The following is a 57,671-nucleotide window of genomic DNA, read 5'->3' on the forward strand; positions in this document are numbered from 1 at the left end:
AGCCCGATGCTGGACGACCGCAACGACTCGTACTCCGCGATCCAGATGGCCGGCCTGGGCATCTGGGACCGCGCCGAGAACCAGGTCGGCTGGACCGCACTGCTCGGCGACGCCGTCGGCGGCCCGGACGTCTCTCCTTACGGGGCACCCGCCCGGGCGACCGACCTGTCCGGCCTGCCGCCGACGTTCATCGATGTCGGCGCGGCCGAGACGTTCCGCGACGAGGCCGTCACCTACGCCGGCCGAATCTGGCAGGCGGGCGGTCAGGCGGAGCTGCATGTCTGGCCCGGAGTGTTCCACGGGTCTCTCGGATTCGCCCCACAGGCACGGGTCTCGCAGGACACCTTCGCCGCCTACCGCGCGTGGCTCCGCCGCGTCCTCGCCCTCTGAGACGCCTTCACGTGCCGACCGCACCGGCCTTGGCAAGGTGCCAACAGTAGGCCGGCGCGGGCCTCTGTTCCCGATCCCCGCTCGCAGGAGCCCCCTCATGACCAGCCCTCCGCCCACCACCCGAGCCAGGGGCATCATCGTCACTCTGGCGCTCGCCGGCATCGTGGCCTCGGTCATGCAGACCCTGGTGGTGCCGCTGCTCACCGAGCTGCCCAGGATTCTTGGCACCAGCTCGTCCAACGCCTCCTGGGTGGTGACCGCGACGCTGCTGACGGGCGCGGTGTTCGGCCCGGTCGGCGGGCGCCTCGGCGATATGTACGGCAAGCGGCGCATGCTGCTCGTGTGCTGTGCCCCGCTGATCATCGGCTCGGTGGTGTGCGCGCTGTCCTCGTCGGTCGTTCCGATGATCGCGGGCCGCGGCCTGCAGGGCATCGGGATGGGCGTCGTGCCGCTCGGCATCAGCCTGCTGCGTGACGTGATGCCGGTGGCGAAGCTCGGCTCCTCCATCGCGTTGATCAGCGCGTCCCTGGGCATTGGCGGCGGCCTCGGACTGCCGATCGCGGCCGGGGTCGCGCAGTACGCCAGCTGGCGCGCGCTGTTCTGGGGCGCTGCCGCCCTCGCGCTGGTGGTCACCGCCATGATCTGGTTCCTCGTCCCCGAGACCCCTGCGGGCGCCGAAGGGCAGCGCTTCGACTTCGTCGGCGCCGTCGGCCTCGGCGGCGGACTGGTGTGTCTGCTGGTCGCGGTCTCCAAGGGCGCGGACTGGGGCTGGGGCTCCGGGACCACACTCGGCCTGTTCACCGCCTCGGCGGTGCTGCTGCTCTCCTGGGGCTACTGGGAGCTGCGCACCCGTGACCCGTTGGTGGACCTGCGCACCGCCGCCCAACCGCGGATCCTGCTGACCAACACCGCCTCGGTCCTGGTCGGCTTCGGCATGTACGCCCAGTCGCTGATCACCCCGCGGCTTCTCCAACTGCCCGAGTCGACGGGGTACGGTCTGGGCCAGTCCATGCTGGCCATGGGGCTGTGGATGGCTCCGGCCGGCGTGATGATGATGCTGATCTCGCCGATGGGCGGAAAGCTCACCGCCGCCTTCGGCCCCAAGGTCACGCTCGTCGTGGGCGCCCTGGTGATCTCGGCCGGCTACGCGTTGTCGCCGGCCCTGATGGGCTCCACATGGGGCCTGCTGATTGTCGCCCTGGTGGTCAGCTGTGGGGTGGGCCTGGCGTACGGCGCGATGCCCGCGCTGATCATGAGTGCCGTGCCGACGTCAGGGACCGCCTCCGCCAACAGCTTCAACGCCCTGATGCGCTCGCTGGGCACCTCGTTCGCCGCCGCGGTGATCGGTGTGGTGCTCGCGCAGATGACCACCACGACGGTCGGCTTCACCATTCCGTCGGAAGCCCGCCTCCGTACCGGCATGATGATCGGCTGCGGCGTGGCCCTGCTGGCCGCCGCGGTCGCCGCGGTCATCCCCACCGGACGCGGTCCCGCCACCGCCGCCGGGGAGGAGAGGCCCGAACCGGCGGCGGCCTCCGAAGCGCCCGCTTCGGCCACGTGAGGCACGGCAGAGCGGTGGAGCGGTGGAGCGGTGGAGTAGAGCGGTGCGCCGGAACGGGCCGGGTTGTCGCTCCCTTCCTACTCCGGAACGATGACGGAGCGGACACCTTCGGCCCGGTCGAGCAGTGCGATGCCGTCGTTGACCTCGTCGAGCGATATGCGCCGGGTGACCATCGAGCCAAGGTCCAGCTGTCCGGTCTCGGCCATCCTGATGAAGCGGGGGAAGTCCCGGAGGATCTGGGAGCCGCCCATGACGGAGCCCTGGAGTCGCTTGCCGGAGAAGACGGCCGACATCGCCGGGATCGACAGGACGGTATCCATGGCCGGAGGCATTCCGACGAGCGTCACCGAGCCCGCCGACCGCGCCATGTCGAAGGCCTGGTTCATGAGTTGAGGCAATCCGACGACCTCGAAGGCGTGGTCGACACCGCGCCCGCCGGTCAGGCCACGCACCTGCTCGACCGGGTCGCCCTCGGCCGGGTCGATGGTGTGGGTGGCGCCTGATCGCAGGCTCGACTCCCGGCGACCGGGTGCCAGGTCGATGGCGATGATGACGGACGCGCCGGCGATGCGCGCCCCTGGATCACCGACTGTCCGACGCCTCCGCAGCCGATGACCGCCACCGTCGACCCGGGTTCCACGCCGGCGGTGTGCAGGGCGGCGCCGAGGCCCGTCGTCACCCCGCAACCCAGGAGAGCGAGTTGCTCGTCGGGCAGGTCGGTCCGTACGGTCACGACCGACGCTTCGTCGACGACCATGGCCTCGGCGAACGAGCCGCAGCCACACGCCGCGATCGCCTTCCGCCCGTCGGCAAGATCGAAGCGCGGCACGTAGATCCCCGCCACACGCTCGCAGTGCTGGGACATGGCGTTCGTACACCACCAGCACGCACCGCAGGCGGGGGCCACCGAGGCCAGGACCCGGTCTCCCGCCTTCACCCGGCGCACCTCGGGGCCGACGGCCTCGACGGTTCCGCAGGCTTCGTGGCCGGGCACGACGGGCATGGGCCTGCTGGTGTCCCGCATCATGGTGACGTCGGTGTGACAGATGCCGCTGGCCGTGATGTTCACCAGGACGTCGCGCGGCCCGATGGCGGGCGTAGGCAGGTCCTCGATGACAAGTGGCTCATCGGCCTTGTACGAGACGGCGACCTTCATGGCGCGTCTCCTTTCGGATGCGTGGGGGACGGGCGGTGTGTTCGGCCGGCTATCGGGCGAGGTCGGCGGGGATACCGATGGTGCGGCTCTCGAGGTAGCCCGCCAGTCCCTCGGGGCCGAGTTCACGGCCGAGGCCCGACTCCTTGAAGCCACCGAAGGGAACCATCGGCATCGGTGCGTTGTGGTGGTTGATGGTCAGCACCCCGGTACGTACGCCCCGTGCGGTGGCGAGCCCTCGGGCCGGATCACTCGTCCAGACACTGCCCGACAGCCCGTAGCGGGAGTCGTTGGCGATACGGACCGCGTCCTCGTCGCTGTCGTACGGGATGGCGCACACGACCGGTCCGAAGATCTCCTCCTGCGCGACGCGCATGGCGCTGTGCACGTCACCGAGGACGGTGGGCTCGACGTACCAGCCCCTGGAGAGGTGGCCCGGCCGGCCGCCGCCGCTGACCACCCGGGCGCCCTCCTTGCCGGCCAGTTCGATGTAGCCCTCCACGCGGGCGCGTTGGCGCTCGGCAACGAGGGGACCGACCATGGTGGCGGCATCGTGCGGATCTCCGACAGGTGTGCCGGACGCCGCGGCTTCGGCAAGGGCGAGCGCCTCCGCGTACCGCCGCCGGGGCACCAGGATCCGGGTCTGGGCGGCGCAGGCCTGCCCAGAGTTGTACATGGCTCCGCCCACCAGTGCGGGAATCACCGCCGACAGGTCCGCGTCGTCGAGGACGATCGCCGCCGACTTGCCGCCGAGTTCGAGGGAGACGCGTTTGACCTGCTCGCCGCAGAGGCTCATGATCCGCTTGCCGGCCTCCGTCGACCCGGTGAAGGCGACCTTGTCGGTCCCAGGGTGGGTCACCAGGTGCTCACCCACCTCCCGGCCGCCGGGCACGACGTTGATCACGCCGGCCGGGACTCCGGCCTCGTGCAGCGCCTCGGCGAGGATGTAGTTGCTCAGCGGCGCCTCCGGCGGCGGCTTGAGCACCACGGTGCAGCCGGCCGCCAGCGCCGGGCCCACCTTCCACGCGGCCAGGTTGACCGGAGCGTTCCACGGAATGATCGCGGCGACCACCCCGACCGGTTCGGAGATCACCAGGCCCGCCGACTCCCCTGCCACGACCGAGCGTTCGAACGCGAAGGTCCGGATCAGCTGCGCGTAGTAGTCGAACACCGGGGCCACCATGGCGTGGTGCATGGCGGCATGGCTGACGGCGATGCCCATCTCGTCGACGGAGACCGCGGCGAAGTCGGGGACGCGCTCACGCAGCTTCGCCGCGGCACGCTCCAGCACATCGGCACGCTCACCCGGCGTCAAACGGGGCCAGGGCCCCTCGTCGAACGCGGTCCTGGCCGCCGCAACGGCCCGGTCCATGTCCGCGATCGTCGCCACGGGCACCTCGCCGACGACTTCCTCCGTCGACGGCGAGACGACGCCGAACCGCTCGGCGGACGCCGGCTCGACCCACTGGCCCCCGATGTAGAAGCCGTTCCTGTACATCAGTTGATCGTTCACTGTGCCTCCCGGGCAGACAGATGCACGCGGACGGACAGACCCCGGCCGCGGACGGACATGGAGAGAGCGGAGAGAGAGGTGGGAGCGGGAAGACGACGAACCGCCGGCCCCTCCCGCTGAGGGGGCGTCTTGCCGCTACGCGGGGGATGCGACGCGGTTGGCCGCCTCGTGTGCCTTCAGCCGCTCCAGCAGTTCCTGCAGCGACTTCATCGGCCGGCCCTGCCGCCGGCCCTCTTCGAGGCTGTCGTACATCGCTCCGATGTCCTGCGCGCGGACCTTTCCGCCGTGGTGGAAACGGTTGAACGCCGCGAGGTCCATCGGCCGCATTCCCCGTTCCATGTTGATCTGAACCTTCGCGTTCATACGGGGCCCCATGGCCAGGGCCAGCAGCCTGCCCCGCCAGCCGTTCCGCGGCAGGGTCATGATCTCGCGCTGGGCCGCGCAGGTGAGTTTCCAGAGCTCCTTGTTCTTCGCGACCGTGGCGAAGTCGGGCCAGCCCGCGATCTCCCACGCCGTGTAGAGCGGAAAGCCGATGGTGTTGAAGATGGAGTCCATCTCCCTGCTCATCCGGGCGCAGCGGGAGACACCGGAGCTGTCGTAGAGGGCGGCGAACCGCTTGGCGGCGGCCGGGTTGCCTGTGTCGAGGCGGAAGCCGATCCGGTTCTTCGGATGCCGGTAGCAGATGCCGGCCTGCGCCACCTTCGCCGGGTCTGTCGGCGCGTGGATGGGAAGATTGGCCGCGGACTGATGGGCGAGCATGCCGAGGAACCCGTGCAGCAACCGGTCGTCGGATATGCCCAGGACCTCCAGGAAGTGCTCACGCACACCGATGCCGAAGGCGCTCATGATGACGGTCGCGTCGGACGGGCGGATGAGGTCGCCGAGGGCGCGCAGTGTGGCCGCGCCTCCCTCGGTGCGGGCGGTGTGCCCGTCCAGTGTGATCATGACGAACTCGAAACGCCTGCCCGCCAGTGCGGCGACGTCATCGACGGCGCGGTAACCGGTGAAGGTCTTCAGCGAGTTGTCGTCGTAGCAGTAGAGCTGTTGTGCGGCATCGATGGCGGACCTGTCGAGGTAGGTGATGTCGGCACCGGCCAGGCTGAGGTGATAGCCGATGGGCAGTCCCGTCGCGCCGGCTCCGACGATCAGGATGGAGGGCTTGTTCATGAGAGATCAATCCTGGTTGCTCGTGAGGGTTGGATTGCGGCGGGAGGACTTCTCCGCCCGTGTCGGCCGCGGCTCTACCAGGCGACCGGGAGTTCGCGCACTCCATAGGTGCTCAGGTCCGTCCGGAACATCACTTCTTCCATCGGCACCGCCAGCCGCAGCCCCGGCAGCCTGCGCAGCAGCGTGGGCAGTGCGATCTGCAGTTCCACGCGGGCCAGTGCCTGTCCCAGGCACTGGTGGATGCCGTAGCCGAAGGCGAGGTGCCCGCGGGGGTTGCGGTCGATGTCGAATTCGTCAGGCCGGTCGAAGACGGACGCGTCACGGTTCCCGGCCGGCATATTCATGACGATGCCTTCGCCTGCCCGGATGAGCTGCCCGCCGATGGTGACGTCCTCGATCGCCACGCGCAGGACCACGTCCTGGACGATGGTCAGGTAACGGAGGAGTTCCTCGACCGTGTTGGCGATCAGGGCCGGATCGTCGGTGTCGCGGATCCGGGCGAGCTTGCCGGGATTCCGTAGCAGGGTCAGTGTGCTCAGGCCGATCATGTTGGCCGTGGTCTCGTGCCCGGCGAACAGCACCGTCAGCGCGTTCATCACAACGGTCTCCCGGGTGATGTCACCGGTGGCGACCCGCTCGTGGACCAGCCGGCTGATCATGTCGTCGGCCGGCTCCTTCTCCTTGCGGTCCACCAGTTCCATCCGATAGGTGAAGAGCGCCATGCTCGCCGCCGCCGACTCCTCGGCCGTGGCCCGGTGGGAGATGAGGGTTTCACTGTGTTTCTGGAAGAACTGGTGGTCGGCGTAGGGAACGCCGAGCAGCATGGAGATCATCACGGACGGAACCGGGTACGCGTACCAGTGCACCAGATCCACCGGCTGCCCCTGGCCGATCATCTCGTCCAGGATGCCGTCGACGACCTCCTGGATCTTGGGGCGCAGCCTCTCCATCCGTTTGACCGTGAAGTCCCCGGTGAGCATGCGGCGCAGCCGGGCGTGCTCGGGGTCGTCCATCCGCGGGAAGGCCTGAGGTATCCCCTCTTCGCCCACCTGCGACTTCGGGAAACCGGGACGGGTGACGTCCGCGCTGATCCGCGGGTCACCGAGGGCCTCGCGAATGTCGGCGAACCGGCTCACCATCCATACCGGCTCCCCGTGCAGCATCGCCCGCTGCAGCCCCTCGTTCTCACGCCAGCCGGCCTGCTCCGCGGGCGGATCGAAGGGACAGCGCGCGTCACGCTCACCCGGGAAGGTGGGAAGGCCGGCGTGATCGTTCGCGGGAATCGTGCTGTCGGTCGTGCTCATGGGTCACTCCAATGGTGGTGGGGGGATTACGCGGCGGCGACGGTGTCGAGGGCCTTCGCCCAGGGGCTGCCGGCTGCGATGAGCGCCCGCCATGAGCGCAGGGTCTTCGGCGGTATGCCGACGCCCAGCACTCCGGCAAGCCGGTCTCCCGTGCGGTACGCGACGAGAAGACGTCCGTTGGGTGCGTCGTCCTCGACGACCGCCGCCTCGTCGTGGCCGCGCAGATACCCGTACGCCTGGATCTTCATCTCGTACTGGTCGGACCAGAAGTACGGCACCGGGGCGAACGGCCGCCGCAGGCCCGGTTCTTGAGCGAGCAGGTTCCTGGCGACGGCCATGCCCTGCTCGGCGGCGTTGGTACGGTGCTCGATACGCATCGCCGTTCCGAACAGCGGGTTGTGCCAGCGGGCCACGTCCCCGACCGCGTAGACACCGGGCGCGGCGGCGCTGAACTCGTCGCACACCAGCCCGTTGTCCACGGTCAGTCCACTGCTCTCCAGCCATTCGGTGTTGGGTACCGAACCGATGGCGATCAGTACGTCGTCGGCCGGGATCACACTCCCGTCGGCCAGTGCGACTCCGGTGCCCTCACCGCCGACGGCGAGAACCTCGGCCACCGAGACCTCTGTGCGCAGTTGGACTCCGTGGTCGTCGTGGGACCGGGCCAGCCACTTTCCGGTGTGCTCGCCGACGGCGAGCGCCATCGGAACCGGGGCCGTCTCCAGCACGGTCACGTCCACTCCGAGCCCACGTGCGACAGCGGCCACCTCCGCGCCGATGAACCCCGCGCCGACAATCACCAGCGGCCGCCCCGGAAGGAGTCGCGCCTTCAGCGTCAGCGCGTCGTCCAGCGTGCGGAGCGTGTGCACTCCCGCCACGCCCTCGGGGCCAGGCAGGCGGCGAGGACGCACACCGGTCGCCACGACCAGGCCGTCGTATGCCGACCGGGAGCCGTCGGCCAGTGTCACCGTGCGCGCGGCCACATCCAGCCCGGTCGCTCTTGTGCCCAGGCGCAGATCCAGCTTCAGCGCGTCGATGTCGTCCTTTCCCCGCAGCGGCAGCCTGTCGGGCTGCCACTCACCGGTCAGGATCTGCTTCGACAGCGGCGGACGGTCGTACGGCAGAAGGGGCTCGTCGCCGAGGACGGTGATGGCGCCCTCGTACCCGAAGCGGCGCAGTGCCTCCGCGGTGGCCAGCCCACCGGCCGACGCGCCGACTATCACGATCCTGTTCACGACTCCACCAGGTGGATCGCGGCGGCCGGACAGACCATGGCGGACTCACGGACGGCGTCGTACTGCTCCGGCCTGGGTTCCTCGGCCAGGAGCACCACCATGCCGTCTTCGTCGCGCTGGTCGAAGATGTCGGGCGCGACCAGAACACACTGCCCAGAAGCGACACACTTCGGAACGTCGACTTCCACTTTCATTCGCTTTACCTCCTTCGGTTCTATAAGTGATATGCGGCTATCGATTTGGATTCATCAAACCGCGCCCCTTAGTGATAGTCAACTATCAAAAAATGGTCGACGGTGGCCGCCGTCACCCCGATCGCGTGATTACGGGCTGGGGAACTTCCCGCCCGCGGGACCCCGGACGGCACCGGCGGCCAGTTCCCTGACCCTGGCGGCGGGTACCACCACCCCCGGGGTCTCCAGGAACCAGCGGTACCCCTCTTCCTGACCGGCCCCCTCGGGCGGCTGCCCCGGGAAGTACGGCTGGACGCAGACCGGGGTCTCGGGCTCGCTCCGCCAGCTGTCGGCCAGGGTGCCGATGTCCACGGCGTCGTAGCCGAGGATGTCCAGCAGGCGGGCCACTTCGGCCTTGGCCGCGGTGTCGTCGCCCGCGACGGGCAGGGCGCTGCGGTCGGCGGCGGCGGAGGGCCGGGCGCTGGTGAAGAGGCGGTGGAAGTCGATGTTGTTGAACGCCTTGACCACGCGGGAGTCGGCCAGGTGCCGCTGCACCAGTTCGCTGGAGGTCAGTTCCTGTGCGTCCAGCCCGTCGATGCGGCCGTCGCCCTGCGGGTAGTAGTTCATCGTGTCGATCACCGTCCGGCCGGCCAGAGCGGCGGCGGGCAGCCGGCCGTAGGCCTTCAGCGGAATGGTGGCCACGACCAGGTCACCGACCTCGGCCGGCGTGGCCGGGCGGGCGCAGGTGCCGAGTATCGGTGACGAGACCGGCGAGGGTCCCGGGGCCACGGGAATTACTGAGGACGACGTCCAGGCCGGCGGCCACCGCGAGGCGGGCCGGCGCGCTGCCGATCATGCCGGTGCCAATGAATCCAAGCGTCTTCGTTACGGTGTCACATCTCCAAGTGAGTTGATACAGCTGAAAGTCGGGAAAATGAACCCGGCGTAACCGATAATCGACTTTCACTTACCTCGGGGTGGCCAACCCTACGACATACCGATAGTCAACTATCAACTGCTACTCTCTTGTACATGCCACCCGACACCTCACGGCGACTACGCGCCGACGCCGCGCGGAATTCCGAGAGGATCCTGCGGGCCGCGCGGGCGGTGTACGCCGAAAACGGTCCCGACGCCATGCTCGAAGACATCGCCCGGCGCGCCGATGTGGGCATCGCGACGCTCTACCGCCGCTTCCCCAACAAAGAGACGCTCGTCCGGGCAGCCATCGAACAGAGCGTCGCCGAGCAGCTCACTCCGGCCATCGAGCAGGCCCTGGCCGACGACGACCCCAAACGCGGCCTGACCACCCTGCTGGAGGCCACGCTGTCCATGGCGGCCCGCGAGCGCAACACCCTGGCCGCCGCCGACCACTCCGGCGCCCTCACCGCCGAGGTCGTGGCTCCGTTCCTCGACTCGCTGATGCTGCTCACCCTCCGGGGACAGCAGGCGGGTGTCATCCGCGGCGATCTCGTCCCCGACGACATGCAAAGAGTCATGGGGATGCTCATAAGCGTCCTGTGGAACATGGACCCACAGAGCGAAGGCTGGCAGCGCTACATCACACTCGTCCTGGACGCCCTGTCTCCCGTAGGCGCCAGCCCTCTCCCTCCCGCGACTCCGTTGTGGGAGTGCCGCTAAAGGCGATCCGGCCGGTCAGGCGTTGGCGTCGGCCGGACGCAGGGACTGGAGGGCGCCTTCGATCTCCAGGTCGATCAGCCGTCGCGCCTCCAGGGGCTGATGGTCGAACATCCCGGTGAGTTCGAGGCTCACGATCCCGTGGACGCGTGACCAGATCAGGATGGCGGCGCGGGCCACGGGCGATGTGATGTCCGGGCGCCGTTGGGAGCGGGCCCATTGGCGCAGGACGGGCGGTTGCGAGCCTCTCCGGACGGCACATGCGTCCTGAGTTGTATAAGTCACACGTTGCGACTGGGCCCCTGCGTGCTTCAGATGGCTCGTCTGATGCGATCGAGCCGGCCGTTCGGACGCAGTACGGCCGGGGCCGCCTCCACGCAGGACGTCACGGCACCGCGTCGGCCGCCCTGTCCGGTAACACCGTGACGTTCACGGAGTCGCTGCCGAAGAGGATCTTCTCCGTGCGGGGACAGGCGCCGGGCCGTGAGTGCGCCGTCTTTCCGTCCTGGTTCACTGAGGCTGGCTGAAGAGGGGGCGTCGGCGGCTGTCATGTCGGTCCGTACCTGTAGCAGCCGGACTGGGTGGCGCTCACCGGCCGGAGGGGTCCAGGGAGGCGTTCACGGCGACCTCCGCGACGACGTCCGGTTCGACCAGCTGTACCGCCAGGTGCTCGCGCGACCCCCACGCGACGCTGAAGCCCGGCCGGTCCAGGGGTGACCGGTCTCCGCGCGCCGGAGACCGGAGGCGAGGGCACGCCGTACAGGGGCGGAGAGCACGGTGGTGCGGCCGACGTAGTGGAGATGGCCACCGGTGTCGAAGTCTCCGAGCAGGGCGTTGACGGGCGCGCCCGTCGTACCGGACACCGCGCCGACGACGGCCTCGGTGGTGTGCCGCATCCGGTATTTGAGCCATCCCCGGCGGTTCGGGACGTAGCGCTGGTCCAGCCGCTTGAAGACCAGCCCCTCCAGGCCGACCGCTGACCACTGGAGCCAGTCGGCGGCCTGCCGAGGGTCGGTCGTCGACGGACACAGCGTCCACGGCGGTCGAAGGTCCCGGTCCGCGAAGAGCCGCTCCAGCGCCTCGCGGCGACTCTGGTACGGACGGGAGGTCAGATCATCGTCCCCCTGGCGCAGCAGGTCGAACGCCGAAGCGCGCAGGTTCGCAGGTTCTCGGATGGGCCTGGAGGCGAACCCGTGCGTTGCTGTTGCCATTGGCCTGGGTTGAGCGGCGAGTTACGGACGGGGTGATGGGCCGCGTCCAGGATTCCGATGAGGGCGAGGGCCATCGAGATGGTGACGTAGGTGAAGGCGGCGGTCGGTGGGACGGCGGATCAGATGAGGACCGCGTCCTCCGCCGTCGTCACCGCGCTGGCCACGCGGGCGCGGGAGATGGTCCGCTGAGTCGAGTGCGCCCAGACTGCGCTTTGCCGACCCAACACCCTGGAGCAGCTTGCCGTTTCTGCCTCTTGTCACCCCAACTCAGACGTCCTCTCCAGCCCGAAGCGCATCTCCTCCCCGTCCCCGCGAGCCTCTCGCTAGTGGGGCGATGAGGGCGCGCGATGATCTGCCCTGCGGACGGCGGGCCGATGTGGCGTCCGGAGCGGGGCATCTACCTGCTTCCTACCGCACCGCTCCTGCCTTGCCTGCAGTCGGCCCATTGCCCGCCCCGTAGTGAGGTCCTATAGCGCGGCCGGCTGGCAGCCGGTTTGAGCGGATTGATCGTGGAGGTAGCGGGACTGTTCCAGGGGGGTGAGTGTGGTGTCGATGGCCTCGCAAATGGTGCGTATTGCGCGGGCCGGGTCGGGCAGGTCGACCTTTCGCAGCCCGACGGAGCTGCCCGTGCTGGTGGCCAGGGTCTGTCCGTCCGGGCTGAACGCCACTGCTGCGAGCGAGCGGGTGGGCAGGGTGATCCTGGTCTGGCTGGTGGCGAGGTCCCACAGCTGGACCCCTCTTACGGTGCTTGCGGCCAGGGTTCGTCCATCGGAGCTGAACGCCAGCGACGCCACCTCACCGCTGACGCTGAAACTGTCTTGGAGCTGACCGGTGCGCCTGTCCCACGTATTCACGGTTCCGCTCCCGCTTGCGGTGGCCAGGGTGTGCCCGTCCGGGCTGAACGCCAGAGACTGTGTGCTTGGGGTACTCGGCTTGATGGTGCGCTGTGTGTGGCCGGTTGCGGTGTCGAGCAGCGTGACCTGGTCGCCGCCGTCCTTGATGTCCACGACGGCGAGTGTGCGGCTGTCCGGGGTGAACGCCACCGTCCTGACGGACTCGCCGGGGCTGGTGTGGGCGGTGTGTAATGCGCCGGTTGAAAGGTGCCAGATCCGCACCGTTCCCTTCTCGCCGATGATGGCGAGTCGTGTCCCGTCGGGGCTGAAGACCGCCGTGCCGATGACGCTCAGAGTAAGGGTTCTGAGTAGACGGCCCGTGGCAACGTCCCGGACCTCGATCCCCCTGTTCTTGGTGGCCCGGGCGGCCAGGGCGCGCCCGGTCGGGCTGAACCCCACGGCCGCGAGGCGGGAAACCGTGTAGGGCGGCTGTTCTCCCCGGTGTGCCAGGTCGTTGTCGAGCGCCAGGGTGGCTTTGCGGTCGCCGGTCCTGATGTTCCAAAGCTGTATTGACCCAAGGCCGGGTGGCCCTTGGCGGACCGTGGCCATCGTGCGTCCGTCCGGGCTGAACGCCATGTCGGCGACGTATGTGCTGTCAGGGCCTGGCAGGGTGGTCTGCGGGGGATCGGCTGACAGGCGGTGTATGCGGACGGTGGCGTCCAGGTTGCTGCTGGTCACCAGGGTGTGGCCGTCGGTGCTGAGGGCTACTTTCATGGCTCCCCGTCCGTGGTGACCGGCGGTCACGGTGGCCGGCGCTGCGCCGGAGGTGGTGTCCCACAGTCGCACCGTGTCTCCCAGGCCCGGGATGGCGAGGGTCTGCCCGTCCGGGGCGAAGGCCACCTCGTTCACTCCGATGGGACCGTCGCTGATGGTGCGCCGGACGATGCCGGTGGCCACCTCTCGCAGTTGCACCAAACCGTCGGTGCGGACAACCGCGTATGTCCGGCCGTCGGGGCTGAAAGCCACCGCACCACCCTCAATTCGGCTGTCGTGGGCGGTCCGGGGGCGGCCAGTGGCCACGTCCCACACCCGCACCAGTCCGCTGCGGACCACCGTGGCGATGGTACGTCCATCCGGGCGGAAGGCGACCGCCAGCGGGTCGCTGGTGAAACTGTGCCGCAGGCGGCCGGTGGCCACGTCCCACACCCGTACAGCCGCTGGGGAAGCGGCGGCGACGGTACGACCGTCCGGGCTGAGGGCCATTGCGCGTATTGAGCCATCGGGGACGGTGAGGGTTCTGAGTTTCCTGCCGTTGACCGGATCCCACAGGGTTATCACCCCTCTGGTGCCGCCGGCGGTAGCGACAGCGAGGGTGCGTCCGTCGGGGCTGAACGCCGCGACGTGGCTGACTTCGCTGGCGTTGTGGCCAGTGAAGGTGTGTTGGAGTTGGCCTCCGGGCAGATTCCAGATCCGTATTCTGCCGTCTGTGCTGTGGGTGGCGAGAGTGTGTCCGTCCGGGCTGAGGGCGATGGAGTCCACGGGTTTGGTGCCGGTGGTCAGGCGTTTGCGCAGCGGTAGGGCCGCGGCGGCATACAGGGCGGCGGTGGCTTCGCGGGTCGGGCTGGTCCGGTAGGCATGGACAGCGAGCAGTGAGGCGAGGTCGGGTTCGGAGGCCAGCAGCGCGCTGGACTCGGCGGCCAGTTGCCGGGACTGGGCGAGGTGCTGGGCGGTGACCGCGCTCTGCCACTGCCCCACGGCGAGGCCGACTGCGACGAGGGCGAGGCACAGGGCGGCGGTGACCGTGGTGAGCACCAGTCGGTAGCGGCGGCGGCTCTTGTGCTCGTGGTCGAGGCTGGCGTCGAGGAAGGCGTGCTCCAGGTCGTTCAGGTCTTCGCGCGGTGCGATGCCGAAGTGTTCCTGGGCGGCGGCGAGCCGGCTTCCCCGGCACAGAGCGCCCTTTTCGCGGCCCAGTTGCTGCCAGGCGTGGGCCGCTTCGGACAGGTTCCGGTGCACACGCAGGCGTTCGCGGTCTTCCTCGATCCACCGGCGCAGTCGGGGCCAGGCCGTGATCAGGGCCTCGTGGGCTATCTCGACCGTGTCGCCGTCCAGAGTGAGCAGGCGAGCCCCGGCGAGTGCCTCCACCACCTGGGCGGTGTCATTCCGACTGATGCCGGGCAGTTCCGCTCGCTCGACGGGACGGCGGGTGTCAGGGGTGCCGTCGCCGGGGGCGACCAGGCGCAGCAGCACCCGGCGGGTGGCAGCCGCCTGGTCTTCGGTGAACCGGCCGTAGACCGACTCTGCGGTCTTGGCGATCGCGCCGTCCAGGCATCCGGCCGCCTCGTACCCGGCCACGGTCAGTGTCTTGCCGCGGCGGCGGCTCCAGGTCTCCAGTAACGCGTGGGACAGCAGAGGCAGCCCGCCCGGCGCGTCGGCGACCTCCTTGACCAGCCGGGCGGTCAGGGCGCGTTCCACGGTCAGTCCGGCGGCCGTGGCCGGCTTGACGACGGCGTCGCGCAGTTCCGCCTGGCTCATCGCTCCGGCCAGGAGGCTGGCATCGCGCAGCGCGTCGGCCAGGTCGCGGTGCTCGGCACAGCGGCCGTAGAAGTCGCCGCGCACCGCCAACAGCACCCGCAGGCGGCTCTCGGGCTCCCGGGCTGTCAGCAACTGATCGATGAAGCGAGCGCGCTCGGCCGCATCGTGGCAGAGGGTGAAGACCTCCTCGAACTGGTCGACGATCACGAACGTGTCCACCCCGGCGCTGCCGTCGCGGGGAATGGCGGGTGTGAGGAGGGATGCGTGACTGCGGGCGGGGCGCTTGCCCGGTGTCAGGATCCGGATCGCGGCCGGGCGCAGGCCCAACTCCTGAGCGCGCTGGAGGACGGGTAGCAGGCCGGCCCGTAGCAGGGAGGACTTGCCGCTGCCGGAAGGGCCGAAGACCGCAGCGAACCGTCGGCGGCCCAGCAGATCGACGAGGTCGGCGGTGAGCTGTTCCCGGCCGAAGAACAGTCCGCTGTCTCCGGTCTCGAACCGTGCCAGACCCCGGTACGGCGCGAGTGATCCGTCGTTGTCGCGAGTTCCGTCACCGGCGGACTCCTCCACCGCCGCCTTCCACCGGGCCTCCCATTCCGCCAGGTTCCCACCGCACGCCCCCACATAGGCCAGGGCCACCGGCAGCGTCGGCAACTGCTCGCCCGCTGCCGCCTGGGACAGCGTGGTCACCGAGTATCCCGCCCGCTGGGCCAGCAACCGATAGGTGATCCTGTCCGGTTCCGCTCTCAGCTTGCGTAACTCGAACGCGAACCGCTGCACCGGACCCGCCGCCGGATCCACCGGCACCTCACGACGCCCCGCCACACCTTCACCTCTTCCAGCCGCCCTGCATCGAGCGGGCAGCCAATCCATGCACCTGTATGACACCCGAAAGGCTCGCGTATCCCGCTTCATTGTTCGGCCGCCAGAACGGTACTGCCGAACAATGCTCGAGCCGCTGAACTCGGTGTTGCCAGCGGCCCGGGGGACCACTCTGCAGACCGCCCCCTGAAGGCCATTTGAGGCCGGCAAGGGGCGGCAAGCGCCCCAGCAAGCCCACGTCGCCCCTGGGTCCCTTCACGTCAAGACTGCACCGAATGGAATGAAACAGTGCACAGGAACCGAGTCCGGGGCGGCTGGAGAGCTCGCCAAAGCCGCGGACACACCCGGCAGCGGCGGGACCAGTTCGGGGCAGCGGGCCAAGAGGTCCTTCAACGCGCCGGCGCAACGTTTTGGTTTTGGAAAGGACCAGGGGCGATGCGCGGCTGCGCGCGGTCGGGTTCACGGGACCAAGACCGAGGCCGAAGCCCTGAGTTTTGATGAAAGTCGCCCTGCCGACGGCTAGTGCCGGGAGGGGCACTAGCGCCGCAACAGGCAACGTTCGCCCCGTCGCGACGCCCGGCACGCGCCCCCAAGCTCTCGGCTTCGTTCGAGCAGGGAAGTGTTTCCTTCGCCGCACCGGCCGAAAGCCCGAGTACATCCAGTACGGGGACTTCCGGCCGGCACACCGAGAGCACGCACCGAACGCCGCTCCTTGACGGGCAGACGTTGCCTGCTGCGGCACTAGCTGACGGCTTTCTCAGCGTAACCACCTGATCGGCGCGCGTCCTGGCTTCCGCCTTCCTACGGCCGCGCGTCGTCGGCCGGATCGACGGCTTGGCGATCTCCTCCGCCTCATGCGGACCATGCCGACCCCCCGCCTCACGACAAACCCAACGAACGCCTCACCAAAGAGGACTCTGCCTACACATGGAATCCCCACCCATCGACCCTGCCCCAACGGCGCACTCACGCTCTGTCAATTCAAGATTGCTAACCGTCATAGCGACGGCTGGTCCGTCGCGGCTGGCCTGGCTGGACGCGTTGCGCGGCATCGCCGCACTCGTCGTGGTGTTCGACCACTCGTCGTATACGTTCCTTGCGGACTTCCGGCGGGAGTTGATGCCACAGTTCAACACCAGCCGCTACGGCATTATGGTGTTCTTCCTGGTGAGCGGCTACATCATCCCCGCGTCGCTGGAGCGCCGGGGCTGCGTCCGGACGTTCTGGATCGGACGGATCTTCCGTGTGTACCCGCTGTGGGCGGCTGTCCTCAGTGTGTTCCTTGCCGTCAACCTCTTGGGCATTGCGGAGATGCGTGACTTCGGTCAGCAGAGCGCTGTCACTGTGGCTGTCGCCCACGCCACGATGCTCCAGGAGTTACTGGGAACACCCAATCTCCTGCTCATCCTGTGGACACTCTCCTACGAGATGTCCTTCTACCTGCTGGTCGTCGCTCTTTTCACGGTGCGCCTTCACCGGCAGTCTGCGGCGGTCGCGGTCATCTTGGCCGTGCTTGCCGCTGTGAGCGTGACGGCAGGGGTAGTGCTGCCAACTTCTGCCCTGTCCAGCTTGGTCGGCACCGGCTCGCTGATCGCGTGTGCCTCGATCGCCATGGTGATCGCCATCTGCTGTGCGAGCGCCAGGTCATCCGTGCTCCGGGTGTTCGGGGGTGTGTTGGGCGGGTTGATGGCGCTCGTCCTGATCGCGTTCAACGGCACGGTTCCGGTGTGGGAGGGCCTGGTGATCCTCGCCGTGATGTTCCTCGGCACCGCCGTCTACCGTGCCGAGAGCGGTCAGACCACCTGGCGCTACGCCGCTGGCACTGCCGTCATGGTGGTCGCCTGTGCCGTGGGGAGCGCGTACCGGTACGGCGACGGTGGCCACTTCACACGGCGCGGCTGGATCGTCGCGTTCCTGCTGGCTGTGCTCACGTTCGGCGCCGGACTGGCGTCGCGTCGCCGGCGCATACCGCGGGTGCTGACCGGATTGGGAACGATCAGCTACTCGGTCTATCTGGTGCATCCCGTGCTGCTGGCGGTGATCGACAGCACGATCGGCAGACGGCGGCAGGACAGTCCTGCGCTCGAAGTGGCGTTCTTCACCGTGCTGCTGCCTCTGTGCCTGCTGACCTACCGGTGCATTGAAGCGCCAAGCCAGACCTGGGGCCGCAGGTTGGCCCGCCACATGCAGCCACCGTGACACCTACGCCCGCTCGCCGAACAGCGGGACGTCCGCTGGTGCCAGGGCGGTGCGTACCCGCAGCATGAGCTGCCCCGAGTTTCGTAGAGTCCGGTAATCCTGTTTCAGGCGGACTGCGGGGTCTGCTCCTGGCTCTGCCAGAAGTCGCGTTCGTACTCGGCGGGTGGCACGTAGTCGAGCGCGGAGTGGAGCCGTTCTTCGTTGTACCACGTGACCCACTGGAAGATCGCTCGCTCGACCTGGGCAGGGACCTTCCAGGGGCCTTGCATCTCGGTCAGCTCGGCCTTGAAAGTGCCGTTCAGCGCCTCGGCCATGGCGTTGTCGTAAGAGTCCGCGACGGAACCGGCCGACGCGGAAGCGCCGGTGTCCGCGAGGGGGTCGGCGTAGCGAATCGACACATATTGCGACCCCCTGTCGCTGTGGTGGATGAGACCGGAGTCCTTCTTGATTCTCCGGCGCCACAGCGCCATCTCCAGGGCATCCAGCGGCAGTTCGGCCGCATGTGGTCGGCGACCTGCCAGCCGACGATCATCCGTGAGTACACGTCCAGCACGAACGCCCCATATGCCCAGCCCGATCTCGTGCGGACATACGTCATGTCAGCCACCCACAGCTGATCGGGCCGCGCCGCTGTGAAGTCGCGGTCGACCAGGTCCGGCGGACGGGGCGCCGAAGGCTCCGGGATCGTGGTGCGGCTCCGCCGGCCACGGATCACGCCCTCCAGGTCGAGTTCGGCCATCAGCCGCTCGACGGTGCATCGGGCCACATCGACACCCTTGCGCCGCAGAGCGCGCGTGATCCGACGGGCGCCGTAGGTCCCGCCCGATTCCACGTGGATCTCCTCGATCACCGGCATGAGCTGTTCGTCGCGGAGCCGGCGGGCCGACTTCGGCCGCTTCTTGCGGGCGAAATACGTCGACGGCGACAGGTCCAGCACCCGACAGACGGGATCGACCCCGAGACCTTCGTTACGCAGGTGGTCGATCACCTGCTCGGCCTCGTCCGGGGACGGTCGATCTCCTGGGCAAAAAACACCGAGGCGGCTTTGAGGATCTCGTTCGCCCGCTTCAACTCGGCGTTCTCCTTGCGGAGTTGCTTCAGCTCGTCGCGCTCGGCGGTAGTGAGCCGGTCGTCGCGTTCGCCATGGTCGGCCTCGGCCTGGCGGACCCAGCCGCGCAGGGCCTCCTTGTGGATGCCGAGGTCCTTGGCGACGTGCGCGATCGGGCGGCCGGTGGCGCGGACCTCACGGACCGCCCGCTCACGGAGTTCATCGGGGTACTTACGGGGTGCTGGCATAGTGCTGGTGGATCTCCTTCACCAGGACCGTAACCCTGGCATCAGGGACTCCACAAATCTCAGTACAGCTCAGTATGCGTACGGGTGGCTCATTGCCACGACGACGGCACATCGCGCCCCGACACCCGTGTCGTGATTGGCGGAGTTCTGCATTGCTATCCCGCAGACGAGAACGTGACCATCAGCTCCATGAGTCCCTCACGACGGCAGGCCCTTAGAGGTCCTAACAAAGGCGTTGAACATGTCGGTGGGTGATGAGGCAGGCCGCGAGGCCGAGGAAGGCTTCGTGGATGTCGTCGCGCCGTTCCCACCGGACGCGTAGGCGTCGGAAGCCGTACAACCAGGCGATGGTGCACTCGACGACCCACCGGTGCACTCCGAGCCCCGACCCATGAGGGACGCCGCGGCGGGCGATCACCGGTTTGATGCCCAGGGCCCGGACGAGTCGGCGGTACTTGTCGTGGTCGTAGCCGCGGTCGCCGAGCACCACGTCGGGCCGCCGCCGCGGCCGCCCGACCAAGCCCGCGACGGACGGGACCTTGGCGAGGCAGCAGATGCGTGACGTCGTTGCGGTTTCCTCCGGTCAGCGACACCGCGAGCGGGATGCCCTGTCCCTCGACGAGGACGTGGTGCTTGCTGCCCGGACGTGCGCGGTCGACCGGGCTGGGCCCGCTTCTGGGCCCAGCCGAGCGGCCCTCACATGGCTGGAGTCGATCACCGCCCGGGACCAGTCGAGCTGTTCCGCCGCCCGCAGCTTTGACAGCAGGACGACGTGGAGCCGGTCCCACACGCCGGCCTCGTTCCAGGCGGCCAGCCGCCGCCAGCACGTCATGCCCGAGCCGAAGCCCAGCTCCTGGGGCAGGTACTCCCGCTGGATGCCGGTGTGCAGGACGAACAGGATCCCGCACAGAGCCTGCCGGTCAGGACCCCTCGGCCGCCCCGCGACCAGCTTCGGACCTGGCTCCGGCAGCAACGGCTCGTTCAAATCGGCGGAGACGGGCTTCCGTATTAGCGCTCAGCCGGCAGCACGGAGTCGTCGGCCCCGTCATGGACTGGTCGATCGCCGCCGGAACGTTCACCTCGGCACCGAACCGGCCAGCGCTGAGCGGCCCGGACGAGGTCGTCGAGGCGCAGGTCGTGCCGCAGGAAGTGGCTCAGGCGGGTGAGCAGTTCGGCGAAGGAGTGACTGCTCGAGGAGTCGCCGCGCAGCGGCAGGGGGTTCGTGAAGGGGCCGATGCCGGTGTGACTCGCCCGGGTGAGATGGTTCGCCGCTTGCTCCTTGTCCGCGCGGGCCAAAAATGTACTGTGCAGGGTTGATGCGGGGCTGCAGGCATTCAAGGCTGCGGGACCGCAGAGCTGCGCGGGACGTACACAGGACCGACGGCGGACCTCGGAGGGATCGGACGATGCAGGACAGGAAGTCGCACTGGACCAAGCCTGTGCTGGTCGTGGTCGGAGGCCTTCCGGCCACCGGGAAGTCGACTGCGGCGAGAACCGTGTCGCGGAAACTCAACGCCAGCTATCTGCGGATCGACACGATCGAGCAGTCCCTTTCCCGGTTCTCCGCCTACGGTGCGGACACGGCCGCGTTGCGTCACGCCGTCAACTGGGGCCTTGGCTACGACGTCGCGTACGCCGTGGCCGAGGACCTGCTCGCCCAGGGGCTGTGCGTCTTCGCCGAGTGCGTGAACCCGATGGAGGTGACGCGGGCCGCGTGGGCGGCGGTGGCGCAGCGGACCGAGGCCGAGTTCTTCGAGGTCGAACTCATCTGTTCGGACCGGTGGAGCACGAGCGCAGGGCGACGTCACGCACCGTGGACACTCCCGACCTGACCCTGCCGACCTGGCAGGACATCGTCGACCGGGACTATGAGCCGTGGGACCGCGACCACATCGTCGTGGACACTGCGGGCAAGTCTGTGGAGGACACCATCGCGGAACTCGGCGAGGTCCTGGGCATCGACAGCTGATTCCTCGCCGCCCGATACGAGCGGACACTTCTGGGGGACCTATGAGCCCGCAGACACAACCCGAGACGGGTGACCGGCGAGCAGTGCTGGCCTCAGAAGCCGTTGTCGTACCGACCTTGTTGGGCGCCGGTTCGAGTGCGGTGACTCGGTCGCGTGATCTTCGGATCCGGCAGGCATGAAGACGGGGCCTCCTGTCCAGCTCGGGATTGTCGAAGTCCGAACGACCTGAACAAGAGGCCCTTGTGTCGCAGTCTTGTGGGTCCGTGCCGGTACAGTCCAACTCGGTTGCCCGGTCGTGTGATTGCCTCGCTCACCGGTTCGAGAACGCGGGCGACCATCTGAGCCGCGAGCCCCGGTATCCCCCGGACATGTCGGACGCGGAGTGGGCGGTCGTGCGGGACGCGATGCCGATCCCGGCGTGGATGAACGGCAAGGGCGGGCAGCCGGAGTGCTACTGCCTCCGTCAGATGTTGGATGCCGTGCGCTACCTGGTCGCCGGCGGGATCACGTGGCGGGCCATGCCGGGCGACTTCCCCGTGTGGGACCGCGTCTACGCGTTCGCCAGGCGCTGGGGCGTGCAGGGGCTGCTGGCCGAACTGCACGACCGGCTGCGCGGCCTGGTGCGCGAGGAGGCCGGCCTGGTGCGTGGAGCGGACGTTCGCGTGGTTGTTCCGCTCGCGCCGACTGGTACGCGACTACGAGACGCTGCCCACCGTCCACGAGTGGATGGTCATGTGGTCGATGACCATGCTCATGAGCCGCAGGATGGCCCGTCGGCGAGCGTGAACCGGCGCGGGGCCGTACGTTGTCGCGTTCACAGAGTAGATCATGCCTGATCAGGTTGTGGTCCGCACCGATCGGAGACAAGGTGTGGCCGGTAAGCCCGCGGTCACACCTCCAGATGCTCCTTTTCGAGCCAACGGCACACGAACGCGGCCACCTCGGCGGCCGACATGCCGCTCGTCTCGACGACGAGGTCGGGTTTGGTGGCCTGCTTGGGCAGGCTGTTCTGATGCAGTGAAAGGCCGACCGGATGAGAGTGGCGGCGCTGCCGGTCAGCCAGCGGCTCGTCGGTGACCGAGAGCTCGATGAAGGCGACCCGGGCCAGCCCCCGTGCACGCAAGTCCAGGAGTCGGCCTTCGAGGTCCGTGTTGACGACGGGTTCGAACGCCTGGCCGTCGACGATCACACCGACGCCAGTGCTGAGAACCCACGATCCCCGCGTTCATCGCGCAGAGCATGGCAATGGCGTCGACACCGTTGTTGATCCGGCGCGCCCCAGGCATGCACGGAACATCCCGGTAGGTGAAACCGCGTTCAGCGAATCGGGCATTTGCAACGCCACCGGCCCACTGTCCGGGAATCATTCGGTAAAGCTCGTCCACTCCGAAGCGCAGCAGGGGCTCACGGGCGTGCTCCTGGACGGCGGCCGCCAACGTCGACTTCCCGGCGGCGGAAGGCCCAGTGATCACGACGCACAGTGGGGGCTTGCCATCCATAGAGAACTTTCCTTGTCTCGATGCTCATGAGCCGCAGGATGGCCCGTCGGCGAGGGTGAACCGGCCAGGGGCCGGCTCGGCTGCCCAGCCGCGGTCCGCAAGGCGCTTCATCTTCGACCGTACCCCTTCCACGCTGGCCGGGCACAGCTCCAGTCCGAGTACGAAGGCGATCTCCTGGCACGTCATCACCCCGTCCTCTTTCATGCGGCGTTCCGCCAGGGCGGCAAGGATCTGCTGGTAGTCCACTGCAAGCACATCCGCGCTCAGCGCGGGCCGCCACACCGGCACGATCGAACCCGCCCGCGCGGCCCCCAGCGCAGGGGCCCCAACGGACGGTACCTCGGCCGCCGCCTCCGGCTTCGGCACACACGAGTTCTCGACCGAGACAGGGCCGACTGCTCCCGTCTCCGAGCGCTGCGGCGCGGACAAGACCTCGTCCACGCGCTGCCGGGCGATCAGCCACTCCTGCCAATCCGTCTCCGCCTGGGCGAGCTCGGCCAGTACCCGGTCCGCTTCCTCCCGCAGTCCCTCCACGCGCACGCGCGCGGCCAGCTCGCGGTCCTCCAGCAAACCCCACGACCGACGCCATCAGGCACCTCCACCGACGAGACAAATCGACAGCCTGAGCCTGCCTCGCCGACCCCGACGCCATGCCTGACCTGGGGAACACGTCCATCAAGTTCGGTACAACAACGCCTTCTCACATGAGGTAGGTCAGCTCGTGGTTACTGGGAGAGCAGACCTCCCGCAATGGCTCACACAAGTGCCAGGCGCGGTGCAGCGCCTCGGCCTCGTGAATCGGGCCGATGGTGTGGTCCTCGCGCCACGCCTCGCAGACATCGCAGTCCGGCTGCCGGTCGGGCAGCCACACGGCGTGCATGGTGATCAGGTGATCGTCCAGGTAAAGCCGAGTCACGATGAGGGGCAGCTCCCAGTCGCCCGGAGTCGCACCGTGGCGGAGGGAGCCGATCAGATTCATGCCGTAATCAACGCCGAGCTTCCGGCAGCCGCCGCACGCCGACTTGCGCTCGATGAGTTCGCAGGGCAAGGGCATCTCCTAATTCTTTGAGTAGCGGCTCTGGCCGGGCGGTGCGTTCGGCCGGGCTGTTCGAGTGCGGGGGCCGTCACGCCTTTATTTCTCCGGGCCGTTGAGGCCTTCTGACAGAGCGGCGGGCGACCCTTGCTGGGGTGGTGGCGGTCGCGCCGGCGCCGGGCAGATGCCTCGGTTGGTCCCAGCCGTACAGGCCTTCTCAAAGGCCGGTAGCGGGCAGAAGCGGACGGTGGGGCTTGTGGCCGGAGGGCAGCGACAGCGAGATAGACCGTACGCGTGGGCGGGTTGTCGTGAAGCCGCCTTCCAAGGAAGATGCCTCGGAAGGCAGTGCGAACGCTGCGAGATGACGTTTGTCTGAAGCTGCTGCTGCCCGCCGAGTGAGGGCCTCAACCTCTTTGGGGCACAGTGAGGTTGACGGAACGGCCGCGGGACGTACTGCGCCTTGGAAGACTTTTCGGCATGCGTCAGACGACTACCCAAGCCATCGTGCAGCCGTACCCGGCGGGCACCCTGTGGACCTTTCGCTCCCTGGAGACCAGGCACGAGCAGACCGAGGAACTGGCCCTGTCCTGGCTTCCGGGAGGAGTAGCCGTCTCCCCGACAGCCTCCTCCCGGAGGAGACGCCGGCGGCCGCCCTGTGGCAGAAGTGGCTGAAGGAGGCCAACCACTACCACGAGCAGTGGCCGGACTTGTTTTGGCCAGGCGAGGTGCACCTCGCCTGGAAAGTGATCACGGCGCCGCCCGCGACCCACGGGATCATCGAGGGGGCGCCGTACACTCGCGACGAGCGCAGTATGCGGGCCGAGGCCCACACGGACGATCTGCGGGAGACCTTCCTGACCTGGTACACGCACCCGGTGCATGCCGAAACCGGGGAGCGCCTGAACTGGCTCCGGCTGCCCGTGGTGAACCGGGGATGGAACGACGACCGGGCGGACCCGGGCGGCTTCGTCCAGGAGGCGACCGGGTGGAAGCCGTCGCCGCTCCAGCTGGCCATGGATGTCGTGCAGGTGGCGCGGGGCTCCGGGCTGTGGACGGTCGACCTGGCCCTGATGAGCGGGGAACTGGACCCGGGTGAGCAGTACGACGTCGTCAGGAAGCTGACCACGGACATCGGATCAGTCGACGACGAAGAGTTCGAAGCCCTGTACGCCAAGCTCGACGCTCACCACCAGAGCGACGTGAACGAGTCCATCGACAATTTCGCCGACAACGCGGTGGGCGACCCGAGCTGGAGGGGGTGACCAGACGGCAGGTCGCGAGCTGACCTGCGCTGAGGAAGTTTGTCTTCGCCGCGCGGGTCAGCTGGGCCCTCGGGAAGCATTCGACCGGGAAGTACCGCCGGAGTGTGCAGTTTCCTGCACACGAGACGGTCCTCTTCTCCCGAAGCTGTCACTTCGCGGCAGCTTCGGGAGAAGAGGGCCGTTTCCATCTGTCGAATCGCCTCGTTGGCCCTAAGACAGTTCCAAACCAAGGAAGGTGGCGATGTCATGCATTTCGGCACAACCCTCCAGCGAGGAATTCGAAGTCGGATCGGCGTACTGACCTGCCTAGCCCTGCTGACCGGCCTCAGCATCACAGTCACACCAACCGCACAAGCCGACCCCAGCGACCCCTACTGCGGACACAAAGTCGTAGGAGACATCGAGAAAAGGTACACCGAGATGAAAGGCCGTACCGGGCCGCTCGGATGCCCCCTCACCGACGAACTGGTCAACCCCGACGGAGTCGGCCGACGAACCCAGTTCGAACACGGGACGATCTACTGGTCCCCCCGCTCAGGAGCATGGCCCGTCTGGGGAGAAATCGGCGAATACTGGTGCGGCGACGGGTGTGAACGAGGGCCGATGGGTTACCCCACCTCCTATGAGCACCAGGTGGGCAACGAAATCCAGCAACGCTTCCAATGCGCAGTGATCCACTGGAAGCAGACCTCCGCCACTTCAACCCGAACCTGGAGAGACAACATCTGTGCCTGACCAGGTAGCTGAAAGGCCCCCGGTGCAATCCGGGGGCCTCGTCACCGGCCTCTACGCCCTGGACCGGCTGCGCCATCCCTCGCGCTGCGGCTATCCGGTCCTGGCGGACCATCTGAGCGACGTGCTGTACGTGATGGTGGTGACCGGCTCGGGTACGGTCCTCACCCTGCCGACGGGCGTGCGGATCCTGACCGCCGGGGACTACCTGCTGGTGCCGGTGACCGTGAACGGCCCGGGCTCTCCTGCCGCCCACTGGATCAGCCCGCCGTCGGAAACCCCGCCGCTGACCGCCACCGAATCCCTTATCGGCCGGTTGCAGGAGCTGGGCAAGGGAATCGTCCCGCGATCGACGGCGTCATGAGCGCGGCGCCCGCCACGCGCAGTGTGGGGGTCGTTCGTACGCGCCGACCGGCTCATCCACCATCTGCGCCCGACCGGCGCGCGCTGCTGATCATCGAGACGACTGGTTCCCGCGTCGGCGGAGGGCAGGTCGAGCCCCCGGACGACCTCCCCTGGTAGCGACGACATCATGAGGACCAGCAGGTCGGGATCGGTAGCCAGTAGGCGCGGAGCCTCACAGTCGGAGAGCACGCACACCACGTGTAGGTATGCATGCACCTCGCGTGTATACCTTTCCGGAGTGGGGCTGAGTTTGACGCAGACATGCCCTGCTGACGATGCCACGCGCCAGACCTTCGAGTCAGCACGGGGCCACGAGGCGTCTGACACGGTGATTAGGCCAGGTAGTAGACCAGTGACCCATCGCAAGACAGGCCTGGGCATTGGAAGGTCAGTTGTCATGGTGGTGGCGTCGGTCCCAATCGGGTTGCAGTCAAGAGTTCGGTGGTACGGGGTGTGGTGTGCAGTCGATCAGAAGTACTCCGACAGCCACGGTTCCTTGGGCCTTGACCTCTGATCTTGGACATACGAGACACTGGATCCTGAGGATCTGAGAACGGACATCTCGTGGTGATGAAGAACTATCCGCCGCAGTTCCAGGCGGACGTGGTCGCGGGTCCATCCCCGCGTGCGCCCTCGGCTCACCGCGCGGCAGCGCCGCCGCGCCTGGCGGTGGGAACACGGCGGCCGCCACCTGCACAACACGGTCGTCGCGGCCGTACTCGGCCGACGGCGCGGCCCGGACCGCTGGACACACAAGTCGGAGCCTCGTACCTGACGCAGGTCACGCCGGTTCTGGGCGCCCGCAAGGCTGGAAGCCGAGCCCGGCACCGCGCATGATCACGGTGCATCAGCCGGTCGAAGATGCGGACTGGCTGCCGAGTCGAGTTCCGCCGCCAGCGTGACGATGCTCCGCCCGGCCGGGACCCTGTTGGCGAATTCTAGATGTTGAGCCCGGTGCGAGCTGAAGCTCGCACCGGGCTTTCCTGCCCAGGCCAGTGCTGAGGTGCGAGGATGCGTAAGTGGTGACGGAAGCGGAGTGGGAGCGAGTTCAAGGTGGGCTGCGCTTCGGTCAGGTCTTCACGGGCACTGTCGTCCGAGTGCCCAGGCCCGGGGCGATCGGTGTCTTCGTGGACATCGGCCTCAGTGTCGGAGGGTTCGTTGACGTCGTGCTTCTGCCTCGTCGGCGAAGCGAGGACTGGCCTGCCGAGGGAACAGTGACCGACTTCGAGGTCTGGTGGGTGCACAGCGGTCACCAGCAGATACGGCTGAAGCCCTCTGACCCGCAGTACCTGTGTGAGGACTTCGCCGACTTCGTTGCCCGATTCAGGCCCAATTGGCCATCCGACATCGGCAAAGCCGTAAGGGGTCCGCGGCCGTCAACTCCGTAGGAGCTACTCAGCCCTCGCTCTGCTGAAGCAGCAGGTCAAGGACGTGAACATCCGCAGCATCCACGTCCTGGCGCCCGTCGCCCCCCACGGCCACCGCACCCAGCACGGCGATGGTGTCCGCGGGCTCGGAACCGGTGGCCGCTGCGCCCGCGCCCGGACCGGTGCGCACCCGGGAGTCGGCGTCGGCCGGCTACCACCGCGCCCTCGAAGCGCACCGTGCCGCCCGGGCCGAGCCGCCGATGGCCCCAGCTGTCGCGGCCGCGATCGAAAATCGCCCACAACGCCTGCCGCTCCGGCCGACACCAGACCCGGCCCGACAGCAGCCGCGGCGCCGCCGAACTCTGGCAAGCCATGCGTCTCCGCAAAACCCACTCCCCACACGCCTGAGCCACGAACTCGTGGTTCGCGGCCATCACCGGTTCAAGGGCGGCGCTGCCCAGCTCGATCCCGCCGAACAGGCCGCCACACCATGCCCTCCCGCACCCCGAGCCGCCCTGACTGCAGCGGGCTCAGGCGGACTGACCGTCGCCCACTTCACGTCCGGCCTGCCGTTCTGTCGCGCGTGATGCTCACCGCCGTCCTCGGCTGGAGGTACGGCCCCCGCGGCTGGGAACGCCGGACCGCCGTGTTCGAATGCCTCGTCTTGTCGGGACCGGGCAAGCCCGCCGGCTGCGGGAGTCCGAGCGCTGCAACTGGCCCTTGAGCGCTTCGGTTGGCCCGTGTGCGGGGGAGTTGTCCTGCTGAGTCTCTGGGCCCTGGGCTTTCGCGTGGCAGGTCCTTTCCTCGCGAATGCTTGAGCGGGCGGCCGACCCGGCGGGCAGACTGCGCACATGCAGCTCCCTGCCGAAGCCGTTGCCACCACCGTGCTGATCGAGGTCGTAAGGATCTCTGCCCTCCCGACCAAGCAGGGCGCCCCATATCCCGGTGAGGTGATCGCCCACTGGGCCGGGAAGGAGGCCGCCGACGCCTTGGCCTTGATCGAGACCCTGCCCGGCAGTGAGCAGCACCGCTGCGGCTTCTCGCCAGGCTGGAGCATCCGGGCGTACGGGGAATCCCTCGACCTGGCATTGTTCGAGGCGGCCTTCTGCTTCAGGTGCCACGAGGTCCGCATGCACGGAACGGCCGTGCCACCCGTGCTGGCCACGCAGTTCTTCGACAATGACACCCCGCCGGCGCAAGCCCTTCTGACCCTTTTTCGCGTGGTGACTGCGTAGTCGGCCGAGTGAGGCACCCTGTCATGTGCGCCAGCCTGACGAAGGGGCTGCCGTACACGAGCGCCTCGGAAGCCGGATGAGGCCCTGGGGACTTGCTCGGAGAGTTCGGCCCGCCATTGCCGTGGCCACTGCCCTGATGGCGGCGGCGCGACTTCGATTCCGAGGTCGCGCCGCCGCACTCTCGTAGAAGGCATCACGAGCCGCACTCGCCAGCCGATGAGCGTGGGTCTACATCTAAAGGGTGTTGCACAAGGCTCAGTTCTGGGCATTTTGTCTGTATGGGTGGGGTGTTGCGGGCTGAGCCGGTCTGGGTGGAGGCGTTCACGGGGTTGCGGATGGATCGGTTCGCCAAGCTGGTGAAGGCGGTGCGCGAACGGGGCGGGAACGGGCCGGGTGGTGGCCGACCGTGGTGTCTGCCGCTGCCGGACCGGGTGCTGCTGGTGGCCGTGTACTACCGCACGAACCTCACCATGCGGCAGCTCGCGCCGCTGTTCGGCATCTCTCCGGCCACGGTCTGCCGGGTCATCCAGCGGCTCCGTCCGTTGCTCGCGCTGGAGCGGGCTCCGCGACCGGTGGCGGACACCGAACGGTTGCGGATCGTGGACGGCACCCTGATCCCGGTCCGCGACCGCAAGGTCGGCGCCTCGTCACGCAACTACCGGTTCTCGGCAGACGTGCAGGTCATCATCGACGCGGACACTCGCCTGGTCATCGCGGCGGCCCGGCCGGCGCCAGGCAGCAAGGCCGACGCACATGTCTGGCGCGAGTCGGACCTGCCCGCCCTGGCGGTGAGCACGACGGTCATCGCGGACGGCGCCCACCCCGGCACCGGCCTGATCGTCCCGCACCGCAAGAGAGCCGGTCGCCCCCTCCTGCGCGGGCAGGAGGAGGACAACGCTGAACACCGAAGGGTGCGAGCCCGTGTCGAGCACACCTTCGCCCGGATGAAGAACTGGAAGATCCTGCGCGACTGCCGACAACGAGGCGACGGACTTCACCATGCCGTCCAGGCCGTCGCTTCCATGCACAACCTCGCCATGACACGGTGAAACAGCAGATCAGGAACCACTTCGGCCTGCCCAAGCCGAACCTTCCGCAACACCCTTTAGGCTAACAGTCGATTCGGTTGAGGGGCCACGGCACCGGCGCTGGCATCGGTGGTGGTGGGGGGTGATCGGTGGATGCCGGTTGCCCCCCACCGGCTGCAGGCAGCTCGGTCTTCCCGATCAGTTGCAGAACTCTGCCTCGACGACCTTTTTGGTGTCACCCGCCCAGTCCGCGTTGAAGTTGAAGGCGATCGAGTGGCTTCCGTCGCGGGTCATGGCGACCGCGGACAGCGAGCCGCGTGTATCGCCGCTGTGGCCCCAGATCTCCACACCACACGGCAGTTTCTGGCGGAGCAGGCCCAGACCGTAGCCGGCTGGTGTCTCGGGGGCCACGTCGACGGTGTCCATCATCTCGCCGAGCTGCTCCGCCGGGAGCAACTCGCCCCGGAGCAGCGCGCGGTAGAAGCGTTGCAGATCGGCCGGGGCGGAGATCATCGATCCTGCCGCCCCCGCGACCGTCGGGTTCAGCTCGGTCACATCGTGGATCTTGGCGGCGGGGTCCGGGGAGAGCAGCTTCGAGTAGGCCCGGCCCGAAGGACGGGGCATCCGCACCTCGGTTCCCGGCGCGCTGGTGGCGCGCAGTTCCAGCGGGCGCAGGATACGGCGCTCGATCTCGGTGCCGTACGGGTGTCCTGTCACCCGCTCCACGATCATCCCGGCGAGGATGTAGTTGGTGTTGGAGTACCGGAAGCCCGAACCGGGCACGGAGTAGGGCGGATGGCTCATGGCCTGCGCGATCAACTGCTCCGGCAGCCACGTGTCGTAACGGTGCGTCAGGAAGCCATCGCCGGCGGTCTTCTGGCGGAACTCCGCGTCCGAGGTGTAGTTGAAGATCCCGCTGGTGTGATTGAGCAGCTGGCGCACGGTGACGGCGCGCCCGTCATGGCCGTTGCCGCGTACCACCCCCGGCAGCCGGGACTCGACGGTGTCGTCCAGGTCGAGGCGGCCCTCGGCCTCCAGCTGGAGCAGCACGGTGGCAACGAAGGTCTTGGTGAGCGAGCCGATGCGGTACCTGTCCTGGGGCAGCCGCTCGCGGCCGGTGGTCCGGTCCGCGACTCCGGCGGCGCCGTTCCAGACGCCGTCGCGGTCCGTCACCCGCGCCAGCGCGCCGGGGACACCGTCCCTGACGGCGGCGTCCAGTTGCTGCTGAGTGGCGTGGTGGCCGGCTCTCCCGGTCCCTGACCCGCTCCCGTCCGCGTCCTGCCCGGCCGAAGCGGCCACGGCGGGGCCGGTGAGCGCGGTACTCACCAGCGCGGCCACGGTCAGCGCGCCCATCCACACGCGCCGCGCGCCGCCGCGGTGCGCCGCGGACGAACGGGGCGGGCGGATCCTGTGTTTCGTACGTACAGCCATCTGAACTCCTGGTGTCTGTGCGTGCGTTCGACGGACAGACGCCCGTGCCGCGCCGGAGGTTCTCACCTGGCTGAGTACGATCTCCCGGTTTCGTGGCAGTGGTAGGGCTGTCGGTAGCGAAGACTGCCTTTTGGCCTTATGCCCTGGCATCTGGGATGACGGTGTGGGCGTGGACTGATGACGCTGGAGAGGGTGGTGGTTGGTGTACCGGGTGTTGGTTGACCTGGTGTGAAGCGGGTTTGTTGGGGGCGGGGGAACGGCTGCAGTGGGTGGGTCGGGGTGCGTGGGCTGGGGCTGTGTGTTCTGTGCTGAGTGTGGCTGGGGTCGTTGGAGGTAGTTCTGGCGTGCAAAGGCTCGGTTGGCGTTTGTGCTGGTCAGGGCTGCTTGCGTGGGTGGTGGGGTTGGCGGTCTCGGGTGCGGGGACGGTGGTGGGTTTCGGCGAGGTGGTCGAGTTTTACCGAGTTAAGGGATTGTTTGTTGATGCGGTCGGTGCCGTCGCAGATGGCGGCTTGGCGGATGAGTGGATGAGTGGGTGACGGCAGCGGCGTTGACCGAGGTCACGGCCCGGTCGCCCACGGTCGTGCCGAAGCGCTTGTCCAACGTGCCTGGGGTGGTTTCCGGACGGGACTTCGCGGCGCCGAAGTGTCCTGCCGGTGGATCGCCGCGGTGAGCGGGCCGTCCGGTGCTTGTGGGGGAGGGCTGCGGAGCTGTCAACCCTGACGATCGGCAGGGGCCGCTGTTGCCGATCGGCTCGGGTTCCTGGCTGTCCCCGCTTCTACGTTCAGGCCCCATGGAACAAGAACCACGAGAGAAGATCAGAGCCGGTCGGCTGCTTGGTGCTTTGGGCGTCCTGTGTGTGGGGACGGGAGCGGTCGTCCGGCTTTCGCCGGGTGGGCTGGGTGAAGCCGGTGCCGTCCAGGTCACTGCAGGAGCATCGGCGTCCGCGTACCGGTCGGTGACTCGGACGGTGGCAGATGCGCCGTCGTGGCTGGGCCCGCTCCTGGAAGCAGCTACCGAGGGCACACTGGTGATTCTGGGAATGCTGCTGGTCTGGACGTGGTGGACAGCGATCCGCCGCAAGGATTCACGAGGGGCCGCCGGATCCGTGTTGACCGGTTTCGGCACCGTCGCGGCCTACGCGGTGAGCGAAGCAGCGAAGCTGGTGGTGGACGAGGAGCGACCGTGCCGCGCGCTGCGCACGGGGGCCGAACTCGTCGCGGGGTGCCCCGGCGCGGGAGACTGGTCCTTCCCGAGCAACCACGCCACCCTGGCCGCCGGGCTGGCCGCCGGCCTTGCCGTGCTGCGGCCGCGCCTTGCCGCAGCCGCACTGCCGCTGGCCGGGGCCGCCGCACTGCTGCGCGTGTTGGTGGGGGTCCACTACCCGCACGATGTGCTCGCCGGTGCGATCCTCGGCATCACTGTGGTGGTGGCCGTACTCTTCGCGTTCCTGCCGTCGGCTCAGCGGGCGGCATCACGGCTGGGACGGCGGAGGAACGATACCGGCCTCGTGGGCAACGACCGCGGCAGCGGCCCGGTTGTCCACGCCCAGCCTCGCCAGAATGGAACTCACATGGGCCTTCACCGTCCCCTCCACCACGTGCAGCCGCCGGGCGATCTGCCTGTTGGACAGCCCGCCGCCGAGGAAGGCCAGCACCTCCCGTTCCCGGACGGTCAGGGAGCCGACTCGGGCACGGGCGACGGAGCGCCGGCCGGCCAGGGCGCCCGTGCCCGTCGCGGCAAGGTGCGCGACGACCCGGGCCGCGACCTTCGGTGACAGGTAGGCGGCGCCGTCGGCCACCGCCCGGATTCCGGTGATCAGTTCCTCGGGTTCGCCCGACTTGATCAGGAAGCCGGCCGCGCCACCACCGAGTGCCCGCAGGATGTAGTCGTCCTCGCCGAACGTCGTCAGCATGACGATGCCCGTGCCGGGCGAGGTGCTGCGGATCTCCGCTGCAGCGTCGATGCCGTTCATCCCGGGCATTCGGATGTCCAGCACAGCCACCCCCGGGCGATGACGCCGGACCAGTTCCACGGCCTCGCGCCCGTCACCGGCCTCGGCGACGACCTCGATGCCGGGATCCGAGGCGAGAACGGCGCCTACTCCTGCCCGGATCATCGGCTCGTCGTCGGCGATCAGCACCCGGATCATCGGACCCTCACGGGGGCGAGCGTGTCCCGGGACACCAGGATGCCCTCCCGGAAGCAGAGCCGGTACGCGTCGCCGGACCGGTCGTCGAACCGGTCGGCCGTTATCGCGTAGTACTCGCACGTCATGCCGTCTCCTGTCGGCTCGGCCGTCAGCGGTCGGTGGTTCGTCTGCCGGGCCGGCAGGAAACGCTCCACCTCAGAACGGTCTTGCCCCACTCGCAGGCGGGCGAAGTCACCAGGTTCCAGGACCGACCGGGACGCCGACAGCATCTCCCACCCCATGAGCGCTCCGCTCAGCGCCGCTCCCGTCACCAGGGGCACCATGACCGCAGCCACCAGGGCCCGGCTGACGCGGTGCCGAGCACGGCGATGTTCCTGCGGCAGTTCGCCGCCGGTCCGAGGGACCGCCGGCGCGAGGAGCCGTGGCGGCGGTGACGAAGGCGCGTGCGGGATCCGCGCGGAGACGGCAAAGCCCCCGTCGCGCGGACCATGGTCGAACGAACCGCCGGCCAGCCGCACCCGTTCTTCGAGACCGATGAGGCCATACCCCCCGCTCCGGGGCCTGGGCTGAAGGGTGACCGCGGACGATGGCGGGCCGTTCTGCACGACGACTTCCGACTCCGTTGCCGTATGGGTCACCTGGACGGTCGCCGTCGCGCCAGGCGCGTGCTTGGCAACATTGGTCAGCGCTTCCTGCACGACCCGATGAACCGCCTGCTCGACCACCGGTGGCAGGCCGTCCGACGTGCCACCGGTGCGGAACTTCACCGCGAGCCCGGCCGCGGAGGCCTCCGCGATCAGGCCGGCAAGACTGGTGCCGTCAGGGTCCGTCGGTGCATCACCGGTCTCCTCACGCAGGACACCGATCACCTCGCCGAGACGCTCCACCGAGGCCGCGGCCTTGGCCCTGATGTCACCTGCGGCCCTTCGATGGTGCTCTTCAAGGCCCGGGGCGAGCTTCAGGGCACCGGCCGACAGGGCGATCAGGCTGAGGTCATGGCCCAGTACGTCATGCATGTCCTGCGCGATACGAGCCCGCTCCCGCAGCCTGGCCTGCTCAGCGACCAGCTCCTGCTCGCGTTGCAGTTGCCCGGCACGCTCCCAACCGGCCCGGACAAGCTGCTGATAGTGGCACCAGAACCGACCCGCGAACCAGGGCAGCATCGTGGCGACCACCACCACCGTCACAAATCGGCCGGCCAACGGCAGCCAGGCAGGCACGACGGACAATGCCACCACGCCGGCCGAGAGAAGCCCGACCAGAGCGAGCACGGTCGGCGCCATCCGCCCAGGCCGCAGTCCGGCCAGGAACGCGGCGACGGCAGTCAGGACAACCCACCCCAGGTTCACCATGCTCAGACCGGCGGCCGTCATCGCGCCCGCTGTCAGAAGGCTCCCTGCTTCAGGAGTCTGCCGGAAAACAGCCGTCCCGGCCGGAGTCCCACTATTGATCACCATGCTCTCCACGGAAGCGACGGTACGGACATCGCAAGCCGTCCGACACTGCCGAAAGTCTCATCTGCGCCGGTAGCCGGCGAGCACCGCAGTTTCGAAGGCCAGGCCGGCCGGACACGGCCAAGTCCTCAAGGTGAGGCGGGTCTTACCCGCGCACGGAGACCGGACAGAAGAACTTGACGGGGGAACCTTCTGCCGTTGTGCTTGCCATGTCCGCATGAAAACGAGGACTGCCCCGGCACCGTGCCTGGCCTCCGACGCCCCGACGTAGTCCAGGCCGGCCTCGCCGCCGAAGCTGCGGCCGCCGCCGTGCGGGAAGCCGAGCTGCGCGAAGCCGCCCGGATCGCCGCCCCCGCCGATGAGCTCCAGGCGCTGCGCGAGCTCGGCACGCTGGAGCAGACCCAGCCCCGCGACGGTGACGAAGCCGAACGCGACGGACTCACACCCCGCGCGGGCGGGTACGTCCAGAGCGACGGCGACGCCCGGTTCGCGTTGCGTCCCGGCCGCGCACCTCGGGCACTGCCTCGACCTGGCCGCCCGTGAGAGGACCCGCCGGCATTCTGCCGCCGCCGCTGCTCGCTCACGCCGCGCCTCGGCGGACCGTGAGGTCAATACGCCTGTGACAGAACGAAGACGTCGCGGAGGACCGCCTGTAACTCGGTGCGAGATACAAATACTTCCGACCACATGCACCGCGCTACTCCTGGGGAAACACCGTGAAGTACACCCGCATCACCGCGCTCGCCGCCATCGGCGTCGCCGCCACCCTCTCGCTCACGGCCTGTGACAGCGACGGCTCCGGGAAGGACTCGTCCTCCAAGAGCTCCTCGTCCTCGTCTTCTTCGTCCACGGACGGCGGTTCGAAGCCGGCGGGTGGCTCAGGCTCCGTCGGCTCGGAGGCCGGCAACGCGAAGTCGGGCTCCGGTGAGGGCACTGAGGCCCGCGCGAACGCCGCGACGGAGACCGGCGGCAAGGTCACGTTCTGCAAGACGGAGGACCTGGCCATCGACGCCACGGACGCCGCGCCCGACGCGAAATCCGGCAGGATCGACATCACCATGATCAACCGGGGTTCGGCCACCTGCTCGGCGACGGGCTTCGCGGGCATCGACATCAAGGACGCCGACAACACCTCGAACCCCATCGAGCGCGGCCACGCCCAGCCGCGTGTCACCATCCTGAAGCCGGGCGACGCCGCTGTCTTCAACCTCGCCTACGACATCGACAGCACCGACGACAGCCTCGCGTCCCCGACCGACATCCAGGTGACGCCCCCGAACGAGACCCACACCGTGAGCCTGAAGTGGCCTGCGGACGCGGGGGAGATCAAGGGCGCCTACACCGACGTTGAGGTCTACCCCACGCACACGACCCAGTAGGGGCTGGTGCGCGTGGCCAGGTCCAGGGCGTGTACCGGAAGTGAATCGTGCGCATAGGGTGTCGGAATGTCGCTGAGTCGCATAGCCCTCACGTCCGGCCGTTCGATCGAGCTCACCGAGCTGCGCATGTCTTCGACCTACGGGGGGATGCTGGAGGGCTACCCGTGCAAGCCCATCAACGACAATGAAGGTCAGGAGCCTTCAGCGGCAGGCCGACCGCACGTTCTCCTCCACGCCAGTCCACCTGGTTCCGCCTTCCCGCGAGTACCCGGACCAGACCGCCGGTGCCTTCGGCCCCGTCGAGGTGCTGCCTGCCGTGGCCTGTATCGGCGCCTTCCGTTCGGCAGCGGTAGCCCCTGAACTCGATTCGGTGCTGCACCGTTCCGCCCTCACTGTGGTCTGGTTCCAGACGGTCTTGGATGTCCCGTCGGGCGAGGACGCCGACCTTGCGCTTCGCAGGATCCGCTGGGAGGAGTTGGCCCAGGACTACGAGCTCTAGCGACGGGTACCGATCACAGCCACTCGTTGACGGCCGCGGTGAGGACGGTCGCCTCGTAGCGGATCGCCGATTTGTCATGGCGCGTGGCGACCGCGCGGGTGCCCTCTTGAGGTGGTTGATCCCGCACTCGGTCGCGTGACGTCCGTGGTGGCCGCGAGGGCCGAGGTGCTCAAGGAGGAAGTGGTCGTCGCCCCGGTGCGGGAGGTGGGCTGCAAGCTGAGCGGAGGCCGCTGGTACAGCGCCTACGACAACCAGTACATCGACGGCCCCGCCGCACCGGGCATCGACCATTTCGTCCCGCTCGCGGAAGCATGGGACTCCGGAGCTTCCCAGTGGTCCCCGGCCGAGCGTCAGGCCTACGCCAACGACCTGGACGCCGCCAGGAGCCTGATCGCCGTCTCCGCGAAGACCAGCCGGTCCAAGGCCGATCAGGATCCGACGACCTGGCTGCCGCCCTTCGAGGGATACCGTTGCCAGTACATTGCCGACTGGATCGTCACCAAGATCCGCTGGCAGCTCAGCATCGACACCACAGGGAAGAGCGCGCTCGCCGAGGCTGCGGCCGGCTGCGCCAATGCCCCGGTCGGTGTCCCCCTCGCCCGGTAACCGGCAGCACTCACAGGGAGGGGCCGCGTCCGTACGTTGCGGCCCTGCCACGTTCTCCACCGTGACCGCCACATCCCACGACGGTGTGTTGTGCGCGCATGGTCTGCGTCGACGTGGCGCCCGCGCTGCGTGGGGGAGAACGTCGGCACGCCGGCCCGGACCCTTCGTTGGCAGCGCCGGATGCTCCCATGTCCTGCGGGAGAGATCCGGCGGCCTGGCGCTGGTCCGGCCGTCCGCGTACCGGACGCCCGCCCCGCATTGCTGCCGGGCCATCCGGCCTACTGGCAGATCATGGCGGTGTTCACCGCAGCCGACGCCCCGATGCAGGTTCGAGCAGTGTGCGAGGCGATGGACGTGGAGCTCAAGCCCAGCGACATCAACAACGCTCGACTGAAACTCAAGCGGCTGGTCGACCGCGGCGTCCTGGCCGAGCCCGAGCGGGGCTTCTTCACCCGTCCCCGCCCGTGGCCCTGGCCCGGCCCGTCAACGGCGGCGGACTTCAGGCGCTCCGGGAACGCGAGCAGAGCACCAAGCGGTAGCCGTCGGGATCGGCAACGGTCACGCCGTACTCGTCCCAGTAGGGGTTGTGCGCCGCGGCGCGGGTGGCGCCCGCGGTGACGAGGCGGTCGACGAGGGCATCATCGACCGCGGCACCGAGATAGAGGACGAAGAGTCGTCCACTGTGGGCATAGGCTCCAGCGGCCGCTCGGTGTCGTGAGTGAGCTCGAAATGCCAGGAGCCGCGGGGGAGTCCGAGCATCACCAGATCATGCTCGCCGGAGACACGCTCCGCGGTGCGCCACAGAACGTCGAGTCCGAGGCCCTCGACGTAGAAGCGCTCGGCGGCCACAAGGCTCCGGGAGGGCGGGCGATCCGGATGTGGGTGTCCGGGGTGTCCACGCCGCGGCATCCAGGGTCGCGCGCCAGACCGGGCTGTCGACGTAGTGGTTGTCGAAGCGCTGCGAAGTCTCGGCGAGTCGGCTCGGGGGCTTCTCACCGCGGGTGACCTGCCCCAGCAGGCGCAAGTAGTCGAAACGGTCCATGCCCGGCGTGAAGACGCACAGGACGTCGGCGCCTGAGCCCGGGGCAGCCCGGAAGGCGTGCGGGGTGCCCGGCGGTACGGCGAGGAAGTCACCCTGGTGCAGGACGGTCACCTCCTCGCCGAGCAACACCTGGAGCGAGCCGCTGAGCACGAAGAACAACTCCCAGGCACGCGTGTGGAAGTGGGCAGGCGCGCCGGTCGCACCCTCGATGAAGGTCGAGCGGTAGCTGGTGAACGCGCCCCCGGTCTGCGCCGAATCAGCGAACAGTGCCACCACGGCACTGGGGTCGGCGCAGGTCTCGGCCTCGCCACCGCGCGTGAGTACCGTCCCCGTAGCGGTGTGGTCGTTCAGGCCATGATCCAAAGTCATGATCGCGACCCTACCGATCAGGTATGACAAGAGCACCACCGTGAGCATGCTGCCGAATGCCGCGACGGAAGTCCGTTCTCGCCTTCACCTACGTGATCGAGTGCGCGACATGGGCTCAAGCGCCTCGTCTGCGGAGCACCTCGCCGAGCGCAGCCGCCTTGTTGGCCCAGGCCCGTCCGTGGTCCGGCCTCAGCCCCATGGCCAGCCCGCCTCACCCGAACCGGGCAGAAAACGAATAATCGTCTGTGAATCGCCCTCTCGGGGCTCCCGTCGGGTCGCAAGCGGTTGCCGGTTCACGTCCACGGGGCGCTGAACAGGGCGTATTCGAGCAGGCCGGGCGAGGCACCTGACGGCCAGGTGTCCGTTGCCGTTGCTTGGGCGGCGGCCCTTGCACGAAGGAGAGGTGGACCGCGTAGCGGTGCGGTGACCAGTTGCTGTTCCGCCAGACCCAGCTGGCGATCGAAGCCGTCGGGGTGTGGCCGGTCTCCCGGCCGACCGTCTTGGCCGGGGAGCGCAGTTGCAGGGCCGGAGCGCGGTCGAGGATGAGCGGCTGGGGGCCGGTTGCCGACGGAACCGCCACTGTGCGGGGCTGGGTTTGAACGAGACGCGCCCGCAGCGGGTGCGGAGGAGCACGCCGCATGGGTCGGCACCAGGTGCTCGTTCCGCATCGCCCCCAAGGTGTCGTCGGCGTCTGTGCGGCCGACGAAGTTGCCCGGATCGGCGCCGAGAGCGTTATCTCGAACGGATTGGTTGTCTCGCCGGCGTCGGAGTGACGCTCAACCTTCACTGTGAGTGGTCGGTTCTCGGTGAGTGTGTCGATACGGTCCAGGGCGGCGGCCCGCGCATATTGAGCGATTCGAAAGCGATTAAATGCGCGATTGGATACGCGATTGGGGTAGGGTGGTTTTTTGGAGGTGACCTCTGTGTCCACTGAGAACCAGCTGTTCAGCGCGGTCGATGCGCTGCTGGAGCAAGTCGCGCAGGATGATCTGCCGGCGCCTGCGGAGCGGAAGCGTCTGCGTGAGGCGGCGGGGCTGAGTCAGGGGCAGATCGCCACGGCGCTGGACGCGCGCCGGGAGGCGGTGGGGAACTGGGAGGCAGGGCGGACCGAGCCGCGGCCGCCGAAGCGTGCCGCGTACGCGCGGCTGCTGGAGGGCCTCGCCGCCCGGTTCCCCGCCCCGGACGCCGACGTCCCCGCCGCTGCCCCGGCGCCGGTGGTCCCGGAGGTGTTCACCGCTCCGCCTCCCGAGCCGGTTCCGGCGCCCGCCGCCGTACCGGCGTCCCGCCCGGAGGCGGTGACGGGCGGCGCCTCGAGGTCGGCCGCGTCGTCGCGGCGTCCGGGTGCGAAGAGGGCGGTGGCGAAGAAGACCACGCTCGCCGCGGCCGCCGACCCGCGCTTCGAGAACGGACCGCTCGCCGTGGTCGATGTCGACGACTGCGGACAGGTGTCGGCGTACTGCGTCGGCGGCCTGGTCCTGGACGTGCCTGCCAAGTCCATCCCGGCGCTGATCGACTGGACCCTGACCGAAGCCCGGCTCGGGCAGGCCCGGCTGCACCGCAACGGCCGCGACGCCGACCCGATTCTCGTCCTCACCGCAGCCTCGCTGGACCGCTACGGCCTGCCCACCGCCCTGTCGGAGGAGGAACGGAACGCGAGCCGGCTCCCGGACAGTCACAAGGTGGTCAAGCAGATCACCAAGGCCGGCCTCCAGCTCACCCAGCGCGGCCTCGGCCCGTGGGCCCGCGTCTTCCGCGAACCCGAGGGCTCGATGCGCCGCTGCGTCCAGCTGTGCATCCTGCCGTGGAACGCGCTGGACACCCGGGAGTGGGGCAAGAAGGACGATCCGCAGCCGCTGCTGACGATGCACCCGGCCGACCTCGCCCAATACCTCGGCCTCTACGCGCAGCGGGTGATGACACCGCGCGGTACCACCGCGACGACGGGCCTGGAGCTGATGGCCGCGCTGCGCCCGCCGACCCGAGCGGAGAAGGACCCGGCCACCGGCGAGTTCAAGCGGGCCTTCAACGACGACGCGCTCACCCAGGTCCACGACATGGTGGAGTGCGAGGTCCCCGACGAACACCCGGTCCTCAAGGGACGGTTCGCCCGGCATCACCAGCGCACCCCGGCAGAGATGCTGATGGAGGAGCCCTACGACTGGTGCCGGCCACTGACCGACGAGGAGTGCATGGTCCCGTACCTGGTCGCGGTGGACATCAACATGTCGTTCGCCGCGGCAGCGAACGGGCTCACCGTCGGGCTGAACGGACCGACCCATCTGACCGGGAACCCGACGTTCGACGCCACGCTGCCGGGCTCGTGGCTGGTCGACCTCTCCCATGTCGACCTGTCCCGAGTTCGGGTCAACGGCCGTACGGTCGACGGCGAGCGGCTCCCGTCGCCGTTCACGCCGAAGGGCGACCGGCCCGAGGGCCCGGCCTGGTACGCCACGCCGACCGTGGCCTACGCGGTGGAGCTCGGCTTCGACGTCGCGCCGATCGAGGCGTACGTGCGCACCCGGGCCGGCCGTTATCTGGACTCCTGGTACAAGCGGCTGCGCGACGCGTACGTGGAGACGATGGCCGACATGGGCGTCACCGCTGGCCTGGGGGGCCGAGAGTTCCTGGAGGCGATGGCGCGGCGTAAGCGGGTCGACCCGACGATGGCGCTGCTGGAGACCGCGATCAAGGCGACGGCGAAGGGCGGCATCGGCAAGCTCCGGCAGCGCAGCCGGGGCCAGGTGCCGTACTACGAGCCCTACCCGGCGCTGAAGCGGGAGACGTGGCGCCCCGACATCCGGGCCGCCGTGCTGGCCAACCAGCGGGTCGGCCTGCACCGCAAGCTGATGAAGACGGCGGCCGCCGCCGACCTGTACCCGACATCAATTGGGACCGACGCGATCGTCTACCCTTCGCCCGGCCCGTCCCCGCTGGACATCCTGCCGCACACGCCCGAGGGCAAGCCGGTGCCGGGCACGTTCCGGCTCGGGGTCTCGCCCGGGATGGTCAAGCACCAGGGCACCCAGACCGTCCTGTGGGCGGAGGAGCAGTTCGAGGAACGAGGCGGCGTCTTCAACATCTCCAACCTGATCAAGACCGACCCGAGCGCCGGAGAAGGGGAGTAACCCATGGTCGACTCGCTCGGGGAGAGCCTCGACCGCGCGCTGGAGGGGGCGTTCACCCGCCCTGTCCCGAAGAGCGCGCAGGCGCAGATGAAGTACCTGGTCAAGCAGCTCAAGGGCACCCGGGCCGCGGCTCAGGCCCTGGGTATCTCCCAGCGGACCGTGGAACGGTACGTCAAGGGCCAGCTGAAGCGGCCTCGCCGGGACCTCCGCAGCCGGATGGAGGGCGAGGTCAAGAAGCGGTGGCAGCCGCAGATCAAGGCGAAAGCGAGGAAGAAGGCGTCATCCACCGACGGGATCGTCGTCTCCAGCCGCGCCCGCTTCGGGTTCACCGCCGCCCCAGGCACCACCGATGACGCACGCGTCCGCGACATTACCCAGGCCCTGCCGCCCGAGTTCGCCGACCGGCTGTTCACCGCCCAGGAGCAGGGCGCGAACGAGCGGCAGCTCCGGCAGATCGCGGCCGACGGCCTCGCCCTGATGTACTTCCGCGCGAACAACTCCCGGGCTCAGGGGCTCGGGGTGGAGTTCACCGACGTGGAGCACATCCAGATCGACCTCTAGCAGATCAGCTCGTAGCGAGCGCTTGGTCCCCGGCATTGTGGATTCCTGGTTTTGATCTGGGGCGCTTCAGGGTGTGAGCTGGGCGCACGTGGTCAAGTTGGATAGTTTGAATCGAGGTGCACGTGGTGTCTGACCTGTGCAGGTTGCTGTCTGCGTGGCTATGGCCAGCGCTAGATGGTGCTGTGAGCAGCGAATCCGTGATTGAGCTGGAAAGTCGCAACTATCGCCGGAACCCCTGTGGAGTTACTCGTATTTATGCAGGTCAGAGGCGTGTGAGAGTGTGCGGTGTCACCGGTCGGATGACCAGCGCGCCGGTTTGAGGGAACAGGCGATCGACCTGCCTGGCGGGGTCGGTCAGGGGCGGCCTTGTGCCTGTTGAGCAGCGAGTTCCTCGATGATGCTGGCCTGCTCGCGAATGTCGGCGGCCTGCGCTGGGGTGAACTCGTACCGTGTGAGGCTGCTGATCTCTGTTCTGGCCGCAGCGATGTCTCCGGTACGGGCGAGGACCACGGCTCGGTGGGACCTGAGCCCGACGATGAGTTCGGGCAGGTTGTAGGCCTGGGTGATGGGCAGGAGCTGCCGGTCGATCAAGTTCAGGCGGCCTGTGCTTCGTCGAAGCGCAGCATGGTCTCGACCACGTCCTGGCCGAGGTCGACGGCGGATCGCCAGGCCCCTGCGGCCATGTAGAGCTTCATGGCGGGGAACGCGGCGCTGCCGTAGTCGAGTTTGAGCTGACGGCAGCACTTGACATGCATGGCGAAGCAGTCGGCGAGGCACTTGTAGTCGTCGGGTGTCTCGCTGTTCAAACAGGCTTGTTGCAGTGCCTCGGTGGGGCCGTGGAGGTTGGCCAGGTCCAGGCCGAGGTGAACGCAGTAGGCGTCGGCGAGTTCCAGGGCTGCGGGGCCTGCGGCTCGGTAGCTGCCTGCGTGGTAGAGCCCCTGAACGTAGCCGTAGCGCAGAGATCGCTCCAGGAGAGAGGGGGCGAGAAGCTCAGCCAGGGCTGTCCTGAACGTAGCATCGAGGGCTTCGTTGTCACCGGTGTGCCCGTGCAGAGGGAACTGGCGGATGGCCACCAGGACCTTCTCACGTGGTCCGATCCCGCTGCCGCCCTCCGAGGCGAGGACTTCCATGGCGTGGACGTGGCGTGCGTAGGCCTCCCAGTTGGTGTCCCCATATGCCCAGGAGGCCAACGCACTGTGCGCATCAAGGCGGTCGACGGCGTCCCGACCCGGATCCTGCGCCACGTCCGCGATCACCGTGCGCAGTTCGCGCGGGAAGCCGCCCTCGTAGAAGCCTTCCTGACTGGTGATCTCCAGCAAGCGGTCGATCTGGCCGGTATCGGCGAGCAGCCGCATCCAGCGGGCCAGCCGCGGCAGTTCTCTGTGGCCCTCGAGAAGATCAGCCAGGGTCTGCTCGACACGGAGGGCGGCTTCCTCATGCAGGTCATGCGACCCATGGAGGGCCAACGATGCGGCCGCATCGTGGAGTTTGGCGAAACCGTCGGCGAATGTCTGCACGAGGCCGAGGCCTACGAGTTCGCGCACGGCCCTGGCCGCGGCAGCGGGACGTATCGGTCCCGCGGCTGCTGCCAGCTGCTGCAATTCCGGGCTGCTCACGGGGACTTCAGCGATGGCCATGAGGCCGGCCATCGTGCGTGCCAGCACGGACAGGTGCTCGAAGGTCTGTGCCAGGATGCGTTCCTGGGCCGTGGGGGCGAGGTGGGTCTGCTCCTGCACCGCCGCGCAGAAGGCGCCACCGTCACCTGCGTAGTTAGTGCGGGTGAGCGCCGCGGAGTTGAGGACGTACAGCGGCATACCAGCTGTGAGTGCCAAGACCCGCTGTGCGGTGGGGTAGTCCAGGGTGCAGTCTTCGGCAGCGAAGACGGCGGCCACGGTGTCGGTGTCCCAGCCGGGCAAGGACTCGGCGGAGACACCCAGATGCGCGGCGAGCGCGGTCTGCTCCGGGTGGGGGTGGCCCAGCAGCGTGATCTGGGCCGTCGGCAGCGCCTGGACAAGCAGCCGTAGGTCGTCGGATGGGAGGTCGTGCACGTTGTCGATGACGACCGCGATGACTGTGCCGTCGTGAGTCAGTCGGCCGTGCACGGCCCGAAGGACGTCGATGCCGGCCCCGCTCGGCAGACTCAGGGCATCGGGCCCGCTCAGGTGCCGGGCAGCAACCTCCCGGGCCAGCGCGCCGGGCACCACTGCGGGTGGCATCTGGCCGGCATCGAAGTAGGTGACCGGGAGCGGGCACTGGGCGGCGGCGCGCGCCGCCCAGGTCGTCTTCCCGGCCCCGGAGAAGCCAGTCACCAGCCGCACGCGCTGCTCGCCCGTCAGCTCCGGTTCGCCGCCAGGCGGCCAGTAGACGTCGGGAACCTGGGGAAAGGCCTGCAGCTCCTCGACGAACTGCTCGTACAAGGAGGCCAGGTCACCGGTATGGAAGGCTCGCCCATGGGCTCCGGCGCTCGCGTACTGCACGCGGGCAGCCAGCTTCCACACCAGCGTCTGCGCTCCCAGGGACCCGAACGGGACCCGGGCGGCCTGCTCGGTGCACCACTGCAGGACACCGGTGAGATCCGCAGCAGTCGGCGGCAGCCACGTCTCTTCCGGATCTGGATGTCCCGGCCACAGCAGCGACACGCCTGCCGGCCAGCCCGTCTGCTGGGTCCGTTGCAGCAGATCCCGACCCGGTGCGGTATTGCTGACCACGATCAGCTTCGGCGCGCCGGGGTGCCGCCCCGCCGTGTGCTCCGCGCGCAGTTTGGCGAACTGTTCAACCGACCCGCTGATGTCACTCCACATCAGATTGCCCTGCCGGGTCTTGACCTGCAGGTAGAGATGCCGGTCCGGGAGCACGACCTCCAGGTCCTCGTCCAGCTCCATCAGCAGCGTCTGCGCACCGGCCTCACGCAGCCGCAGCAGACAGCCCACGGCGTACAGGTTCTGATAGGTGAATCCGCGGTGCAGGGAGGTGATCCGCCGCAGCTGCGCTGGATCGAGCGGGCCGGCCGTCCGTGCCGTGCTGTCCTGGGCGGTGTCGCCGGTCGGCGGTGGTTCCTCGTCGTGCACGCCCCCACGATATCGGCCCCTGCACGGGCCGCGGCGCAGACCGCTGCCCCGGGGGCGGGAGTGTGTGAGGCGCCGGTGCGGCGCAGCAGCACAACTCCGCTCGCGGGGGCCTGGGATGCGGTATGCCCCAGCCGTAGGTACAGCATCGAGCCGTCCAGCCCACGACGCGGTCCAGCGCGGGGGACAGGGGCGGAAAGGGGCCGGGATCCGAGGAAGCGCCGCCAGCTCACCAGCGCCCCTTCCGTGGCGCTTCGGCACGGGAGCGGAATCTCTCGGTCCGCTCGCGTGGCGGCGTGCACCCTGCGGCCGCGGGGAGGCCGCCTCCAGGCCGACAGACCCTGACATGGGCCCCGGCAGCACGTGAAATGCCTGGTGAGACCGTGTTGTCAGTGGCGCATGGTAGCTATGGAAGCAGAGAGAACGTGTGTGGTTCTCCCGCCAGTTGACCCACATCGAGTGAAGAGGCAACAGGATGGTCGAGACGGAACTCCCCGAGCGGGGAGTGGTGTTCTGGCCGGTCGGCACGGGCGACTCCACCACGCTCGTGCTCGGCGGCGACCTTGTCCTCCAGGTCGACCTGCGGGACATGAAGGCTGCCGACGAGAAGGACGCGGTCGTCGCCGCGGTCATCGACCGTCTCGCGGAGACCCTGCCGTGCCCCGACTGGCTTGATGGGGAGACCCCCTACCTCGCGGTGTTCGCCCTGACCCACGCCGACCTGGACCACTGCTGCGGGTTCGGGGACCTGGTGGACAGCGACATCCTGATCGGGGAGATCTGGGCGACGCCCCGGCTGTGGCGGGAGATCTCCCAGGACCAGACCATGTGCGAGGACGCCCGCCTCTTCCAGGACGAGGTCGAGCGCCGCGTCGCCGCCACCCTGGAGGCCCTCGCCAACGGCGAAGAGCCCGCCAGCGGCGACCGGGTCCGGATCATCGGCTACGACGACGACCGCGACCAGCACTCCTACAACGAGCTGCCCGACGAGTACTTCACCTTCCCCGGCAAGACAATCACGATGATCGACGGCAACGACCTGTCGGGAACGTTCGAGGCGTTCGTCCACGCCCCGTTCAAGGGCGACTGCGCCGGTGAACGCAACGAGACGTCCCTCGCCCTGCAGATCCGCATGCCCACCGGCACCGGCGCGACGGGCCGGCTGCTCCTGCTCGGCGACCTCGCCTACCCCACGATCAAGAAGATCTTCGACAACAGCGAGTACTTCGGCAACACCGACCGGGTGGAGTGGGACCTGCTGCTCTCCCCGCACCACTGCTCCAAGAAGGTCATGTACGCCAAGGGCGAGGACGGCGAGGAGGAGCGCAAGCAGGACATCCTCGACCAGTTCGAAACCTACGCCAGCCCGGACGCCCGGGTGATCGCCAGCTCCCGGCCCTTCCGGGACCAGGACGAGAAGGGACACAATCCGCCCCACCTGCTGGCCCGGGACGCCTACGCGGAGATCACCGTGCTGCCGGTGCTGTGCACGGGCGAGTACCCCACCAAGGACGAGCCCCGGCCGGTGGTGTTCGCCCTGGACCCCCTCTTCGGGTTTGAACTCGTCGACGTCGCCGAACTGGAGGCCAAGTCTCTGGTGATGAAGGCCGCGGGCGGCGGACGGCGGATGCTGGCCGCGCTGGGCACCACCCGCTTCCCGGCCGCCGCCTTCACCGCCACCGCCGCTCTCCCCTCCCCCCGGGCGGCCACCGCCGCGCGCAGCGCCGTCGAGCAGGCCCGAGGAGACAAGGCCGCACCCGCCACGCCCCTGGGATTCGGTGACGCGTGAGCGACCGCACCACTACGGCTGTCACGGCCGGCCAGCACCTCGCCCTCGACCAACTCCGGCAGATCACCGACTCCGACCGCGGGGTCTTCCTCTCCCACGTGGACACGGCACCCGCGGCCCCCACGGGCTTCGTGGAGGCGCGCATCAGCGTCGGATGCGCCGGCCTGCCCCGCGTCGAGGGCGGCCTGCGGCTGCGCAGCGAAGAGCCCGTCACCCTCTACATCCCGCCGGACTTCCCCTTCGAGGTCCCGCTGGTGCACACCCGGCACAAACGCTTCGCCGGGGCCCCGCACGTCGTCTGGGCCCGCTTCCCGTGCCTGTACCGCTCCACGGCGACCGAGTGGGACCCGGCTGATGGCATGTACGGGTTCATCACCCGCCTGCTGGACTGGTTCAAGGCTGCCGCGGCCGGCGAACTCGATGCCCCCGGCGAGCCGCTGCACCCGCCTCACGCGCTCGGAGACCACGCGGGCGGCCTGCTCGTCGTCCGCCGCGATGCGCCTACCGCCGCCGACGACGAGCCGTGGCTGGGCGCGGCCCTCCTGCACCATGTCGACGCCGACCGCAGCGACGTGGTCGGTTGGCTGCCCTTCGGCCGACCGTGGCCGCACACCCTCACCGACGCCCGGGCCGCGGCCCAACTCCCCGACGACGCCGAGGTATTCCTCGCCCCGGCTGTCATCACCACAGACCATCTGACCTTCGAATACCCCGACACCGCCCGGGCGCTCATCGCCGCGTTGGCGCGCGGCCGCATCACCGCCCGCATGATCCTCGGTCTCGTCGGCCTGGCCGCCGACCACAACCGCCGCCTGCGCACCACCGCCGACCAGACAGGCCCGGACGGCACATCCCGCCCGCCCGCCCCTGTCCATCTCCTGCTGGGCACCCCCTCCCGGGGCAACAGCGGCCACGGCTCCCGCCGGACCCACCTGGTGGCCTGGCACCTGCCCGACTTCGCCGACCAACTCACCCGCCGCGCCGTCACCGCCTACGTCGACCGCCAACTGCCCGAACTCGGCGACGAGATCATGCAGATCGGCGAGGAATGGCTCGACACCCTGACCACCCGGTGGCTCAGCCTCTACGAGGCCCGCCCCGAGGTCACCGTCCGCCGCGACCACCACACCCCGGCGGCCTGGCTGCACGGCAAACGCATCCTCGTCCTGGGCGCCGGCGCGCTCGGTGCGCCCGCCGCCGACATCTGCGCCCGCGCCGGCGCCGCCCACGTCACCGTCGTCGACAAGTCACTCGTGCACCCCGGTATCCACGCCCGCCAGCCCTACACCGACCCCGACATCGGATACCCCAAGGCCGACGTCCTGGCCGACCGTCTCAACCAGATCGACCCGCACGCCACCCGTATCGAGTCCGTCGTCGCCGACATCACCCGCCGTTTTCCCGTCCTCGGCGTGCACTCCTTCGACCTGATCCTGGACTGCACCGCCAACCGCGTCGTACGGGCCTACCTCGAACGCGCCCGCCGCACCGACCCCACCCCCTGGCCCCACCTCGCCACCTTGATGATCGGCCATCAGGCCACCCGCGGCATCGTCGCCCTCTCACCTCCAGGAGCCACCGGCGGCGGCACCGACGTCCTGCGCCGCACCTCCCTGGCCGCCCGCACCGACCCCACCGGTGCCCTGGCCGACATGGTCGAGGACTTCTTCCCCACCGAGCCCCGCACCGACCTCTTCCAGCCCGAACCCGGCTGCTCGGACGCTACCTTCACCGGCTCCGCCGCCGACGTCGCCGCCCTGGCCGGACAGCTCATGACCGGCATCCTCCACGCTCTGAACGCCCCCGACGGCCAGCACACCATGGCCGCGCTCACCGTCCGCACACCCAGCGGCCCCACCGACCCCCAGCCCGCCGGGCCGCGCTGGCTGACCTGGCCCAACGACACGACCATCACCGACGACGCCACCGGCTACGACGTCCGCATCGCCCCCGCCGCCCTCGCCGAGATGCGCGCCGAAGCCCGCCGCGGCGCCCGCGTCCGCGGCCCGCGCGTCGAAACCGGCGGCATGCTGCTCGGCACCATCGACGACGCCACCGGCATCATCCACGTCGACGAGGCCACCGGACCGCCCCCGGACTCCCTGCTGAGCGACACCTACTTCCAGCACGGCCTGGACGGCGTCACCCACCACCTCGCCTCCCGCCGCACCGCGACCGGCAACACCAGCCGCTTCCTCGGCCTGTGGCACACCCACCCCCACAGCCCGGCACAGCCCAGCGCGACCGACCGCACGGCCATGGAACTCCTGACCCTGCCCCTCGACGACGCCCCCACCCGAGCCCTCGTCCTCATCGCCGGAGGAAGACCACCCGTCTGGCAGAAATGGCTCACCACCGCAGACGGACCCGACCTCTACGCCCGCCTCGCCACCCGCACCACCACGGCCGCCACCCCACCAGCTCCGACCGCGCCGGCCGGCCACCTTGGCCCAGGCCTGTGGTGGCCCGGCGGTTACGCCACCCGCCCCGCCACCGACAACACCCTGCCCGCCCCCCGCCGATCGGACGACGCCCGCCCATGACCCGCACCCTCGGCCTCGCCCTGTCCGGCGGCGGCTCCCGCGCGGCCGCCTTCCACCTCGGCTGTCTGCGCGCCCTCCACGACCGCGACCTCCTCGACCGCATCCGTGTCGTCTCCGGCATCTCCGGCGGCTCGCTGCTCGCCGCCCTGTGGGCCTACGGCCCGCCCGACTTCGCCGACTTCGACACCCGCACCACCGACCTGCTGCGCTCCGGCCTGCAACTGGCCATCGCACGCCAGGCGTTCACATTCTCCGCCGTCGCCCGCAACCTCACCGCGGCCGCCCGCGCCGGCGCCCGCGGAGCGTTCACCCGCGGCAGTGATGTCAGCGTCGCCCGCCCCGCCAACCGCACCGACGCCCTGGCCGCCGTCCTCGCCCGCCAGGCGTTCGGCACCCGCACCATGGCCGACGTCACCCACCCCGGCCTCGACGTCGTCCTGACCGCCACCGACCTGGCCACCACCAACGCCGTCCGCTTCGGCAGCACCCGCAGCGGCTGCTCCCGCTACGGCACCATCACCGAACCCATCCCCGCCGCCACCGCCGTGGCCGCCTCCGCCGCCTACCCCGCCCTGCTGCCCGCCCTGGAACGCACCTTCACCTTCCAGCACCGCGACGGACACCACCAGCAGCACACCGTGCTGCTCACCGACGGCGGCGTCTACGACAACCTCGGCCTGTCCGTCCTGGAACCCGGACGCTCACCCCACCACACCCAGCACGTCTACGACGTGTCCTTCATCATCGCCTGCGACGCGGGCCAGGGAGAACTCACCCTGAAAGCACCGCACTTCATGACCGGACGCCTCAGCCGCTCCTTCGCCACCGTCCACCGCAAAGCCCAGGACTCCGCCCGCTCCCGCCTGCACGAATGGGCCGCGAGCGGACGCATCGACGGATTCGCCCTGGCCTACCTCGGCATGAAAGACGACCGCCTGCCCGCCCCGCCCGCCGACCTCGTCCCCCGCAGCGCAGTGGCCACCTACCCGACCAACTTCGCCGCCATGACCCGCACCCACTTCGAGGCCATCACCACCCGCGGCGAACAGCTCATGCGCACCGTCCTGCCGATGCACCTGCGCCACCCCCGGCACTGAGGCCCCGTCGAAAACGAGCTGGGCGCACTCACCTGCCGGGGACTGGGCGACTGACGACGTGACACCCTGGGCGGCTGCAGGGCAGGGAGAATCGGACGTGACGGTGTGCGATACGCCATGACGCGGGCGCACCGCATCGGGGAGGAACACGACGTTGAGCACCGTATGGGCCCGGGTATGGCAGTTCCGGGTGCAAGGGCCGATGGTGACCGCCACCCAGGTCGGACAGGGTGACCTGGGGGTGGGACTGGCCCGGCTCATCCACATCAACGCGCTCGCCTGCGACCTCAACAGGGTCGTCGACTACCGCACCAGGCAGCTCGAGGTCCGCCTTCTGGCCAGCTATCTCGCAGCCCCCGGCGCCGGTGCCCCGCTCCAGGTCGATCACCGGGCATTCGTGGCGAGCTCGCGGCACATCCGCAGCTTCGTCACCGAAAGCTCAGGACTGGGCATGCTGACGGCGGCCAGCGAAGCCCTCTTCGCCTGGGACAACACGGCCCATGCCCTGCACAGTTTCGACGCACTGCCCGGCCGCATACTGACGGGCTATCAAAACGGCGGCATCAGACCGGACTTGCTGTTCCATCTGCCCGGAGGCAGGGTCGCGGGAGAGGCCCGGGGCCGGCACCGCCGCGCCAAGACACTCCTGCCGAAGCAGCCGCTCGCCGAGCAGAAGAGACGGCTGCAGGAACTCGCCCTCTGGTCGGCGTCCCACCGCGACCACGCCTACTTCATGAGCTGGGTCTGGATCGGCCGCTCCGGCGTCGCCGTGGATATCTTCCTTCCTCAGGACAAACGCTGGGACGGTGCACTGGACGACCGCTGGAAGCGGCAGGGCGGAGGCGGCCAATGGCGCTTTCCCGTGCGCGAGCGACGGCGCAGGCCACCAGAGGACCCCTCTGGGCAGATGCCGGCCGGCGATCCCGCACCGCCGTCGCCCACCACACCGCCCAGCGCACCATCCGCCCCACCGCCCGACACGGACGCACCGCAGGACGCGATGCCGCTGGCCGCTGCCCGCGCACAACCTGCGGCCGACCTGCTCTCACGGACCGGCCGCATGGTCCAGCGGCTGTACGACACCGCGCCCGCACTCGACGCGGAACTCGCCGGCATTCCCGTCCGCGGCGCCTGGGTGCCAGCCGACGCGCTGGGACCTGCCCGGCACGAGGTGCTGCTGGCCGTCCTGGCCGAACAGCCCCCGCCCCAGGCGGGTGTCCGGGAGCGCCTCGCCCGGGCCGAAGGCCGCTTCGACGCCTGCCTCGACGGACGCTTGCTCACCGTCGTGCGTTCCGCAGCCCAACCGCCCCCAGCCTGGCAGGACGTGGAACAGGTGCTGTTGAGCCCGGCGTGACACACCGGCGCCCAAGCCCGCCCGGAACCCGGCAGGGGTGCCCGACGGCCGAGGCGTCCAACCGGCGCTGCGAGAGGCCCGCCGGACGCCGGGGCAGCCTTCCAGCGCCGAGCGCCGCAGCCCTGTCCTCGGTCATGCCGATCCGGACAGCTCACCCATCAGAGCAGCAACCGTCCGCCGCCACTGGCGGGCTTCCTTCCGCAGCGGGAACCACGCGTCGGCAGTCCGCCGGTCAAGCTCGGCGAACTCCGTCAGCTGCGCCGCCAGTTCAGTACTGCCGGCGCTGCCGACCGCTGCCGAGCGCACCTGGTCGGTGAGGCTGTGTAGCCGGTGCGCGGCGCGGTAGTAGGCGACCTGATCCTGGCTGAGACGGCGCACGGCATACCCGCCGCACTTACTGCACGGATCGAAGCCCTTGTTGTCCAGCAACTCCGCGATGCTCACCAAGTCGTCGTCGCCGGTGATACCGCGCTCCGGACGCCGGTGCTTGCAGTCGGGGGAGTGGGCCCGGCCCTGATAGCGGCCCTCCGCGTCCGAGGTGTAGACCTGCACTTTGGCGAGCACGCCCAGCGGCAGCCCCGACCCCTGCCGCCACCCGGTGCCGGTGTCGTGTTCGAAGGGCTCCAGATCCAGTTGCTCCATGGCCAGCAGACCGTGCCAGACCGCCGACACGAAGGGACGGCGCGGAAGATCCCGGTCGTCATACCCGACAGCCTCCAGCCGGCGCAGGTCGGCCACGCCGCGGGCCAGAGCCAGCGAACGCAGCGCGTGATCGGTGTCGCGTTGCCCCTCGCGCAGCCGCACCAGCACCCGTTCGCCTTCTGCCGAGCTCAGATGGCTGCCGAACGCCTCGTGATGCGGATCGTGGATACGGGCGGGCCAGACCGGCTCCTCCTGCCCGGAAGAGGGCTGGCGGGGCGCGAAGAGCGCGTCGGGCAAGTCACTTGCACCGGCGACGATGCAACCCTGCCATCCTGAGCTGCACCGTTCCTCCAGAACGCTCAAGGCCACGACCTCAAGCCCGCCGTCGACGGAGAACACCACGTACAGCTGTTCGGCATCCCGCATCGCGGTGCGCAGCGCGCGCAGGTGCTCGCTGGTGACCGGACGCCTGCTGTGGACCGGCGCGTCGTCGAACACCCCCGGCCCCAGCCCCGATCCGGTCCCAGGCCGCGGCTCTGCCGGGGACGGCGCCGCCGGCTGTCTGGCCTCGGCAGTCTCCGGCTCGCTGTAGGAGAGCGTGTGAGGGTGAGTCAGAAGCCGCACGGCCACCGGCTCCGGCACCCGCAGGGTGAGGACGGACTGCGGCTCCCAGACGGTGCCGGCCGTGTACGAGGCGAGCACCCCCAGTTCCCACTCACCCAGCCGGTCCACAAGTGACCTGCCAGAACCGCGCTCCGCCGCATCATCAGGAAAACGAGCGACCACAACCCGCTCGCCGTGTCGCCCGCCGGCCGCCGTTCGGACGTCGGCCTCCCAGCCGGCCACCACCGCCCGGGCCCGATCCAGTATCTGCTTGCGTCCCTTGCGGCGGCTGCCCATCGTGTCGGTCAGGTGATGAACCACGTACGTCTGCTGCTGCGGGTCGTCCCAGCTGTCCTCGACCGCGCCGCGCCACCGCCGCCACAGCTTCAGCAGCAGCCGGCGAGCCTCGCCGGGGCCGCCCAGCGGCGCGAAGGCCGGCTCGTCGGCGGGAACATCCGGTTCCGTCATGGCAGCCGCCGCGGCAGCCGCCAGCAGCGCCCTTTCGACGACCAGCAGCCGGGCCTGCTCCTGCAGGACGCGCAGATACCCGGCTTTTGCCTCAAGAGCTTCCCCGGCCCAGGCCCGCAGCCAGGGAAACAGCGCCAGCTTCCGGTGGGTACGGTGCATGCTCGCCAGCGCGCCGCCCCATTGCCGCAGCACCGACTCGCGTACACGTTGGGCCTCTTGCCGCTCCTCCCACGTGCCGTCCTCGTCGTCCTCCGCGTCGTCCTGCTCGGCAGGGACCGCCGGACCGTCGGCCACGGGCGTGTACAGCACAGCGGCCGCGTGCCGGACCTCTTCGTCGCTGAAGGTGTCCTCGTCCGGTGCGCGGAAGCTGTCCAGTTCATACAACAGACCCAGCCCGGTCACCGTGTCCAGGAACACCGCCAGCCCTGTACCCGGACGTGCCCAGGACCCGTAGGTGCCGCACTGCGGGCACATCCGGCCTACCACAACGGCATCCAGATGTACCGTCCGTTCGACGCCGTGAGCCGAGCGCAGGTACGAACACGAGGGTTTGGCATGCAGTTTCGCCTGCTTGCCCTGCCCCGACCACACCGTGATCGCCGTGCCCTCGAACGGGCCGAGTGGCACGTCCGGTGTCAACTGACCGTGCATTGCGCTGGCTCCCTCGTGAGCGAACTTCGTCACCGGCCCAAACCATCGTGACCAGGCCGAAGTTGACCTTAGCCCGGTCCGCGCCGAGTCCGGCACGGCTACGGCCTATTGATCTCAAAAGCGCACAAGTAGATAGACTTCATCCGCCGTCGATGTCGTCATGCTGGCGCTGCAGGCCGGCGATGCTCACTGCGCTGCCTTCCGGGTTTCTCCCCACGCTGCCTGTCTCCGTACCGGGTCAGGCAGCTTGAAGGAGATCTCATGCGACGCGGGCCGGTACCTGGTCCTTGGCCAGCAGTTGGGCCAGCGCGTCGGTCTCGTCCTCGGGTACGGCGATGGCGGCCAGGAGGCGTGCGCGGGTGACGGCGACGTACCAGACACGCAGGACCTCGTCGGTGGCCGGGTCTGCGGTGGCCCAGCGCTGGACGCTTCCGGCATCGGGCAGCAACAGCAGGACGCCGTCTGCTTCGTCGCCCTTGAGCTGGTGGACGATGTTGGTGCGGATACCGGTGGCCACCTGGAGGCGCGACACGGTGGGTTTTCCGGCGGGGCGGCCCTTGCCGCCTTGCGGAGCAGCCCCGGGAAGAGCGGGCCAGGCCTTCATGGCCTGCCAGACCTGCGGCCCCCATTCCCGGTGGGGCGCAGGCAGGCTGTGCAGGAAGGCGAACGCCGTGCGGTTGACCTGTCCGGCCGAGAGACGGTGGCCGGCCATGATGCGGTCGGGGCCGCCGGTTTCGCCCGGGTACCAGTACCCGAACAGGACGCGCACGGCGACCGCGCAGGCCCGGGCGAGGTCATCGCCGCTGGCGCCCGGGGTGTGGGTGACGGTGCGGGCCCAGCCCAGGCTGGTGATGGCTTTGGTGTTGGGCTTTTCCCGGGTGATGCCCGGAAGGGTGGCGTACTTGTAGGCGGTCGCCAGGCAGTCCTTGGCCGGGACGGCGTACTCCTCGGCCAGCGTGCGGAAGGCGTCGACGATGCCGGCACCGGTCGGGGCGTGCAGGTGCCGGCTGCCGGAGTCGGCGAATCGGGTGGGCAGCACGAGGACGGGGATGTCGTCGTCGCGCACCACGGAGGTGTCCGGCGGGCGTTGCCCCGTGCGCAGGGTGGACGCGAGCCGGCAGATGACGGGGGAGCTGCGCCAGTTGCCGGTCAGGCGGTGCGGGGCGGGGGAGAGCTGAGCCGCGAAGGACTGGAGAGCCTGGGGTTCGGCGCCGCGCCAGGCGTAGATGGCCTGGTCCGGGTCACCGACGAGAACCAGCGGCAGGCCGGCGTCGTGCAGCAGCTGAAGGATCGCCAGGTCGGCGGCGGAGCAGTCCTGTGCCTCATCGACGACGACTTCCGCGAACCGGGAGAGCAGCGGGGGCAGCAGAGCGGCGGCGGTCTTGGCGTGGCGCAGGTTCCACAGGGCCAGGACCCGCGCCTCGTGCCCGGTCAAATAGCCTTCGTCACACCACGCCTTGCGGGTCTCGAAGATCTTCTTCTCCCACTGCGCGCGGCTGTAGGAGGTGTCCTTGATGAGCTGGCGGGTGTCGTAGTCGAGCTTGTCCCAGGCAACAGCCTCGCGCGCCTCGCTGTAGGAGGGATCTACCGTCATGGGGAAGCGGTGCAGGTTGATCTCCCGGTCCGCGCCCTCCACTGGGGCCTTGATGCTCGCCCAGGATTCCAGCAGACGGGGCGCCGGCTGGGCCGCCCGCCGCGGCTTGACCAGGAACTCCCACAGGAACGAGTCGAGCGTGCCGATGAAGTGCGGCGCCTGGACCAGATCGGCGCGGCCCGCCGAGCGGCAGCGCCGGGCCATCTGGTCCCGCGCCACCCGTGTGAACGAGATCAGTGCCCGCCCCTTCCGCAGCCGCCGCCGGGGCGACTGCAGATGCCGGTTGGTGATCACATGCGTCTTGCCCGCGCCCGGGCAGGCAGTCACATACGCAGGCGCAGCCACGACCATGGCGGCCTGCTGCTGCTTCTCGGCGTCGGCCCGTACCGGATCCTGCTGAGGCGTCGTCATGGCGCGCCCACTGCGAGCGTGCTCGTGTCCTGGGCGGTGATGAAACGGATGGCACCCGCCAGGTACTCGGGCACCGTGAACGGCACCACTCGGTCGGCCAGTATGTCGGCGAGTTCCTGCGCGAACCGGCCCTTGGAGATCTCGGTGCCCTTCAGGATTTCTCCGTCCGTGCCGGTGACGGTCCGGCTGGCCTTCGGGACGAACAGCTCCCCGAACGCCAGGGAGGGATCCGTCGCCTCAACGACCTGCTTCCAGCGGTCCTGCGAGTGCGGCGCGCAGCGCAGGAACGCCGCCCGCAAGGCGGTGATGTTGTTCTGCGACCACAGGGCCGGCTCCAGCGTCCTCGGCGCCGCGGCCAGGTGCAGCTCGCCAGGAGAATGCCAGCCGCGCGGCAGCTTCCGCAGCGACTGCAGCCGGGGTGGTTCCGGCTGCTCGGGTGCCACGTCCGTGTCGGTGATCAAGGCAACCCGCCGGCCCAGACAGATGCCGTCAACGGGTGCCAGCAGCACCCGCAGATAGACCTCGAACCCGACACCGTCCACGATCACCCGGGTGGTGCCGAAGAACCGTTCCACCGCCTCGAACGCCTCCCGCTTCGCCGGCGCATCGGCGTCCTCGTCTGCGGCGAGGACCCGCTCGGCCAGAGCCGGCAGCAGCAGAAGCTCGGAAATACCCTCCACGAGGATCGCCCGCGACGCGAACAGCAGAGCACTCTTGGTGGCATCGAGATAGCGGTCCAGATGCCGCACCCGGTCCGGGCTCAACTGCAGCCGGGGAATGGGCAAAGGCCGCGCCCGCCAGCCGTCCGACAGCTCACCCGGGCAGCGCGCCATGACCACCAGGTCCTGAACGCTCGCAGCGGCCGACAGGATGGGGGAGTGGGTGGTGACCACCACCTGCAGATGCCCGGCCGGCTCAGCCGGATCTCCCGACGGCTGCCGGCGCGAGGCGCGCGCCCGCCGCTGCAGGTAACGCAGCAGCAGGGTCTGCAGCTGCGGATGCAGGTGCGCCTCGGGCTCCTCGACCAGCAGCACGGTCAGATCCGCCTCTGCCGCCGCGTCCAGCTCGGCCATCACCGTGGCGATGAACAGGGTGTTGGCGTAACCCAGCCCCGAGGCCGACAACGGGAACGGCGCGGCGGAGACATCACCCAGCAGCATGCGCAGCGACCGGGCGATCGACGCGAACGTCGGCTCGGCCAGGGCCAGTTCACTCGCCTGGGGATGCGCGCCGACCGTCAGATCCCGCAGCGGCTGGTTGATCTTCTCGCTGACCTTGACCACGT

At 69.1% G+C, this 57,671-nt stretch carries 41 protein-coding genes and 9 pseudogenes (2 of these 50 only partly in view); 23 read left to right on the forward strand and 27 right to left on the reverse strand.

Annotated features, from left to right (window positions below; genetic code table 11):
- Positions 1-390, forward strand: partial view of an alpha/beta hydrolase gene (locus tag ACIO3P_RS28270; protein WP_401853326.1) — the 3' end only. It extends 615 nt beyond the left edge of the window; 390 of the gene's 1,005 nt are visible here — the last part of the coding sequence; its start codon lies beyond the left edge, outside the window; it ends in the stop codon at positions 388-390.
- Positions 391-487: 97 nt separating this feature from the next.
- On the forward strand, positions 488-1,951 hold the full coding sequence (locus ACIO3P_RS28275) for an MFS transporter (protein ID WP_401853323.1): 1,464 nt from the start codon (positions 488-490) through the stop codon (positions 1,949-1,951).
- Positions 1,952-2,028: 77 nt separating this feature from the next.
- Here the strand turns inward: ACIO3P_RS28275 and ACIO3P_RS28280 are convergent, their stop codons facing one another.
- The 8 genes and pseudogenes from ACIO3P_RS28280 to ACIO3P_RS28315 form a co-directional block, all read right to left on the reverse strand.
- On the reverse strand, positions 2,029-2,502 hold the full coding sequence (locus ACIO3P_RS28280) for a zinc-binding dehydrogenase (protein WP_401978222.1): 474 nt from the start codon (positions 2,500-2,502) through the stop codon (positions 2,029-2,031).
- The gene (locus ACIO3P_RS28285) at positions 2,391-3,107 is read right to left on the reverse strand and encodes an alcohol dehydrogenase catalytic domain-containing protein (protein WP_401853321.1); all 717 of its coding nucleotides are present in this window, start codon (positions 3,105-3,107) and stop codon (positions 2,391-2,393) included. Before ACIO3P_RS28285 ends, ACIO3P_RS28280 begins: the two co-directional genes overlap by 112 nt.
- Before the next feature lie 49 nt (positions 3,108-3,156).
- Positions 3,157-4,602 carry an aldehyde dehydrogenase gene (locus tag ACIO3P_RS28290; protein WP_401853319.1) on the reverse strand — a complete coding sequence of 482 codons (1,446 nt, stop codon included), beginning with the start codon at positions 4,600-4,602 and terminating at the stop codon, positions 3,157-3,159.
- 150 nt (positions 4,603-4,752) lie between these two features.
- A complete protein-coding gene (locus ACIO3P_RS28295) occupies positions 4,753-5,784 on the reverse strand; it encodes a ketopantoate reductase family protein (protein WP_401853318.1) in 1,032 nt (343 codons plus the stop codon).
- 74 nt (positions 5,785-5,858) lie between these two features.
- Positions 5,859-7,088 (reverse strand): cytochrome P450, encoded by a 1,230-nt coding sequence (locus ACIO3P_RS28300; RefSeq protein ID WP_401853315.1) that lies wholly within the window; start codon positions 7,086-7,088, stop codon positions 5,859-5,861.
- A 26-nt stretch (positions 7,089-7,114) separates the two neighbouring features.
- Entirely contained in the window at positions 7,115-8,323 is a 1,209-nt protein-coding gene (locus ACIO3P_RS28305) for an NAD(P)/FAD-dependent oxidoreductase (protein ID WP_401853313.1), read from the reverse strand.
- Positions 8,320-8,517: a ferredoxin gene (locus ACIO3P_RS28310; protein ID WP_401853311.1), complete on the reverse strand. Its 198-nt coding sequence runs from the start codon at positions 8,515-8,517 to the stop codon at positions 8,320-8,322. Before ACIO3P_RS28310 ends, ACIO3P_RS28305 begins: the two co-directional genes overlap by 4 nt.
- A 129-nt stretch (positions 8,518-8,646) precedes the next feature.
- A pseudogene (locus tag ACIO3P_RS28315) lies at positions 8,647-9,352 on the reverse strand (NADPH-dependent F420 reductase).
- A gap of 176 nt (positions 9,353-9,528) precedes the next feature.
- On the opposite strand from ACIO3P_RS28315, the gene ACIO3P_RS28320 reads away from it, so the two are divergent.
- Positions 9,529-10,137, forward strand: a complete 609-nt coding sequence (locus tag ACIO3P_RS28320) for a helix-turn-helix domain-containing protein (protein WP_366396083.1) — start codon at positions 9,529-9,531, stop codon at positions 10,135-10,137.
- A gap of 15 nt (positions 10,138-10,152) precedes the next feature.
- On the opposite strand, the gene ACIO3P_RS28325 is transcribed toward ACIO3P_RS28320, so the two are convergent.
- The 3 genes from ACIO3P_RS28325 to ACIO3P_RS28335 all read right to left on the reverse strand — a co-directional run bounded on the left by ACIO3P_RS28325 (position 10,153) and on the right by ACIO3P_RS28335 (position 15,580).
- Positions 10,153-10,515, reverse strand: a complete 363-nt coding sequence (locus ACIO3P_RS28325) for a TetR-like C-terminal domain-containing protein (protein ID WP_401978225.1) — start codon at positions 10,513-10,515, stop codon at positions 10,153-10,155.
- Between the two features lie 236 nt (positions 10,516-10,751).
- A complete protein-coding gene (locus tag ACIO3P_RS28330; protein WP_401853308.1) occupies positions 10,752-11,345 on the reverse strand; it encodes a hypothetical protein in 594 nt (197 codons plus the stop codon).
- A gap of 467 nt (positions 11,346-11,812) precedes the next feature.
- Positions 11,813-15,580, reverse strand: a complete 3,768-nt coding sequence (locus ACIO3P_RS28335; protein ID WP_401978227.1) for a hypothetical protein — start codon at positions 15,578-15,580, stop codon at positions 11,813-11,815.
- 876 nt (positions 15,581-16,456) lie between these two features.
- Between ACIO3P_RS28335 and ACIO3P_RS28340 the strand changes: the two genes are divergently transcribed.
- Positions 16,457-17,728, forward strand: a complete 1,272-nt coding sequence (locus ACIO3P_RS28340; RefSeq protein ID WP_401853303.1) for an acyltransferase family protein — start codon at positions 16,457-16,459, stop codon at positions 17,726-17,728.
- Positions 17,729-17,832: 104 nt separating this feature from the next.
- On the opposite strand, the pseudogene ACIO3P_RS28345 reads toward ACIO3P_RS28340, so the two are convergent.
- Both ACIO3P_RS28345 and ACIO3P_RS28350 read right to left on the reverse strand, forming a co-directional pair.
- Positions 17,833-19,024 (reverse strand): annotated as a pseudogene (locus ACIO3P_RS28345) (IS3 family transposase).
- Positions 19,025-19,247: 223 nt separating this feature from the next.
- Positions 19,248-20,033: pseudogene (locus ACIO3P_RS28350) on the reverse strand (IS5 family transposase).
- 38 nt (positions 20,034-20,071) lie between these two features.
- Here ACIO3P_RS28350 and ACIO3P_RS28355 point away from each other — a divergent pair.
- The 3 genes and pseudogenes from ACIO3P_RS28355 (at position 20,072) to ACIO3P_RS28365 (ending at position 21,829) form a co-directional block, all read left to right on the forward strand.
- Entirely contained in the window at positions 20,072-20,341 is a 270-nt protein-coding gene (locus ACIO3P_RS28355; protein WP_401853301.1) for a hypothetical protein, read from the forward strand.
- Between the two features lie 89 nt (positions 20,342-20,430).
- Positions 20,431-20,993 (forward strand): annotated as a pseudogene (locus ACIO3P_RS28360) (AAA family ATPase).
- A 368-nt stretch (positions 20,994-21,361) separates the two neighbouring features.
- Complete coding sequence (locus ACIO3P_RS28365) at positions 21,362-21,829, forward strand: transposase (protein ID WP_401853300.1); 468 nt, start codon at positions 21,362-21,364, stop codon at positions 21,827-21,829.
- A 53-nt stretch (positions 21,830-21,882) separates the two neighbouring features.
- Here the strand turns inward: ACIO3P_RS28365 and ACIO3P_RS28370 are convergent, their stop codons facing one another.
- From ACIO3P_RS28370 to ACIO3P_RS28385, 4 genes and pseudogenes are all read right to left on the reverse strand, one after another.
- Positions 21,883-22,182, reverse strand: coding sequence for a hypothetical protein (locus ACIO3P_RS28370; RefSeq protein WP_401854058.1), 300 nt, complete (start codon positions 22,180-22,182; stop codon positions 21,883-21,885).
- A 220-nt stretch (positions 22,183-22,402) separates the two neighbouring features.
- Positions 22,403-22,492: pseudogene (locus tag ACIO3P_RS28375) on the reverse strand (chloramphenicol phosphotransferase); the annotation flags it as partial.
- A 24-nt stretch (positions 22,493-22,516) separates the two neighbouring features.
- On the reverse strand, positions 22,517-23,062 hold the full coding sequence (locus ACIO3P_RS28380; RefSeq protein ID WP_401853297.1) for a hypothetical protein: 546 nt from the start codon (positions 23,060-23,062) through the stop codon (positions 22,517-22,519).
- Between the two features lie 130 nt (positions 23,063-23,192).
- The gene (locus ACIO3P_RS28385; protein WP_401853295.1) at positions 23,193-23,546 is read right to left on the reverse strand and encodes a hypothetical protein; all 354 of its coding nucleotides are present in this window, start codon (positions 23,544-23,546) and stop codon (positions 23,193-23,195) included.
- A gap of 686 nt (positions 23,547-24,232) precedes the next feature.
- On the opposite strand from ACIO3P_RS28385, the gene ACIO3P_RS28390 reads away from it, so the two are divergent.
- The 5 genes from ACIO3P_RS28390 to ACIO3P_RS28410 all read left to right on the forward strand — a co-directional run bounded on the left by ACIO3P_RS28390 (position 24,233) and on the right by ACIO3P_RS28410 (position 29,575).
- Positions 24,233-24,787 (forward strand): hypothetical protein, encoded by a 555-nt coding sequence (locus tag ACIO3P_RS28390; protein ID WP_401853293.1) that lies wholly within the window; start codon positions 24,233-24,235, stop codon positions 24,785-24,787.
- A 246-nt stretch (positions 24,788-25,033) separates the two neighbouring features.
- Complete coding sequence (locus ACIO3P_RS28395) at positions 25,034-25,522, forward strand: LGFP repeat-containing protein (protein ID WP_401853290.1); 489 nt, start codon at positions 25,034-25,036, stop codon at positions 25,520-25,522.
- Positions 25,523-25,544: 22 nt separating this feature from the next.
- Positions 25,545-25,883 carry a hypothetical protein gene (locus tag ACIO3P_RS28400; protein WP_401853288.1) on the forward strand — a complete coding sequence of 113 codons (339 nt, stop codon included), beginning with the start codon at positions 25,545-25,547 and terminating at the stop codon, positions 25,881-25,883.
- 2,259 nt (positions 25,884-28,142) lie between these two features.
- Positions 28,143-28,526 carry a hypothetical protein gene (locus ACIO3P_RS28405; RefSeq protein ID WP_329821361.1) on the forward strand — a complete coding sequence of 128 codons (384 nt, stop codon included), beginning with the start codon at positions 28,143-28,145 and terminating at the stop codon, positions 28,524-28,526.
- A 278-nt stretch (positions 28,527-28,804) separates the two neighbouring features.
- Entirely contained in the window at positions 28,805-29,575 is a 771-nt protein-coding gene (locus tag ACIO3P_RS28410) for a transposase (RefSeq protein ID WP_401978212.1), read from the forward strand.
- A 177-nt stretch (positions 29,576-29,752) separates the two neighbouring features.
- Here the strand turns inward: ACIO3P_RS28410 and ACIO3P_RS28415 are convergent, their stop codons facing one another.
- Positions 29,753-30,985, reverse strand: a complete 1,233-nt coding sequence (locus ACIO3P_RS28415; protein ID WP_401853280.1) for a serine hydrolase domain-containing protein — start codon at positions 30,983-30,985, stop codon at positions 29,753-29,755.
- Between the two features lie 1,039 nt (positions 30,986-32,024).
- Between ACIO3P_RS28415 and ACIO3P_RS28420 the strand changes: the two are divergent.
- A pseudogene (locus ACIO3P_RS28420) lies at positions 32,025-32,411 on the forward strand (phosphatase PAP2 family protein); the annotation flags it as partial.
- Between the two features lie 45 nt (positions 32,412-32,456).
- Here the strand turns inward: ACIO3P_RS28420 and ACIO3P_RS28425 are convergent.
- Together ACIO3P_RS28425 and ACIO3P_RS28430 are read right to left on the reverse strand one after the other, a co-directional pair.
- On the reverse strand, positions 32,457-33,134 hold the full coding sequence (locus tag ACIO3P_RS28425) for a response regulator (protein ID WP_401853278.1): 678 nt from the start codon (positions 33,132-33,134) through the stop codon (positions 32,457-32,459).
- Complete coding sequence (locus ACIO3P_RS28430) at positions 33,131-34,591, reverse strand: sensor histidine kinase (RefSeq protein WP_401853990.1); 1,461 nt, start codon at positions 34,589-34,591, stop codon at positions 33,131-33,133. Before ACIO3P_RS28430 ends, ACIO3P_RS28425 begins: the two co-directional genes overlap by 4 nt.
- Positions 34,592-34,831: 240 nt before the next feature.
- On the opposite strand from ACIO3P_RS28430, the gene ACIO3P_RS28435 reads away from it, so the two are divergent.
- The 4 genes and pseudogenes from ACIO3P_RS28435 (at position 34,832) to ACIO3P_RS28450 (ending at position 37,072) form a co-directional block, all read left to right on the forward strand.
- The gene (locus tag ACIO3P_RS28435; RefSeq protein ID WP_329821438.1) at positions 34,832-35,131 is read left to right on the forward strand and encodes a hypothetical protein; all 300 of its coding nucleotides are present in this window, start codon (positions 34,832-34,834) and stop codon (positions 35,129-35,131) included.
- A 173-nt stretch (positions 35,132-35,304) separates the two neighbouring features.
- Positions 35,305-35,967: a DUF4232 domain-containing protein gene (locus ACIO3P_RS28440; protein WP_401853275.1), complete on the forward strand. Its 663-nt coding sequence runs from the start codon at positions 35,305-35,307 to the stop codon at positions 35,965-35,967.
- Between the two features lie 66 nt (positions 35,968-36,033).
- Positions 36,034-36,466: pseudogene (locus tag ACIO3P_RS28445) on the forward strand (hypothetical protein).
- Positions 36,467-36,601: 135 nt separating this feature from the next.
- On the forward strand, positions 36,602-37,072 hold the full coding sequence (locus ACIO3P_RS28450) for an HNH endonuclease family protein (RefSeq protein WP_401853272.1): 471 nt from the start codon (positions 36,602-36,604) through the stop codon (positions 37,070-37,072).
- A gap of 499 nt (positions 37,073-37,571) precedes the next feature.
- Here ACIO3P_RS28450 and ACIO3P_RS28455 read toward each other — a convergent pair.
- A pseudogene (locus tag ACIO3P_RS28455) lies at positions 37,572-37,971 on the reverse strand (VOC family protein).
- Positions 37,971-38,483: pseudogene (locus ACIO3P_RS28460) on the reverse strand (cupin domain-containing protein); the annotation flags it as partial. The pseudogenes ACIO3P_RS28455 and ACIO3P_RS28460, both read right to left, overlap by 1 nt.
- Before the next feature lie 923 nt (positions 38,484-39,406).
- On the opposite strand from ACIO3P_RS28460, the gene tap reads away from it, so the two are divergent.
- Both tap and tpg read left to right on the forward strand, forming a co-directional pair.
- Positions 39,407-41,608, forward strand: coding sequence for a telomere-associated protein Tap (gene tap, locus ACIO3P_RS28465; protein ID WP_401853269.1), 2,202 nt, complete (start codon positions 39,407-39,409; stop codon positions 41,606-41,608).
- Between the two features lie 3 nt (positions 41,609-41,611).
- Entirely contained in the window at positions 41,612-42,169 is a 558-nt protein-coding gene (gene tpg, locus ACIO3P_RS28470) for a telomere-protecting terminal protein Tpg (RefSeq protein WP_401853267.1), read from the forward strand.
- A gap of 354 nt (positions 42,170-42,523) precedes the next feature.
- On the opposite strand, the gene ACIO3P_RS28475 is transcribed toward tpg, so the two are convergent.
- Both ACIO3P_RS28475 and ACIO3P_RS28480 read right to left on the reverse strand, forming a co-directional pair.
- Positions 42,524-42,760: a hypothetical protein gene (locus ACIO3P_RS28475; RefSeq protein ID WP_401855664.1), complete on the reverse strand. Its 237-nt coding sequence runs from the start codon at positions 42,758-42,760 to the stop codon at positions 42,524-42,526.
- 2 nt (positions 42,761-42,762) lie between these two features.
- A complete protein-coding gene (locus tag ACIO3P_RS28480) occupies positions 42,763-45,237 on the reverse strand; it encodes an ATP-binding protein (protein WP_401855666.1) in 2,475 nt (824 codons plus the stop codon).
- A 472-nt stretch (positions 45,238-45,709) separates the two neighbouring features.
- Here ACIO3P_RS28480 and ACIO3P_RS28485 point away from each other — a divergent pair, with 472 nt between their 5' ends.
- From ACIO3P_RS28485 to ACIO3P_RS28500, 4 genes are all read left to right on the forward strand, one after another.
- The gene (locus tag ACIO3P_RS28485) at positions 45,710-47,023 is read left to right on the forward strand and encodes a hypothetical protein (RefSeq protein ID WP_365859089.1); all 1,314 of its coding nucleotides are present in this window, start codon (positions 45,710-45,712) and stop codon (positions 47,021-47,023) included.
- Complete coding sequence (locus ACIO3P_RS28490; RefSeq protein ID WP_401855669.1) at positions 47,020-49,566, forward strand: ThiF family adenylyltransferase; 2,547 nt, start codon at positions 47,020-47,022, stop codon at positions 49,564-49,566. Before ACIO3P_RS28485 ends, ACIO3P_RS28490 begins: the two co-directional genes overlap by 4 nt.
- Positions 49,563-50,663, forward strand: coding sequence for a patatin-like phospholipase family protein (locus ACIO3P_RS28495; protein WP_401855670.1), 1,101 nt, complete (start codon positions 49,563-49,565; stop codon positions 50,661-50,663). Before ACIO3P_RS28490 ends, ACIO3P_RS28495 begins: the two co-directional genes overlap by 4 nt.
- A gap of 154 nt (positions 50,664-50,817) precedes the next feature.
- Positions 50,818-52,017 (forward strand): hypothetical protein, encoded by a 1,200-nt coding sequence (locus ACIO3P_RS28500; RefSeq protein ID WP_362833543.1) that lies wholly within the window; start codon positions 50,818-50,820, stop codon positions 52,015-52,017.
- A 132-nt stretch (positions 52,018-52,149) separates the two neighbouring features.
- On the opposite strand, the gene ACIO3P_RS28505 is transcribed toward ACIO3P_RS28500, so the two are convergent.
- The 3 genes from ACIO3P_RS28505 to ACIO3P_RS28515 form a co-directional block, all read right to left on the reverse strand.
- A complete protein-coding gene (locus tag ACIO3P_RS28505; protein ID WP_401855673.1) occupies positions 52,150-54,381 on the reverse strand; it encodes a hypothetical protein in 2,232 nt (743 codons plus the stop codon).
- A gap of 259 nt (positions 54,382-54,640) precedes the next feature.
- Entirely contained in the window at positions 54,641-56,386 is a 1,746-nt protein-coding gene (locus tag ACIO3P_RS28510) for a UvrD-helicase domain-containing protein (RefSeq protein WP_401855676.1), read from the reverse strand.
- Positions 56,383-57,671, reverse strand: partial view of an ATP-dependent nuclease gene (locus ACIO3P_RS28515; RefSeq protein WP_401855678.1) — the 3' portion only. 589 nt of this gene lie beyond the right edge of the window; the window shows 1,289 of its 1,878 coding nt (coding positions 590-1,878); the start codon falls outside the window, past its right edge; it ends in the stop codon at positions 56,383-56,385. Before ACIO3P_RS28515 ends, ACIO3P_RS28510 begins: the two co-directional genes overlap by 4 nt.

Source organism: Streptomyces sp. NPDC087310 (assembly GCF_044744405.1).
In the GTDB taxonomy this organism is placed as follows: Bacteria; Actinomycetota; Actinomycetes; order Streptomycetales; family Streptomycetaceae; genus Streptomyces.

What these genes read in the sequence shown, in the direction of transcription:
- ACIO3P_RS28365 (WP_401853300.1), top strand. Translation starts at nt 21,362, where the DNA reads ATGTCGGACGCGGAGTGGGCGGTCGTGCGGGACGCGATGCCGATCCCG.
- ACIO3P_RS28330 (WP_401853308.1), bottom strand. Translation starts at nt 11,345, where the DNA reads ATGGCAACAGCAACGCACGGGTTCGCCTCCAGGCCCATCCGAGAACCT.
- ACIO3P_RS28335 (WP_401978227.1), bottom strand. Translation starts at nt 15,580, where the DNA reads ATGGATTGGCTGCCCGCTCGATGCAGGGCGGCTGGAAGAGGTGAAGGT.
- ACIO3P_RS28395 (WP_401853290.1), top strand. Translation starts at nt 25,034, where the DNA reads ATGCATTTCGGCACAACCCTCCAGCGAGGAATTCGAAGTCGGATCGGC.
- ACIO3P_RS28385 (WP_401853295.1), bottom strand. Translation starts at nt 23,546, where the DNA reads ATGCCCTTGCCCTGCGAACTCATCGAGCGCAAGTCGGCGTGCGGCGGC.
- ACIO3P_RS28300 (WP_401853315.1), bottom strand. Translation starts at nt 7,088, where the DNA reads ATGAGCACGACCGACAGCACGATTCCCGCGAACGATCACGCCGGCCTT.
- ACIO3P_RS28425 (WP_401853278.1), bottom strand. Translation starts at nt 33,134, where the DNA reads ATGATCCGGGTGCTGATCGCCGACGACGAGCCGATGATCCGGGCAGGA.
- ACIO3P_RS28405 (WP_329821361.1), top strand. Translation starts at nt 28,143, where the DNA reads ATGCAGCTCCCTGCCGAAGCCGTTGCCACCACCGTGCTGATCGAGGTC.
- ACIO3P_RS28485 (WP_365859089.1), top strand. Translation starts at nt 45,710, where the DNA reads ATGGTCGAGACGGAACTCCCCGAGCGGGGAGTGGTGTTCTGGCCGGTC.
- ACIO3P_RS28275 (WP_401853323.1), top strand. Translation starts at nt 488, where the DNA reads ATGACCAGCCCTCCGCCCACCACCCGAGCCAGGGGCATCATCGTCACT.
- ACIO3P_RS28285 (WP_401853321.1), bottom strand. Translation starts at nt 3,107, where the DNA reads ATGAAGGTCGCCGTCTCGTACAAGGCCGATGAGCCACTTGTCATCGAG.
- ACIO3P_RS28510 (WP_401855676.1), bottom strand. Translation starts at nt 56,386, where the DNA reads ATGACGACGCCTCAGCAGGATCCGGTACGGGCCGACGCCGAGAAGCAG.
- ACIO3P_RS28355 (WP_401853301.1), top strand. Translation starts at nt 20,072, where the DNA reads ATGGACTGGTCGATCGCCGCCGGAACGTTCACCTCGGCACCGAACCGG.
- ACIO3P_RS28410 (WP_401978212.1), top strand. Translation starts at nt 28,805, where the DNA reads ATGGGTGGGGTGTTGCGGGCTGAGCCGGTCTGGGTGGAGGCGTTCACG.
- ACIO3P_RS28310 (WP_401853311.1), bottom strand. Translation starts at nt 8,517, where the DNA reads ATGAAAGTGGAAGTCGACGTTCCGAAGTGTGTCGCTTCTGGGCAGTGT.
- ACIO3P_RS28295 (WP_401853318.1), bottom strand. Translation starts at nt 5,784, where the DNA reads ATGAACAAGCCCTCCATCCTGATCGTCGGAGCCGGCGCGACGGGACTG.
- ACIO3P_RS28430 (WP_401853990.1), bottom strand. Translation starts at nt 34,591, where the DNA reads ATGGTGATCAATAGTGGGACTCCGGCCGGGACGGCTGTTTTCCGGCAG.
- ACIO3P_RS28320 (WP_366396083.1), top strand. Translation starts at nt 9,529, where the DNA reads ATGCCACCCGACACCTCACGGCGACTACGCGCCGACGCCGCGCGGAAT.
- ACIO3P_RS28495 (WP_401855670.1), top strand. Translation starts at nt 49,563, where the DNA reads ATGACCCGCACCCTCGGCCTCGCCCTGTCCGGCGGCGGCTCCCGCGCG.
- ACIO3P_RS28340 (WP_401853303.1), top strand. Translation starts at nt 16,457, where the DNA reads ATGGAATCCCCACCCATCGACCCTGCCCCAACGGCGCACTCACGCTCT.
- ACIO3P_RS28505 (WP_401855673.1), bottom strand. Translation starts at nt 54,381, where the DNA reads ATGCACGGTCAGTTGACACCGGACGTGCCACTCGGCCCGTTCGAGGGC.
- tpg (WP_401853267.1), top strand. Translation starts at nt 41,612, where the DNA reads ATGGTCGACTCGCTCGGGGAGAGCCTCGACCGCGCGCTGGAGGGGGCG.
- ACIO3P_RS28290 (WP_401853319.1), bottom strand. Translation starts at nt 4,602, where the DNA reads ATGTACAGGAACGGCTTCTACATCGGGGGCCAGTGGGTCGAGCCGGCG.
- ACIO3P_RS28415 (WP_401853280.1), bottom strand. Translation starts at nt 30,985, where the DNA reads ATGGCTGTACGTACGAAACACAGGATCCGCCCGCCCCGTTCGTCCGCG.